Raw genomic sequence first — 57671 nt, forward strand, 5'->3', positions numbered from 1 at the left:
CGAGAATCTTGCGGTCGTAGGCGTCCAGTTTCATTTTTGGCAGATCCTGATGGCTTAGTGATCATTCAATGGCAGGTTATGCCAACCCAAGACGATTGAGAAGCAAACTACGCAACCACCTGCCCTGACTTTCCGCCCTAGACTGACCTACCGAATCAACAACGAATGGGGTGCATCGTGGCAGGACTCTGGCTGTTTTTCATGGCGCTGGCGGTGGTTTACCTGTTGCCGGGCCCGGACATGATTCTGCTGCTGCAGACAGGCGCACGCCAAGGCAGAGGGGCGGCGCTGGCGACAGCAGTGGGCTTGGGCATCGCACGGGGTTGCCACGTGTTACTGGCGGCATTGGGGCTGGCGGCACTGTTCAAGGCTGCGCCCTGGACCTTCGACGTCGTGCGCCTGGCGGGGGCCGCGTACCTGTTATGGATCGGCATTCAGTGCTTGCGAACCACGATGCTGCCCAACCTGGACGACGCGGGTGCAGCCTGTGGAAAACCACGTTGGCGCGAAGCGATCCAGCGCGGTCTACTGACTAACCTGCTTAACCCCAAGGCGCTGTTGTTCTGCTCGGTGCTGTTGCCGCAGTTCATCAATCCGCACGCAGGGTCGGTGCTCGCGCAATTCGCGACCCTGGGTGTTGTGCTGGTCGGCGTCGGTTTGTTGTTCGACAGCGCCTACGCCTTGGCTGGCGCCGCGCTTGGCCGCTGGCTGCAACGCAGTCCTTCGGCCCAGCGCTTCCAGCAATGGCTGTTTGGCAGCCTGTTGATCGGTTTTGCGGTGCGACTGACTTTTGTTCAACAGGCCTGATTACTGGCGCGCCTTACGCTTGTGACGATTGACCAGCAACAGCGCGAGCGCGGTAAACACCAATACACCGCCCACTTCCAGCCACTTTTTGTACGGCCGTAGCGTCGCCCGGATCGGACTCAACGCCTGGGTGACGTAACGTTTGTCTGCGTTCTGGAAGTCCGGATAAGGGCATCGCTCGCCGAAGAATAGTGCCCAATCCACGTAGGGGCCTTCTTTGACGTAGCGTTGATAGAAGGCACTTTTCTGCTCCTGATCAGTGTTCCACCCTGTCGCCGCACACAACACCGCCGCAAAGGCCTGACTGGTATGAGGCAGGTGATCGGCAGCGCGGCTGGCCAAGGCATTGGCGACATAACGGTAGTGGAAACGCTGATCGGGTTGAGCAGCGCTGGCGTGCTGACGCTTGACCTCCTCTTCAGCCACCAGGGGACCGACCTTGAGTTCGGTGCTTTCAAGGCTGTAGTTACCACCGAACGTGGCATAGTCCGGCGCCATTTCGTATCCCAGGATATCCATCCCCCACTCGCGAGCGATCTTCGCAGCGTTGAACAAAGCCTCGGCACGACGGGTTGGCCACCAAGCGGACTCGGCTTCCTGGCGCAACTGACCATAAGCCTTTGCCTTGTTTTGCAGTTCAGCATCGCCGAAGTACGCCGGCGCTTCATCGTAACGCTCTTCACGCAGCAATCGCCGCCCCAGCAAGTTGCGCAACTTCGCCGCCACCGGCAACGGCACATAGTTGTCGCGATCCTGCTGAGTCAGCGCCGGCGGTGCGGGCACCTGAGTGTCGACGTAATGCTTGAGCTCATCGACAGTCAACACACGCTCGGCGACGGTCGCGGCGTCGAACCAGTAAATGTCGTTGCTGCGATAAAGCTGATCGAACGCTTGCAGATAATCCCCGCGTTGCAACGCCAGGATTGCGCTTTCGCCTTCGACCCGGCACTTGGGCTGAAGCGTTTCAAAGTCCCAGTCAGGCGTTCGCCGCTCACCCCAGGATTCATTCTGCGCAAAGGCCTGGGCCGCTTTGGCGTATGCCGCGGCGGCGGCGGTTTTATCGCCCTCGCGCATCGCCAGTTTCGCCCGCAGCCACCACGCCAGGCCACCGTCGCCGGCGTGTTCCAGAAAAGCTTTGGCGCTGGCGTAGTCGCCCTGTTGATAATTCACCGCCGCCAGTCGATCGGCGTTATCCAGGCTGCCGCGGGTGCTGGCTTGCAGCAGCTTGATCAGTTTTTGTTCGTTCGGCGGTTGATCACCAAATGACCAACCCAACCGGCTGATCAGAGACGCCGTGATCAGTTGCTGTACCGGTTTGCCTTCAAGCAATGCGGCCAGTTGCTCGTCAGGCATCGCCGCCAGATCCGCCACCAACAGTTTCAGCGAGGTGTAACCCACCGCCGAACCGTGGAGGTTTTGCGTGGCATAGAGCTCAATGGCTCGGTTCCAGTCACCCGCCGTGCGCGCCACGCGTGCTTCTTCGCCGAGGCTGGCAACGCCCAGTTCCAACGGGTCGCTGAAACCGTCAATGCTCAGTTGCCGAGCCTGCTCGAACGCTTTGCGCGATGGCGTCAGCAGGTCGGGCTTCGCGTCCGCTTCGGCGCTCATGACAAACAGCGCGCGGCCCAGCGAATACGCGGCCCAGGTGCTGCGTAACGCGCGCTGATCCGCAGGTAGCGCCAGCACTTTCTGGAAGTACTCGGCGGCCAATCCAGGGTCACCCGCGTTGAACGCCACGGCGCCCGCGAGATAGAGCACGAGTTCAGTCGGCAGACTCGCGCCCTGTGCTTCTACCTGATGAGCATCGGTCAAACTGCGCAACTGTTTGACCTGCGCTTGCTGTTCCACGGTCAAACCAGCCTGCTCGGCCTTGTCCCGCTGCTCGGCATAGTCGGTCGCGTCCAAGCTGTTGTAGACGACTTCGGTGACGTTCTTCAGACCCGCAATCGCATGCCCGAGACGATTGATCTCGAACCGGAAGTTGCCTTCCGGCAACTCCGCCAGCGACTGGCCCCGGTTGTCGAGCAGACGCATGGGGAAATCCGGCCCGCAGGCCAATGCCGAACCCAGCGGCAAGCTGAGGCTCAGGCAGAGCAAATGGCGGGGCCAGTTACGGGTGAACATTTGAACCTCCTTGATCAATGTGGGTGCAACGCGCCCAACCGATGGCGCGCTCCCCGCCGGCAGGTATTCGCCCGTCGCGCAGGCGGGTGAAGGTAAGCAGATCCGGGCTCTGTTGCAACGCATAACCGGCCAGGGCGTCGGCGCCCTCACAACCTCGCACCGCGAGCGTCAGACGCTCGGGCCAGACACCGTCGAGGTTGCCTTGATTGCTGATGCTGACGTCATAGAGGCCATCCTGCGCCGAGAGTTTCAGCATCAGGCGACTGTCGAGGATGTCGCCGCGGGCCACGGCGCCCAAGGTGGTCAGGCTCCAGGCCCGACGATCCTGGGCCAGGGGCAAGCGAAACCAGATCAGGCCGGCCAGATGCACCGGCGGATCGTTGCGTAATTCAGTGGCCAGTGTGCGCAGTTGCTGTGGATCGGCCAGCAATTCCCGACGCTCGCCGCCACGTTCCACCGGCACTTCGCTCTCCACCAGCGGTGCGCCGTCGGTCTGCGGTAACAGCGCCACACCATAAGCCGGCAGCGCCAGGTAAAAAGGTTTCGACGTGATGTGGCCCCACGCCTTCGCCCATGTTTGCGCCTGTTCCGGGTCAAACAAGCCCCTGCGCGGATCGCTCACCGCATGCACCTGCAACACGCTGCTATCGACTGTGGATAACAATGCCGGCAGTTCGCGGCTGCCGAGCCAGGCGGGTAATGCCGTAATACTAAGCGGCATGGAGGCCGGAAGACTTCCGCGCAACGCTGTGAGAAATTCCCGATACGCCGGTAGCCGGGCGTTGCCAGCATCGTGGTCGATTTCCACACCGGTGACGATCAGCCCTTGCGCTTGCCAATCATCAAGCACCTGGCCGATCTGTGCGGTCACTTCGTCCTGGTCCAGCGACTTGAGCTGGCCATCGAGGCGAATCACCGCAATCAGCGGCCGGCCATCCTGTTTGAGCAGCGCCGCATCGATTCGCGCCCGACTCCAACCCGCCCGGGGGAAGGCCTGCAACGCCAACACTCGCAGCGTGGAAAAGTCCGCACGACTGTCTTTGAGTGCGGCTTCGTGGCCGGGCGTCCATTGCCGTTGCCAAACGTAGAGTTGTTGATCAAGCGGCGGCGCGTCCTGTCGTTCGCAACCGGCAAGCAACGCCACCATCACCAGCAAGCCCGACAGGCGAGCGAGAAAAACCATAAAGCATCCTTTGTATCTGCTGAAGGCAGCGTCCGTGAGATGCTACAGGTCGAGCACCAAAGGCTGCGAGCCCTGCGCCGGAATCGCACAACAAATCAGGACGCTTCCTTCATCCGGCACTTCCGCTGGCGGCTGTGGATAATTCACCTGGCCGCTGATCAGGCGGGTCTTGCAGGTCCCACAGGAGCCGCCGCGGCAACTGAATTCCGGACGCAAGCCACGGCTTTCCGCCAACTCCAGCAAACTGCCGCCATCGGGTTGCCAGCGGGCTTCTTTGGCCGAGCGCTGGAACACCACCGGCACCGAGGTGGTTGCGCCGGGCGGTTGCTCGATGACCACCGCGTCGGGGTCCGGCTGGCGACGCAAGGTCGACGGGCCGAAGGTTTCGGCGTGAATCCTGCTGTCACGGATGTCCAGTCCCCGAAGGCTGTCGTACAGCCCTTGGGTAAAACTGCCCGGGCCGCAGAGGACAAAGTCCAGCTGATCGTAGTCCTCCTCTTCAAGGATGGACTGGAGCAAAGCCGTGTCGATCCGTCCGGTCAAATCAAAGTCTTCGCCCTCGTGAGCATCGGCCTCCGGCTGACTGAGCAGACGCAGCACCCGCACCGCGCCACCCGCACTCTCGAGCAGGCGATCGAGCTCGGGTCGAAACGGTTGATCGGCCAACGTGCGCGAACTCTGGAAAAACCATGTCGGACGAATGTGCCGGGTGCGCAGGCCTTGATACACCACCTCCCGCACCATCGACAGCAGCGGCGTAATACCTACCCCGGCAGCCAACAACACCAGCGGCCGACGTTCATGGGCTGCCACGGTGAAATGCCCCTGCGGTGCACGGGCTTCCAGCAGATCACCGACTCGAACCTGCTCATGCAGGTACGACGACACCAGCCCTTCACGTTTTACGCTGATGCGGAAAAAGTCATCGGACGGCGCGCTCGACAAGCTGTAAGTGCGAATATGCACCTCATCGCCAATGTTGAACCGCAGTGGCAAATGCTGCCCCGCCTGAAATACCGGCAACCCTGCGTCATCGGCGGGCTCCAGATAGATTGAGCGGATGTTGTGGCTTTCCGCTTCGATCCGCGCCACTCGCAGCGGCCGCCAACGATCACCCAGGGCCTGGGCTTGCAGACGGGCGCTGGCCTGTTCCCAGGTGCCGGTCAGCAGACTGGTGGGTGAAACGCCATCGAAGCGCCAACGCAAAGCCAACGCGGCCGGCCGGCGCACCACCTGCTCCACCTCGAATGTCCACAGGCGCTCGGCGCCTTGAAAGGCTTCGACCTGCGGGCCTTCAAGGATGACTTCGGTACGACCACTGAGGTGCAGCAAGTCGCCCGAGTTGAAATCGATAAACAGCAAACCTGCCCGGGGATTGATCAGCAGATTGCCCAAGGTATTGAAGAACAGGTTGCCGGCGAAGTCCGGGATGGTGAGGCGATTACCTTCCACCCGTACGAAACCGGATTGGCCGCCGCGGTGGGAAACGTCCACTGAGCGCTGGCCATCAATATCCACATAACTCGCGACGAACAACGTGTCGGCGTCGGCGATCATGGCTTTGGCCGCGTCATCCAGGCCATTCAGGTGTTGCGCAATGCGCGTCGCCGGATCCGCCAGCGGCACCGAGCGAAACTGGCGCAATTGAATGTATTGCGGACAGTTGCCGAAGGACTGTTCGACCGTGACAGCAAAACCCTCCGCCGTTACGGCGCCGACGCGACCATTGAGGCGGTTGCGCCGCCGTGTATGCAATTCGATTCCCAGCAATCCGATCGCCGCGCCATCGCGCAATTGCGCAGGGTCATCCGCCCCCGGCAGGCTGTTGAACTGCAACGCATCCGGCTCGGGCGAGTGGGCGAAACCCGGTGGCCCTTCGAGAATGCTGGCCCAAGGATTACCGTCGGCGTCCACCGCGCCGTACAGCATGAACGGCAGTTGCTCATAGAATGTACGGTGCTGGTCCGGCATCTCGGTGCGAACCACCCGACGCCCCAACGTCTCCATTCGCTCGGCAACACCGACGTGTGCCTGCATCTGTTTCTCGCCAGCGTGCCAAGGTGAACGGTCCATAACGGCTTCTCCCCGCGCCATGAGCGCAGTGTGGACGGCCCGACAAGGTCGGGCCGCAGCATCAGGCAGTTTTTTGCAGGCCGACGACGGTGCGCGGCATACCAACAAAACCAGGCAAGGCTTCGATACGCGCGAGCCAGGCTCGTACATTGGCGTAGTTTTCGAGCGACACATTGCCTTCGGGCGCATGGGCGATGTAGCTGTAGGCCGCGACGTCGGCAATGGTCGGTTCGGTGCCAACCAGATAAGGCGAAGCCGCCAGTTCCTGATCGATCTGTTTGAGCCAGATGTGAGAGTAGGCAATCACCTCTTCAGCGTTATATGCCGCACCAAACACAGTGATCAGCCTTGCCCTGGCCGGACCAAAGGCAATCGGGCCGGCCGCCACAGACAACCAGCGTTGCACCTTCGCCGCGCCAACCGGGTCGGCCGGCAACCAGCGACCGTTGCCATATTTTTGCGCCAGATAAACCAGGATTGCGTTGGAGTCGGCCAGCACCACGCCTTGATCATCAATGGCCGGAACCTGCCCGAAAGGATTAATCGCCAGGTAATCCGGCTGTTTGTGCGCACCTTTGGCCAGATCAACCAGGATAAGCTCGGTCGGCAGTTGCAGCAGGGACAGCATCAGTTCCACACGGTGAGCATGGCCGGAGCGCGGGAAGTTATAGAGTTTGATCGCTTGCATGGTCGACTCCACTGGGGTGATGGTGCCGTCCAGGACATATCAGCACCGATGGCCGCTATCTTCCACCCGCAACCAAAACAACAGAATAGCCAGCAAGTGCAATCCATTATTTCACCCAGTGAAATAAACCATCAGCCCTGCAAGTCCGGGTGTTCCCGCAAGGCCTTCACGGTGAAGTCCACAAAACTGCGAATCCGCGCGGGGGCGTTACGCCCGCCCTGGTAAACGACATGGATGGGCAGCGGCGGCAGTTCGAAGTCAGCCAAAACGATTTCCAGTTCTGCGGACGCGACTTTGCTGGCGACCTGATAAGACAGGACGCGGGTGAATCCCAACCCCAGGCACGCCGCCGTAATGGCGGCCTGATTCGCCGTCACCACCAGGCGTGGTTCCGGTCGAACATTCAGTGGCGCTCCGGCTTCAAGAAAGGGCCAGCTTTTCATTTGACCGATAGCGGACGTCGCAATAACCGCTGCGCGGGTCAGATCCTGAGGATGGGTCGGCCTGCCATGCGCCTCAAGAAATTGCGGAGAAGCACAAATCACCCGGCGCACTTCACCGACGCGAATCGCATGCTGATTACTATCGGGCAGCTCACCGATACGCACCGCCACATCGATCCCCTCTTCGACCATGCTCACCACTCGATCGACCAGCAACCCATTGATGCAGACCTCAGGAAACTGTGTCAGATAACTCACCATCACCGGCGTGACAAACAAATCGCCAAACAATACTGGCGCCGTAATCGTCAGTTGCCCGCGAGGCTCTGCGTGACTGCCCGCCGCCGAGTCCTCCGCTTCCTGCACCTCAGCGAGAATTCTCCGACAGTCCTCCAGATACCGCTGACCTGCCTCGCTCAAATGCACACTGCGGGTGGTGCGCGTCAGCAGCAACGTGCCAATGCGTTTTTCCAGCGCGGCCACTGCACGGGTGACACTGGCCGCCGACATACCCAAACGCCGCGCCGCCGCCGAGAAACCTTGGTCTTGGGCTACAGCGGCGAAAACCTGCATTTCCTGGAATCGGTCCACTGGGCATGTCCTCCATTCAGATAAAAATCGCAACCATCAGGCTGCGATTTTGAGCGCGACGTCGAAAACGACCTAGTCTGACATCACCGGGAAAAGAGTGAGGGCTTGGTCATGGCGAAGAACAAGAAGCGGGCACAAAAGCAGCCAATGGCTGACAGCTCGAAAATGAACAACAAAGACTACCTGAAAGCACTGCGCGAACTGCACGTCGAAACCGTCAAGCTGCAGGAGTGGGTGCGACACAAAGGCATCAAGGTGTGCATCGTTTTTGAGGGTCGCGACGGGGCTGGCAAGGGCGGCACCATCAAGGCGTTGACCGAGCGGGTGAGCCCGCGTGTCTTCCGGGTGATAGCGCTAACCGCACCTACCGAACGCGAGAAAAGTCAGATGTATGTGCAGCGCTACCTGCCGCATCTGCCGGCGGCTGGCGAAGTGGTGATCTTTGATCGCAGTTGGTACAACCGCGCCGGCGTGGAGCGGGTGATGGGGTTCTGCACCCAGGAACAAGTGGATAGCTTCCTGAAGGCCATCCCTCTAGTCGAGCGCGCGATCGTCGATTCAGGTGTCATTCTGATCAAGTACTGGCTGGAAGTGAGTCCGGAGGAGCAGACACGACGGCTTCAGGCTCGCATCAAGGACGGACGCAAAATCTGGAAGCTCACCGGCATGGACCTCAAGTCCTACAGCCGCTGGTATGACTATTCACGCGCACGTGACGACATGTTCAAGATGACCGACACCGACCATGCACCGTGGTTGGTGGCCAACTCGAACGACAAGCGACGGGCGCGCCTGAACATCATCACCGACCTGCTCAGTCGCATTCCCTATGAGGATGTTCCGAGGGAAACCGTGAAGTTGCCCAAACGGCAGAAGCCGGGCGGCTATCGAGAACCGGATTACCCACTGCGGTTGATTGCGGAAAAATTCTGAGCTGAATGTAAAAGGGGCAAGATCCTGTCAATGACAGCGACCTCGCCCCTGGTTACCAACAACATAGTTTGACACAGCCCCTCTCGTAAATCGGGGCCTGTAGGATGATCCGGGATCCACACGACAGCAACATAGACTGACACAGACGGGTCGCACTTCAAATACGGGGCTCGATTGGTAACAACATAGATTGACACAACAGCGAGAGCGTTCATTCAGGCCGAAATATTATGTGAGCGCGACCGGTCACTCACCTGTGCGGAAATAGTCTTTTTTCAGCACAGGCTCAGTGCGATGTCTAAATCCGTGTGCAACCTTCGACCAGTCCCCATCAGCACATAAACTGTGTTTTTTGTTCGAAATAAGCAGTCATGGGTGAAGGAAACACCCAGCGTTGTTCGGACCCAATCACCAGGCGGGAAGCGGCCTTTACTGTCTTGGATAACGGTCAAAGCGTAAACGAGAGCAGGAATTAGCTGTCTATCCGTAATGGCTTTTCGCTGACGTGTTGGAATGTCGAGATCCAATATTGCCCAATCAGCAACAAGACAATAGGCATGGGAAGGAAAATGCAGACTGGCGAGGGCCACAGCATCTGAGGTGGTGAGTTGGCACCCATCTATTTTCTCACCCGCAGAAAGCACTGAGACAAAATCTGCCAGATTCATCTGTACCTCCGGCCGATCAAAAAAACGATTCGAACGAGAAGCATCAATCAGCTTAGCTCCCATCGACACACGAGGTTCCGATGCCGAAGACTGGGCCATTTCACAGCTGGTCCGTCTTCTCCCCTCATCCCACTGAACGGGATGATTTCTATCTAGCTGTCACCGGATAAAGTGGGTTTTCGCCAGTACCCAGCTATGCCATTGCCGTGCGTGAACCCTACCTAGCGGTAGGTGCCGATGTGGGTGAAACCTAGTGCTTCATGGATGCCCGTGCATGTCGTATTCGGCAAGGCGACGCCGGTATAGGCGCATGAAATCCATGTTACTCAAGGAGCGGTAGAAGCCGTTTGGCTGCGGCTGAATCAAAATGACATGCCCTCAGACACTTGAATCAGCATTTCTTCGACTAGATGTGTGCCAAAGGTTGTAGTGACCATCGCCGATGGGCTTTCTCCCAAAAAACGGGCTTTGGGTTTGGAAAGCCATTGTTTGGCCTTCCCTTTGTCACCGAAGATCACCTCGGCCATGGCGGTAATATGTGCAAACCGGAACAGGCGATCGCTCTCATGCAACGTTAAAAGCTGATTGGCTGACAGTTTTGTTTTGAGCGTTTTGGGTTGAATGATTCTGTCGCGTTCTTCGTCGCTGAGGGTTCCATCATCACAAAGCATTTTGATCAGGCTGACCGAGAAGCCAGCTACTATCATGTCGTGAATGTCCAGATCCGAAGCATTGACAGAGATATGAAGAAGCGTCTCCAGACGCATGCGGTAAGCATGATAGACATCCTGACGCAGGACGCCAGCAAACATGGGCCGCACTGATGTTGCGTTGCACACGGGCGTCAGGACTAATGTGCCATTCACTACCGTTAGCTCCAGGTCGTCCCCAACACCTAACCTCATTTGGTCAAGCAACTCTTGAGGCAGATCAATGATGATGTCGCCAGTACCGTCCTCAGTTTTCTGGCATTTTACTATCCAGCGCTCAGTTTCACTCATGATCGTCCGGCCCTCATCCGCCATCAGAGAATGACACACATCATTATGCTTGGGCCCAGAGCTGACCAAAGGAACGCGCAATCCGCTGGTAGACAGGCACTGCCGCTGCTCGAACGCCGGATAGCGAGTGAAACAGCAAAAAATGGGGCAATGGCTATACCTGCCTTTCCACCTTCACATGGCTAAGAGCCTGAGCGTGATCAGGTAACTACACGAAAGGATATGACATGCACCCTGATGAGCTTTATGTTTCCGTCGACGTCGAGACTTCTGGGCCTATACCAGGCGAATACAGTCTGCTTTCCATTGGAGCTTGTCTTGTAGCCCAACCTGTAACGTCCATCTATCTTGAACTACGACCTGACAGTCCAAAACACGACCCGGAAGCACTGGCAGTATCGGGGCTGAGTCTGGAGAAGCTGGAGCGCGAGGGCCTCGCTCCGCAACAGGCGATGCTGACATTTGATCAATGGCTGAAATCGTCCTGCCAACCGGGGCAAAAGGTCATTTTCGTAGGACTCAATGCACCGTTTGACTGGTCATTCGTCAATTACTACTTCCACAAATACCTGGAAACCAACCCCTTTGGTTTTACCGCTATCGACATGAAGGCCTACTTTATGGGCGCTGTAGGTTGCAGCTGGCAGGAAACAAAATCATCCAAAATGACCGCTGCGCTGAAGCCACTCAGCGAACCGAACCATAACGCATTGGATGATGCCCGCTTTCAGGCAGAGCTCTTCGCACTAATGCTAGCGGGTAAAGGTAAACGCTGACCTACCTTCCACCGCACTGACTCGAAGCTCATCTGATACAGGTTGCCTCAACATATCTGCCGTCCCTGAACGACCACGCCTTGATACCTTCTGGTTTTTCGGACTTGCCGACAATAACGGCTATTGGGTGCGGCAGATCCTGCGTGTAACGTGCAGCAAATTTGGAGAAACTTCCGATGTCTGCCGGAGAGATCACCGGAACGGATTGGGGATGCGTATGCCAATAGCCCACCAGACGTAACCCTTGTTCGTTGGCAGCCTGGATTTCCTGACGGCACCGCTCCGCATCCAACTCTAGCCAAGACCAGCCTGACCGATCGGCGCGATGAGGCAACGTGGCCAAGGCCAGCAGCAACCCTTTCGGATCAACCGGGTTGACAAATAACTGTCCCCCTCGCTCCACGCCAAAAAGGCCCTGCCGATGACTATCCAAGATGTCCGCGACAGCTTGGGACACCAATAGCTCGGAATTCACCTCCGGCCATCGCCAGCGCCATGCGATATCCGTCATACCGTTTCGTCCTTATCTTCCGGCCATCCGCGCTCGAGTAAGATTTGCTGCGCTCCCTCTGGCAGTTTGGGACCATGGTATTGGCCTCCTAGGCTCAGAACATCTTCAGGCCTGTAGATACTGCTGACCCAAGATGCAGTGGCGATGTTGCCGGTCAATGCGCGTAAGGCCGTGTGCGACACCATAGAGGCGATATTGGTCATTCCCAGCGAGCCGCCTGGGATAAAGCTCTCGCCACACGCGGGCAGTGGAACAACACCGCCTCCCGGCCACTCTGTAAATCTATGCAGAAAATCGCCGACGTCCGTGAACAACTGACGGCCATCAAAGGTGCCGGCTGGTGCGAATAGCGCATGGCCTACCTGGGTATACGGTTCGCTCCAGGCTTGTAAAAGCCCCCAAGGAGCGCCGCTTGATTTGGCTCGCCATACAGTGACCTCCGACTGCCAGTCTGCTGTCGTGATCACCACCAGATCTGCGTTATCAAACACTTCTGGTTTGCTGCTCATCACCACTTCGGCAAAAGTCGCATAAGCGGTGCATTCTGTCGTCGGAAGATCTAACAGAATCTTGTCCCTCAACGCGGAGGCTTTCAGTCTACCTAGGCTATCCGCTCCCAGAACGTGCCTCCCCAGATTGGCTGACACCAAAGTGTCAGGATCGATGAGGGTAAGGTGGCCGACACCGGATCGTGCCAATTGTATTGCCACCGCACTGCCTAACGAGCCAACGCCAACACAAACGACTCGAGCATTTTCAAGGTGCTGTGCAGTACCGCTTATATCGCGGGACAGAATGGACGCTCGATCAAGCACGTCCAGGGCAGTTGCTCGGACGAGCGCCGGAGGATGTGCATTTGCGATAGCTGGCCGACGGCGCGCTGTACGCAAGCCAAACTTTGCCCCCCGCTCCTGCTGTACGCCGAGCGAGCGCACATTGAGGCAATATGTTGGAGCATCTGCCCCTCCTGGAAGCTCCAGAACAATCCATCGACTCGCCAACGTTCCATGCAGCTCAAACCATGCCAGCAATTGCTCGGCATCGTCTGGTTGAAGGTGTGGCGTGAGCCACAGCAATAAATCTTCCGGATCCGGGGTGCGGATATCCGGATAAGTCTGAAGCTTGACGTAAAAACCGGGAGTTTCGGCCGCGCGAATGACAGCGGAGCGCCCGACAACCCGTCGGTAATGCCCTTTGAGTGCAGCTACGTTCGATGCTAACCAAACCGTTTCCTGACCGGATGGCATAACCCGGCGCGGATCGCTGAGAGCAAACAACTGCGAGGCGGCCTGAGGGCGATCCAACAGTAAGAGGTTCTGGAATGACTGACCGTGCTGAAAAGACCAGTAGGTAGTGATCTCATTCTGAAATTCGATATCGCGCGTTGCCTGGTTTGATCCCATCTTGGACAACGAAACGATCTGGGCCAAGCGAGCAAGGCTGTCCTCTACCACGACCTCCGGGGAGCCCATAATGGGGCGCTCCTGAAAGCCATGAAGGCAAAGCCCCGACTTGGTGGCATGCGGCCAAACCAGCCATGGAGAGGGTTCGACGTTCAGCCGCAAGAGTCCACGGGGAAAGTTGGAGGGGAAACCTATACGCAGTCGGCGCTCCTGCCCCGTGTAATCGGTGGGCAAGGGGAAGTGAAAGCACGCCGCTTCGTCAGCCCGCGTGGGTGCGGGCTGGAGCAATGCATCGGCAGCATCCTGACCTAGGGTGTTTCGCAGTGCGGCGATTCCGCGCTGCAATGGCGTCTTAATAGGATCAGCCAAGGCGTCCAACTGGCTTTACGCTCGACTGAGAGGTTCCGCCACCGCTGGCCCCTCCGAAGAGCGAACCCATCGAAGCAGAGTTTCGAGTAGTGCCATCCGGTCGGCCGGGCATCGTCCAGTTCGCAGGGATCTCATTGTTCACTGCCGTAATGAATGCCGGTGCAATACCGAAATTCTTTTTCACTGCCTCGGCAAAGGAATCGTTGGATTCAAAACTTTCCAAACCCAATGAAACAGATGCACTGGCGTCCGCATGCCATTTGGCAAATGCTTGGCGATAGCCTTGCCCCTCGCCCGGTCGATTCCACTTCTCTGCAAAGTTTTCGCCGTTATCGGCAGGGTTGCAGACAAAGCAATCGTTACCTCTATGCGCGATGTGCTGCGGCATTCTGCGGACGATTTCCAAAATTGCATCGAGCGGAGCCAAAGGCTTGGACTGCGATTCCCTCACGACATCCAGGTATGCGTGAGTGGCCAGGGTGGTGATGACCGCAGATATGGGGCGAGTATCAGAGCTCCTTGTGTTGATGGCCCATTCATCGCGATGCCGCTTGAGCAGCTTTATGGTCGCACGCAGGGGATCTTGATCGATGTAATCCTGATAATGCGGCAATGGATCTTGTGTCGCGGCATCGAGCATCCGCTGGCTTTTGGCAACTACCAAGCTTTCCAGAGAGATTTCCTGGGCAGAAGCAACCTGTAACCAATTCGAGTAAGGGATAGGGCTGCTTGCTTTCCACCCTGTGACCCGATCCGGAACCTCCAGCTTACCTTCGCCGTTTGCTTCGCCATTTCCGTTGATCGCGCGGGCAGGCGTGACATCGATGTGGAAACCTGGATTTTCGTCGGCATAAACGATCCGGATGCCACGACGTAATTGCTTAACTTCTTCTTGAACGCGGGAGCCTTCCCTAAAACGCTGCTCAATCGCTTCTAGAACTTCCTTTGCACCAGCGCCCTGAGCGTGAGGAAGCCAAATAATTGCGTCCGCATCAATGGTGTCAAGATCCGCAGGCGCGCCGGGGATTGGCTTGATGGTCGTTTTCAGCCGCATCGAGCCTTGAACGAAAATATGGGCTTCAGCGAGCAGCGGGTTGTCGGAAGCCGAGAGGATTTTTTCCAGTTGGGAGTAGCGGTCATTGATTTTTTCGTACTGCGCTTCCGACAGCGAGATTTCCCGCGCGGCGCGAAGCAGAAAATATTCCCAACTGCTGCGCTTGGTCTGTTCGTTGCTCAAAAGCATTACATAGCCTCCTGGGCCACGGGACCCAATTGCAGTGTTTGCGTAAACCGATCTTGGTTTTCTTTGTCCCGATCGAAGATCAGGTATGTATGTTGATGCTGTGTTGTGAGCAACGCGCCAAACTCGATGGCCAATGCCGCAGGAATGGCGGCGAAGACGTGGATAGGGTCAGGAGTCAGAGCCTCAAGCTGGCTCAGTCGTATTTGAAGTGCGTCGCGAAAGGCATGAATCACCCGACGGTTCTGTACCATCGCGTAGCTTGGTTCTGGGATCGACAGCTCTGCAATACGTGCACCGGGTAGAGCGTCGGTCACGTCGCGAACTGGAACTTGCGCAGAAATGGAGAGCACCAACGCCAGTGGGCCATCGCCGTTGGGTGGAGGCGTAAACAGAAAACTAGGCGGCTCAGCAGACTGATCGGGCCAGCGCAAAAGATGCTCGCGGTGAAAAGAGAAGATCAGGCGTTTGGAACGGTCGCCGATACTCTGGCCCAACATCATCAAGGCCGGAATGTCGGCCAAGCCGACTACTGCTAGCGCGGGCGAATCGCCATAAGTGCCGCCGCGACGCTTGAGTTGCTGCTCCAGCTCATACTGGACGCTGTCTTTGACGTTCTGCCAATAGGTAGTGTCCCTGCCACGTGGTCCGGGTGCAGCGAAGGCGATTTTGATGCCTTGATCGAAGGCGGTTAATCCCTCGGCGGACATCGCAGTCAACAGATCGCGAAAGGGGATATCGTTGATCGTCTGAAAATGCTGACTCTGGACGATGAGAGGAATGGCTCTGCCACCATCGGGGGTCGTTGCGGCGAGTCGGATGCGTTCCAAGTACGCTTGGTGTAAACCACTCAAATCATTTTCAGGATACCCATCTGCGTCACGATCAATTTTGTCATGACAACCTGGGCACAGGAGCATCAGATTAGCGGTATTGTTTGTGTGCGCCTCAGCATCATGATCCGCGCGTCCCCGAGGGCCTTTGGGACTGGCGGGCAGGATATGCGCCACTTCTCCCCATTTCATTGGCTTGCCGGCACGATAATCGAACGTCAGATCCGTGCCGCACAGTTCACAATGACCAGCGGTCTGGGTCCATACGATCCGCTTCGTCTCATCATTTGTGTTGAAGCGCCCGCTTGCGGGCTTAGCGTCTTCTTGTTCTGCCATTTCGACCGACCCCCGAAAAACATCCATGATTGAAAACGATGATGGCAAGATAAGATCATATTAGGGTCATTCGTCCCGATTTCAAGAGAGATCTGAGGGTGACGAATGCTGAGTCGCCTTTGAGCAGGATGCTTTTTTGGCTCATCGAAAGGCAGTAGTGGCGGCGTTCGTTTTCTGGCAAGTGCTGGTGGGTAATGGCACTGACAACAGCGTATGTAGGACTGATGAAAACGAGCTGTGCAGCTCAAACGAGGCTGCAAGCGCAGCCCCTTTCGTATGCGTTTTTACGCGTCAGTGCTTGCCAGGCTCAGCGGACAAGTGTCGACGACGCAAGAGGTGATAGGTCGCCGGGATCACAAACAGTGATAGCAAGGGTGCCGTAACCATACCGCCAATCATCGGGGCGGCAATGCGGCTCATAACCTCGCTACCGGTACCGCCTCCCAAAAGTATAGGTAACAAACCAGCGATAACCACTGCCACGGTCATAGCCTTAGGTCGAACGCGCTGGACAGCGCCTTCACAAATCGCGGCCATCAACCCGCGTTCTGTGTTGTCACCGAGGTCTTGACGCTCGGTCCATGCATTTTTCAGGTAGAGCAGCATGATCACGCCAAATTCGGCAGAAACACCGGCCAAGGCGATAAAGCCGACCCCGGTGGCAACCGACAGGTTGAATCCCAACAGATAGAGAAACCATGCCCCGCCCGTGAGAGCGAATGGCAGCGTGGCCATAATCAGCAAAGCCTCATCAAGTCGTGCAAATGTCAGGTAGAGCAACACGAAGATGATCAACAGCGTGGCAGGCACCACCAGTTTGAGTCGTGCGTTGGCCCTTTCGAGAAACTCGAACTGACCTGAGTAGCTCAGGCTCATGCCGGGCTGCAACTTGACCTGCTCACTGACGACCCGGCGTAGATCGGCGACTACGGAGGCAATGTCCCGGCCACGCACATCGATGTACACCCAGCCTGAAGGCCGTGCGTTCTCACTCTTGAGCATTGGCGGCCCGTCGTTGACCTTGATCTTCGCCACGGTGCCAAGGGTGATCTGGCTGCCTAGCGGGGTGTAGATCGGCAACTGCTCCAAAGCGCCGAGCGAATCCCGCCACTCACGAGGGTAACGTACGTTAATTGGGAAACGAGCCAACCCTTCAATCGTCTCCCCGACGTTTTCACCGCCGATTGCGCCGGCCACGATCGATTGCACATCGGCAATATTTAACCCATAGCGTGCCGCAGCTTTGCGATCGATATCCACATCAATATAGCGGCCACCGGTCAGTCGTTCGGCTAACGCTGAACTGACACCTGAGACGTCCTTGGCAACACGCTCGATGGCTTGGGTGACGGCATCGATCTCCGTCAGGTTGGTACCGGCAACCTTCACGCCAATCGGGCTTTTTATGCCGGTGGCCAGCATGTCGATACGGTTACGAATAGGCGGTATCCAGATGTTGGTTAATCCTGGGACACGCACCACTTGTTCTAGCTCCTCAACGAGCTTTTCCTGGGTCATGCCTGGGCGCCACTGTTCGCGTGGTTTGAATTGAATGGTGGTCTCGAACATTTCCAACGGTGCCGGGTCAGTCGCGGTTTCAGCGCGGCCGGCTTTTCCGAAAACGTGTTCGACCTCTGGAACTGTCTTTATCAGACGGTCAGTCTGCTGAAGCAGTTGCGCGGCCTTCTGCGCCGATAATCCAGGCAGAGCTGATGGCATATAGAGCAGGTCCCCTTCGTCCAGCGGGGGAAGAAACTCACCACCCAGACGAGAGATCGGCCACAACGCGCTGACAAAGACTAGCAACGCAACCAGCAGCGTTACTTTAGGTCGACGTAATACGGCGTCCAGAGCGGGCTCGTAGATCCGGATCAACCAGCGATTTAGCGGATTCTGTTGCTCATTAGGAATTCGTCCGCGAATCCAATACCCCATCAACACCGGAACTAGAGTTACCGACAGTCCAGCCGCTGCGGCCATAGCATAGGTTTTGGTGAACGCCAAGGGACCGAATAGACGTCCTTCCTGAGCCTCCAGCGTGAACACCGGAATAAACGACAGGGTGATGATCAGCAGACAGAAGAACAATGCAGGTCCTACCTCGGCAGCCGCTTCAGTCATCACGTGCCAATGACGTTCACCTTTCAGTTCCTCCCCAGGATTGGCCACGTGCCAAGCCTCGACCTTCTTGTGGGCGTTTTCAATCATCACCACGGCAGCGTCGACCATGGCGCCGATGGCGATGGCAATCCCGCCAAGGGACATGATGTTGGCGTTGATACCCTGATAGCGCATCACGATGAAGGCGATCAGCACCCCAACCGGCAGGGAGATGATTGCCACCAGAGATGAACGCAGGTGCCAGAGAAAGATTCCGCAGACCAACGCGACGACGATGAACTCTTCGATCAGCTTGTGGCTGAGGTTTTCCACGGCACGATCAATCAACTTGCTGCGGTCGTAGGTAGTGACGATTTCTACCCCCGCTGGCAGACTGCTTTTCAGCTCGTCGAGTTTGGTCTTGACCGCCGCAATGGTTTCTCGAGCATTCTTACCGCTGCGCAGAATTACCACGCCGCCGACGGTCTCACCTTCGCCATCGAGTTCGGTGATGCCTCGACGCATCTCAGGCCCCATCTGAATCGTGGCAACATCGCCCAGAGTGACCGGCACACCACCCGTGCCCAGTTTGAGTGGGATAGCACGAAAATCATTGAGGGTCTTCAAGTAGCCGGAAGCCCGCACAATAAACTCGGTCTCCGCCATCTCCAGCACCGCCCCACCAGTTTCCTGATTGGCCTTGCCGATCGCCTCGGTCACTTCAGACTGCGTGATACCCAAGCTGGCCAACTTCACCGGATCAAGCTGCACCTGGTACTGCTTTACCATGCCACCCACCGTGGCCACTTCCGCAACGTTCGGTAGGGTCTTAAGCTCGAATTTGAGGAACCAGTCCTGCAAGGCACGTAACTGCGCCAAATCATGCCCGCCGCTTCGGTCTACCAGGGCGTACTGGAAAATCCAGCCAACCCCAGTGGCATCAGGTCCTAATGCGGGCTTGGCACTGGCCGGAAGCCGGCTTTGTATCTGGCTCAGATATTCCAATACGCGCGAGCGGGCCCAGTACAAGTCAGTTCCGTCTTCGAATAGTACGTAAACGAAACTGTCGCCAAAGAAGGAATAACCGCGCACAGTCTTGGCACCAGGCACAGAGAGCATAGTGGTTGCCAATGGATAGGTGACCTGGTTCTCTACGATCTGTGGGGCTTGGCCTGGATAAGGTGTACGGATAATTACCTGAACATCCGACAGGTCTGGCAATGCGTCAATGGGCGTACTTTGAACCGCCCAGATCCCCCATGCCGTGACAAACAGCGTCGCTAGCAACACAAGAAAGCGGTTAGCCACCGACCAGCGAATAAGGGCCGCGATCATGGCTGGCTCCCAGAGCGTTCCAGACGCTCAACGCGCAGACCATCTTCCGTCTGGCTGACAGCGATCCGAACCTTGTCGCCCGTTTTAAGATCCTTCATCAGAGCTGGAGCGGCGAGAGGGAAAGTCATCGTCATGCCTGACATACCCAATGTTCTGAAGGGACCGTGGGCGAGCGTGACTTCTTTGTCGTTGATCTCAACGATCTGACCATCGGCCTCATGCAAAGCGCCTGCGGTTACAGTAGATGGCGAAACGTCCAGTGAGCTTGCGACAACGCCCTTGAGACTGGCCTCCGAGTCGAGAAGGAACTGGCCAGAAGTCACCACTTTTTGCCCCTCTTCCAAGCCGTTCAATATCAGCGTTTTGCCATCGTTATCTTGGCCTAACTGCACCTCCACCGGGCGATATCGACCAGCGTCTTCAGAGAGCATGACCAACGTACGTCGACCTGTACGAATGACGGCCTCGCTCGGCACCCACAAAACACTTTGCTCCGTCGAACGATTGAGACTTACCTGCGCGGTCAAACCTGGCCTGAGTCGGCCATCCGGATTGGGTAACTCAACTCGAACGCGAAGTGTGCGACTGTCCGAACTGGTTTCCGGAAGAATCGCACTGACGACGCCCTTGAGCACAACTCCAGGGAGCGCGGACAAACGCGCTTCGGCTGCTTGCCCTACGACGATTGACCCAGCCTCCGACTCTGGTACTGCCACGGCCAGCCAGACACTGCTCAAACCATTAACACGCGCCAGCGTCTCGCCTGCGGCCACCGTCATACCTTCACGCACACTCAGCTCTTGAAGCACACCACCAATAGGGCTGGTCAGAGTCAGGTTCGGTTGAACTTTGCCACTGCGCTCAACTTGAGCAATTAACTTAGTTGGCATTCCGGTGAGCCTCAATCGCTGGCGGGCCGCTGTCAGCAAGTCAGCATCGCCACTACGCTTGAGGGCGAGAAATTCCTCTTGAGCAGCTGCCCAATCCGGCACCAAGATATCTGCCAAGGCGGCATTCACTTTCAGCACATCACCAGATGCATGGCCGTACACGCGCTCGACAAAGCCCGCCGTACGGGCCTGAATGACTGCAACGTCCCGTTCGTTGAAGGCCAGAACACCTACCACGTTCAGTGTCGAGGCAAATACCCCTCGACTGACACGAGCCAGTCGCACACCAAGGTTCTGAGTCAGGCTTGGATCAATTCGAATGCCGCCGCTGTCCCCCTTGGTATCTGCGTATTGGGGGATCATCTGCATGTCCATGAAGGGTGACTTACCCGGTTTATCGAATTTCTGTTGTGGGTACATGGGGTCATACCAATACAGAACCTTTCGATCGGCAGAGGCTTTGGCTTCCTGATCCGGCTCGACACTAGCTACTTCGCTCATTCGCGGTTGGGCTAACCAGTAACCTCCGGCAACACCCAAGGCGATCGAGATGCCGACAACTAAAGTCCCTTTCCATACTTTGAAATTCATTGAGCGGGCTCCCCGTAAGAGAAATACAGGCGAGCGCTGGTGAGAGCACGTTGCTCTTCAACGTCAATCTGCTTGAGACGGGCTTCGATGAGTTCGCGTCGGGCGGCCACAACCGAGTTCAAATCACCTTTGCCGGAACGGTAGCTAGCCATGGTGAGTTCAACCTTTTCTTTAGCCAGCGGCAACAAGCTTTCCTGATTACGGTTGACTGCACGATTGAGTCGCTCGTAGTCGGCCAACTCATCCTCCAGTTGCTGGGTATGCTCGCGCGACAGAGCTTCCCGCTCAGCCTCAAGCTGGTTGAGTTCGGCGTGCTTTGCCGCAATTTTGGGGTTTTGCCGAGAGTCAGGAAACAGCGGGAGATCCCATGAAAACTGGACGCTAACCATGTCACCGAATTGTTTGCCTCGATGCTGATAGTCGAATTCCCAGCTCCAGTCAGATTGCTTTTCCGCCTCAGCTTCACGGATCTTGGCTTGTGCTTCACGGGTCATCGGCACATACGCCGCCAATTCAGGGTGATGTTGCAGCTTATGGGAGTATCCAGAGGTTTCAATGGGCCAATCAGGCAAGCTGCCCGCCGGTTTGTCATTGGCAGCAGGGCCAATCCAGCGCTTGAGGGCCGCCCGGGCCTGTGCACGTTGGCGAACTAAATCATCCTGCTGCTCCGCCAGTTGGGCAGCTTCCTGTTTAGGTGTCACCGCATCGGCGGGTTGGGCGCGGCCACCCGCAATCTGAGATCTGACGGTATCGGTCAGAAGACGGTTTTCTTTGTAGAAGTCCTGGAACATCGCATCTTTACGCTCAACCGAGTAGCTACTGATCCAGGCCAATGCCGTGGACTGTCGGACGTTCAGACGCGCCACTCGACGCTCAGCGGACGCTCGATCAACAGCCGCATCCGCGACCTCGATACGTGCTTTGCGCTTATCGCTGTTGGGCATCTCCTGTCTGATCCCGACCACTTGCATGGTCATGAAGTCCTGGTCGATGCTCCATCTGTCGGCACCACCAATGGGGTAGTTCTGCACGCCCAGCAGTAGCTTGGGATCGGGTAGTTCGCCGGCGGGAATGGCCGCACTGGTGGCTGCTTGAATTTTGGCGTCTTGTGCGGTCAACGACGGTGCATTGTTTTCGGCCAGCCGCAGCGCTTCATCGAGTGTCAATGCACCAGCAAGGCTCGGCAATGCCAGTACGCTTGCCGCCAGGCCGGCCACGAGGGACCAACCTGTGCAAAAGCAGTTGGAGTTCATGTTCACGATTCCTGTGATGATCCACCGCGCGCTTCATAAGACATGCGCGCAGATATGCCATCCCGCTAACGCGGAATGAGGCTCAGTGTGGTACAGGAATCAAGTACGGGGAGGTCGCCATAACCCAGAAGGGGTTTGTACGAGTGGGAAATGGCTGGAGAAGGGCAGAACGATTGGACTGGACAAGGTAATAGGAGGCTTGATGATCGAGACTTGCAGCATGCCGCCCGTTTTGCATTCCTGGCCCGACTTACAAGGTTTGCCATGCTCAGCGGTACTTTTCATGTCGTGGCAGCAGTCTTGACCCATACCATCCATCATCGCTATACCCATGGTTTTCATCGGGCATGGTTCAGTCGATGCCTGAACACCCGCCATCCCGCTAAGGGGAAGCGCCAAGCTAATTAGGAAAATCAGGCAAAACCGCACATAGCGTTTCATGGGCTAAAGTGTAGACGGTGCAAATGGCTCTTACAATTCACCCTTAAGACTCCTGTATTGGCTGTTACCAACGTCTATGCTGCGCTCATTTCCATGACAGGGCTTAAAGTACCTAACCATGCGACAAGACAGATAATGATGACCGCCATTGAAAACTCAAGTTTCATGCTACGGCGCAAGGCATTCACCGCGACAGTGTATTCGCCATTGCGAACTGATCGCTCCAATAAGGGGCTTAGATGAAAACGGTTAAGCGTGGCTAATACGATCATCCCTGCAAATAGCAGGACTTTCAAAAATAGCAACTGGCCATAAGTGCTGAGCATCACCTCATCGAGGCTCGGTCCTACGATAAATAGATAATTCACCACGCCCGTTATACTGATGATCACTACAATCACCGCGCCGGCCGATTCAAACCCTGTCAGTACCCGAGCAAGAACTCGTACTTCCTGATCACCTTTCAGCGATTTTAAACGCAGCAGCAGTGCAAATGCTGCCAACGCACCCAACCAACCGCCTGCGGCCAAGAGATGGAAGATGTCGCTAGTAAAATGCCAGTAACGACGGCTCCCTTCGTCCATCGCACCATGCCCTGTCCATGCCAGCGTCGCTAGCGCAATGGCGCCACATACAGTGACAATCCAAAGACTGAGTGTCGGAAAGCGCTTACTCAGAGCAACGCCGACAACAGCCGTCAGCAACGCCACTATCCGGACCATCCAGGTCAAACCGACGTCCGTCCCCATGAGAACCATTTGAAAAATATGGTGATGTAGCTCCATGAAGCCCGACACACCACTCATAGCTTTCGCAAGCAACAACATGGCTGCTAGAGACAGAGCCACACCTAAAACAGATGTACTGTAAAGAAGCGACTCAAAATTTAAAACCGCTCCCGATACTCTCTCTTTTCCCCTCAGGCTATAAAGACCAAATATTGCCAGTCCAAATAACAGCATCAGATCAAAATATAGAGCAAAGCGAACAGCTATATTTATTGAGTCGCTCATGAATCATTTCACTTTGAAAGAAAAATTGCCGGTGATGGGATGAGTGTCAGACGAGACGGCACGCCACTCAACTTTATAAGTACCTGTGGTCAATGGCGATGCAGGCGTAATTACCATCGTCTTAGGATCTCCCCCGCCTGCAACAGCTGCTTTAACGCCCATTGGGGAGTTAGGCATGCCGGGCATATCGGTCATGATCAGCTTAGCACCGGAAAACTGAGTCGTTAGATTCTCAGAAAATTGCAGTTCAATTTTCGCAGGAGCAGCAACATCCGACCCTTCTGCTGGAGTAGAAGAAAGCAGCTTTGGATGTGCCTGAGCAACTGCACTCAAAAGCAAACCCGCTGTCAGTGCTACAGCTACGGTGGTGGTTTTAAGGAATGACATGCAAGACTCCTCACAGCAAAAGCTGTTGGTTCTAGGTTTTTGATGAGTATCTAGTTATTACTTTTACGCTTATTAAAAACACTGGCGAGCTACCTAGCAGATTCCGTGTTCTAGGGCGACCTGGACAGGAATAATCACAAGAATTCCAACGTCACAGCGCAAGTACACGATGCCACACGAACGCAAACTATTCGATTACATTTCAGTCAGCTTGGACCTGCTTTGGGACGCTGAATTTCTTGAAAAGATGGTTAAAATGGGCTTCCGTTTTGCGACGTTCACACCGTGAAAACCGTTCGCAAGACCACATAGCTGCTCGGGTGTATATGGGGTTGTTGATTAGGCATTTTCTGCACTCGCACAAGGGAGTTGTATATGAAAAGCTGTTTTTCCAGCTGACGACGTGCACCATATCTTGCCGTCGTGTGACTCTATGATTGATCGAGTGATTGATAAGCCTAGCCCCGCATTACTTGGGTTTCCTTCTCTACGAGCGGGGTCCACTCGATAAAATCGATCAAACAGTTTTTCAAGGTGCTCAGGAGCGATAGGTTCTCCAGGGTTTTCCACGGAGATAGAGATTGACGTCCCTTCCTGTCTTATATCGACACTGATACATTTCCCTGCGGGGGTGTACCGGAGGGCATTCGAGAGCAGATTAGAGATAGCCCTGTCGAGCATAAGAACGTCACCTCGGACGCTGCCTCTCCCTGTCACCTTAAGGTCGATGCCTTGCTCATCAGCCAACAAGCGGTAGTACTCGAGTAATTTCTCTACTAGCGCTACCAAGTCTATCGGTTTGTTTTCATGAGTAATCAGACCATTATCTGATTTCGCTAGAAAAAGCATGTCATCGATCATCCGCCCCATACGCTTCAGGTCATCAAGATTCGAATACAAGTTGTCTTCGTAATCCTCAATATTCCTTTTTCGAGAAAGCACCACTTCGGTGTGTGTCATCAAATTGCTGACTGGTGTTCGTAGTTCGTGAGCAATGTCCGCAGAGAAGTTTGATAAGCGAACAAATGCATCGTCAAGTCTAGATAACATTGCATTAAAAGAAAGCACCATCTGCTGAAGCTCTTTAGGAACGGCCGCTAAAGGAATCCGTTCTTTGAGCGATTTAGCAGACATTGACGCAGCGACTTGAGTAACCTGGCGAATAGGTCTTAGTCCACTGCTCGCGACCATCCAGCCCAGCGCCGCACTGACCAGCGCGCTTATAAACAACCCTATCAAAAACCAGCGTTCAAGCGTCTCAAAGAACGCCATATGTTGCGTAACGTCAAAGATCAACATAACGGTCAGCGGTTTTTCTTGTCCCGTCACAATCGCCTGCGCCGTTATTCCCCGGAACGTTTGCTCATCATCACGCCACTCCCAAACGTTGTTGTTTGAGGTCGTGCGAAAGTCTTCAGGAATATCGATTGGACCTGGATCAGCAAAAAGGGTCTTGCCGTGACCATCGAAGATCAGGGCTGTCAAATCTCGGTGAGCACCCAGCAGCGCCTCCAACTCAGGCTTAACATCACTGAACTGGTCAATGCTACTCAATCCCGTCAAAATTCTTTGGGTCGAGTGTAGCTTCTCGTTTAGCGCCTGCTGATCTAGCATTTTGAAATGATGCCGGCTAAGGCTGTTAAAACTGAGTCCAGCGACGGTGAGCACCGCCGTTACAGCTAGCATGAACATCAGGCTCATGCGGGTAGTCAGAGACATTCGCTTCATTCCAGCCCCGTCCCAGAATCCGGCGCATCTAGCATGTAGCCCATGCCTCGGGAGGTGTGGATAAGCTTGACCTCAAAATCATCATCAATCTTTGCTCTGAGCCGCCTTACGGCGACCTCGATGACGTTCGTATCGCTGTCGAAGTTCATGTCCCACACCTGGGAAGCGATAAGCGACTTAGGCAGCACCTCACCTCGACGACGGAGCAGCAATTCGAGTAACGCAAACTCTTTGGCCGTGAGATCTATACGTTTGCCTCCACGGACAACCCTGCGCTTGAGCAGGTCAACCTCAAGATCAGCCAATTTCATATGAGTTTGGGAGGGGGCTGTACTCCCTCTTCGCAGCAGCGTTCTGACGCGGGCAAGCAATTCAGAAAAAGCGAAGGGTTTTATGAGGTAATCGTCTGCCCCCAGCTCAAGTCCTTTGACGCGATCCTCGACGCGGTCTCGCGCCGTGAGAAAAAGCACGGGGACATTTTTTCCGGATGCCCGCACCTTCTGAAGTACTTCCCATCCGTCCAGCCCAGGCATCATCACATCGAGAATCAGCAGGTCATAAGCCTCGCTCAACGCGTGTTGAAGCGCCTCCTTACCATTGGTAAAGCGATCAACATTGAACCCTGCCTCAGCAAGACCTTGCTGCAAATAAATGCCTATTTTGGGTTCGTCTTCCGCAACCAGAAGTCTCATGGGGGTGGCTCTCGAATGATTGTGATGATGAGTCTGCAAGGAAATGCTTCTGCCAACCAGCAACTGACAGAAAAGTAATATTGGCTTCAGGTAGATGTCAGCGAGTGCTGTCTAGGGTTCGAGCATGAGTACTCCCTAGTACTCGACCGACGCCTCCGCATGAAACCTTGGGGGAGCCGGAAAACAGATCAAAAAGGAGCTTCCTCATGAATCATCTAAAAATCCTTATCTTTGTGGGTTCGATACTCATCTCAGCGTCTGCTTTGGCTGAAGGTGGCGCAGATCGGATTGCGGAGCGTATGGAAAGCCTACGCGACAAAGCAGAAGCGACCTTGGTGCAAGCTGAAAAAGCCCCAGAGGGAGAGCGCCATGTACACATGGCCGAGCATATGAAACTGCTGGGCGAGATCATGAACCAACTCCATCAGGATCACCCAAAAGCATCAATGTCGCCTCAGGAACATCTTTCCTGGATGGAAAAGCACGACGCTATGGTTGATGACGTTTTGAACCAAATGCAGCGCGAACACAAACTGATGCTTTCTGAGAACCATCAGTAACCGGGTACCTCCGATGGGCTGTTTGATCCGCTCGGTTGGTACGGCGTCATATGCGCGCCGCACTACTCTTGGAAACTGACAGAAATGTAGTGTTCACGTCAGTTAGCTGGCAGCTCTATCCTTTTAGCATAGCTAGTGTTTTCCATTTGCTCTTGAGGTCATCATGAAAGCTAAGCTCGTTACCCCAGTTATTGCGGCGATCACCTTATTCTTCGGTGCGACGGCCATGGCAGACGTAGGTCATGGCAAAGAGGACATCGGCCAGCCTGGCGTCGCCTCTGCGGTGACCCGTACGGTAGATGTGGAGATGGGTGATATTTTCTTCATGCCTAAAAACATCGATGTGAAGCCTGGTGAGACTATTCGTTTTGTCCTTCGTAATAAGGGCGCACTGCTGCACGAATTCAATATCGGCCAAGCCGCCGCTCATGCCGCGCACCAAAAAGAAATGGCGAGCATGTTCCAGAATGGAACGCTTACACCCACCGGGTCAGGGAAAATGACGGGCAGCATGGGTCACAGCATGGGAGGGATGAAGATGGTTGGAATGGAACACAACGACCCGAACAGCATGCTGATCGAGCCAGGAGCAACAAAGGAATTGATCTGGACCTTCAACAATACAACTGGACTTCAATTTGCCTGTAACGTGCCAGGTCATTACCAGTCTGGGATGGTCGGTCAATTTGACCTGAACTGAGCCTGAACTGACCGCTAAACCCGCGTCTCCTCAAGAGTTGGCTACGCTCTGAGGCAGACATCAGAGCAACTCGCTCACACACTGGGGTCTAGATCATGAATAACCATCAGCATCCGGCTGGAAGCATCACCACCCCATTTTGGACGCGCAAAACAGGCGTTGTACTGATTATGTTCATTGTGATCGGCGCCTTCTACGTGGTGCGGGAGCATTTCAGCCACGTTTATCCATATTTGCCCTATCTCATTCTGTTGATCTGTCCATTGATGCATTTTTTTGGGCATGGACATGGCGTACATGACCATGGCAATCAGGCGCAAGCCAACAAGGAAGAGAAATAGCTATGCCCAATAAACCGAGCCACCACGATCACGGTCCTACCCACGCTGCCTCGCCCCCTGACGCTGATCTACGTGACCCGGTGTGCGGCATGACGATTACGCCTCCAAGTAAATTTGGCGAGTCTTATCAGGGACAGATTTATCAGTTTTGCAGCCAAAAATGCCAAGAGAAATTTCGGGCAGCTCCAGAGCACTACAGTGGTATTCATCCCAGCACTGAACCCAGCATCGCGGCTACAGAGCCCGCGGTCCAAGTAGCCACTGAATTTACCTGCCCGATGCACCCGGAAATAAAACAGCCAGGGCCCGGCAATTGCCCAAAATGTGGCATGACATTAGAACCTGTCATTCCGGCGCTAGATGACGATGACAAAACCGAGCTCCGTGATTTCGCGCGCCGCTTTTGGTGGTCTCTGCCTTTAACCGTGATAGTGACCGTTCTAGCCATGGCGGGCCATTCATTACAACTCTTCCATGGCTCGGTTCAAAACTGGATCGAGTTTGCTCTTGCGACACCGGTCACCTTATGGGCAGGGTGGCCCTTTTTTGTAAGGGGCATAGCATCTGTTAGAAATCGCAGTCCAAATATGTGGACTCTGATAGGTTTGGGTACTTCCGCAGCTTATCTTTACAGCGTCGCAGCAACCCTCTTTCCCCAAAGTTTTCCCACCACCTTCATGCAAGATGGACGCATCGGCGTTTACTTCGAAGCCGCTGCAGTCATCATCTCGCTCACCTTGCTTGGGCAGATTCTTGAGCTAAAAGCACGGTCACAAACCTCCGCCGCCATTAAGTCCCTTCTAGGCCTATCTCCCAAAACTGCACGCAAGATCAACGCCGATGGTCAGGAGGAAGACATTCCTCTTACCCATGTTCACTTGGGCGACCATTTGCGGGTCAGACCTGGTGAAAAGGTGCCAGTTGATGGCTCTGTGCTCGAGGGAGAAAGTGCGGTGGATGAGTCCATGCTCACTGGTGAACCTGTGCCGGTAATGAAAAGGCCAGGGGATAGTTTGATCGGCGCCACGCTTAATACTCACGGGAGCTTGGTGATGGAGGCGCAAAAGGTCGGCGCCGACACCATGCTGTCTCAGATAGTGCAAATGGTCGCTCTAGCCCAACGCTCCAAAGCGCCAATGCAAAGAATGGCCGACTCGATCGCCGGCTACTTTGTGATGGGGGTTATCGCGATTGCGTTGCTGACATTCTTAGGTTGGGGACTATTCGGCCCGGAACCCAGCTGGGTCTTCGGCCTGATCAATGCTGTCGCCGTACTTATCATCGCTTGCCCCTGTGCACTTGGTCTTGCAACGCCCATGTCGATCATGGTTTCGACCGGTAAAGCGGCCAGTATGGGAGTGCTGTTCAGGGACGCCAGTGCTATTGAAAACCTTTGCAAGATCGACACGCTGATTGTCGATAAAACGGGGACCCTGACAGAGGGACGGCCGGAATTTCACAGTGTGGAGGCCACACCAGATTTTAACCCACACGATGTTCTTCAACTGGCCGCTAGCCTTGATCAAGGCAGCGAACATCCTTTGGCGCACGCCATCGTCGATCACGCCCGAACTGAAAATATCGCGCTCACCAAGCCTGAATCGTTTGAGTCCGGGTCTGGGATTGGAGTCAGTGGCCTTGTTGATGGCAAGAAAGTACAGCTGGGCAACACAGCGCTGATGGACGCTGCCGGTGTAAGCACCAAGGTCTTACAGTACCGTGCAGAGTTGTTGCGCCTTGAAGGCATCAGCATAATCTATCTAGCAGTTGACGGGGTTCTGGCAGGATTACTGGCGGTCTCAGATCCGATAAAACCGACCTCCAAAGAAGCAGTCACCAAGCTTAAAGCTGATAACGTAAAAATCATCATGGCCACCGGAGACGGGCTCACCACCGCACGTGCTGTCGCCAAGGAGATGGGTATTGAAGAGGTTCATGGAGAAGTCAAACCTCAGGACAAAGAGCGCCTGGTGGCGGACCTCCAGCGATACGGTCGAAAGGTTGCCATGGCCGGCGACGGTATCAACGACGCACCGGCCTTGGCGCGTGCAGATGTGGGCATTGCCATGGGTACAGGGACTGATGTCGCGATGAATAGCGCTCAGCTCACGCTGGTAAAAGGCGACCTGATGGGGATTTTACGGGCACGGGCACTTTCGGTTGCGACAGTAAAAAACATGCGGCAAAACTTGGGTTTCGCCTTCCTTTACAACTCAATGGGTATTCCCTTGGCCGCAGGCCTACTCTATCCGCTGACGGGGCACCTTCTGTCGCCAATGATCGCTGCGTTAGCCATGAGCGTCAGTTCTGCGTCAGTAGTTTTCAATGCTTTGAGACTGAGGAATACCCATATAGCTTGAGCGCAACCGTTGCTCGCACCCCACAAAACATAACTCTTGACCTTACCGCGGTGTCAACGTTGATGCTGTAATCGCGGTGAAAAGAGACCGCTCAGCACAAGAGGAATAACCATGTTCGTCTTAAACGTATCAGGCATTGGTTGCGGTAGCTGCGTCAGCAAAATCACTAAAGCGATTCAGTCGTTGGACAGCGAGGCTAAAGTTTCCGTGGATCGCGCGGCAGGTAAGGTAAAAGTTGAAAGTAGCGAAAACCCAGAGCAAGTTCGTAAAGCTGTCGAATCACTCGGTTTCCCATCGCAAATCAGCGCTTAAGGCGCTGATTTCATTGTTGGGTAAATTTTACTAATCACCTCGCAGAGCTTTAAGCAGCCCCTTAAATGCTCCGTTTAATCTATTAAAAGCGCTTTCAAAATGAATTTCGTTATCAGTAAACTTTGCCACTTCAAGCTGTGCATCCACAGTATTTTGATCAAGTGACGGTTGGTAAGGCGTGCTGTAAAGCAAACCATCACCTTGACCATCACTTGCTAATTCGTTTGCGGCAATATGTTTTAGGTTTGTTGTTTTCAAAGAGAACGGAGAATCCAAGCCTCGTTTTGTCTGGCTGGCGAGCACAGCAGAAAACTCCAAATCTCTAGCCTTAAAGTTAGGAGTATCAGCGTTAGCGATATTATTGCTAAGTACCTCAGCTCTTTGGCTGCGATAAACTAACGCTCTTTCTGCGGAGCCAAGCGCTTTTTCAAAATTAATGCTCACAAGCGGCCACCTTCCGTCACGCTACTATTTCCCATTTTCACCTATATCAAACACTTATGTGTTGAATGTGGCGCGTCTGAGTCGGCTTATAACTCCGGTGCAAATTCAAAAAACGTCAAGCCCTGTGAAAGTGACCGAAAGCACAGAACACCGAACGGCTAAATTTTAGGAGCTTGATTTCAGCGAATTCCGACAATGGATAGACCATACGGATTAAGTACATCGCAGCTCAAGAGAAATATCGGAACCTGACACAACTGTAATATTGGCCTAAGCTGCCTGACAGGGAATCAGTCTTATAGTCCTATTGAGCCTTAAGCTCTTCCCTGAGCATCAACAACTTTGTTGTGGATTCAGGGGCTACCATCTATCAGAGGAAACCCAAATGAACCCTATCAAAACCTTGTTCGTCATCGCTGCTCTGACCGTATCTTCTTTTGCTATGGCTGAAGGCGGAGGTGACCGCACTTTCGAACGTATGGAAGCGGCCAGGAGTAACTCGATGGAATCGTACCAAGTAGCCCAAACGAAAAATTCCCAGCCTCCTGTCGCGGAAAGCAAAGCCAGGGCGATGGACCACAAAAATTGCTAAATATTTGAGCTACGCTCACAAGCTGACAGAAATGTAATCACTGTGGTGGTTTAAATGTGGCAATTTCTGAGCTCGCTTACCGTTTGAGTTCGTCTTTTGTAACGGTGAGTGAGTCTCATCCAGACAATTCATTTGTTGTTTCGCGCGGCTTCCCTTTTGACTGATTGGACATAACGGCATGCACTCCAAAACCTCTAGGCGGACATTCGTGAAAGGCTTGGCCGCTGGTGGCATTCTCGGCGGCCTTGGCCTTTGGCGCACTCCTGTATGGGCGGTGACAAGTCCTGGTATGCCGAGCGTACTCTCCGGTAACGAATTTGATCTGTTTATTGGTGAAAGCCCTGTAAACATCACAGGCTCGCCTCGCACAGCTATGACCATCAACGGATCATTGCCCGGACCGTTGCTGCGTTGGCGTGAGGGTGAGACCGTCACTCTGCGTGTAAAAAACCGTCTAGACCAAGACACATCAATCCATTGGCACGGGATCATCTTACCCGCCAACATGGACGGTGTGCCTGGCTTGAGCTTCCATGGCATCGCACCCGATGGCATGTACGAATACAAATTCAAGCTTCATCAGAACGGAACCTACTGGTATCACAGCCACTCGGGTTTGCAGGAGCAGGCAGGCGTTTACGGTCCAATCGTCATCGATTCGAAAGAACCTGAACCGTTTCAATACGATCGCGACTACGTGGTGATGTTGACTGACTGGACCGACGAAGATCCCAGCCACGTTATGGCGAAACTCAAGAAACAATCGGGCTATTACAACCATCACAAGCGCACCGTCGGAGACTTCATAGACGATGTCAGCAGCAAAGGTTGGTCTTCGACGGTAGCAGATCGAAAGATGTGGGCTGAGATGAACATGAGTCCTACTGACCTCGGCGATGTCAGCGCGGATACCTATACCTATCTCATGAATGGCCAGGCACCCAACGGTAACTGGACTGGTATTTTCAAACCGGGCGAGAAACTCCGTCTGCGCTTTATCAACGGCTCGGCCATGAGCTATTTCGACGTCCGCATTCCTGGGTTGAAGATGACCGTGGTTGCCGCAGACGGTCAACATGTCAAGCCGGTGAGCGTCGACGAGTTTCGTATTGCGGTAGCTGAAACATATGACGTTATTGTGGAGACTGCTACTGATGAGGCGTACACCATCTTCGCTCAGTCTATGGATCGCACAGGTTACGCTAGCGGAACACTTGCAGTGCGTGACGGCCTAAAGGCACCGATACCTGCAATTGACCCACGTCCTATAGTAACTATGGATGACATGGGGATGGGCGGTATGGCTGGTATGGACCATGGCAGCTCGGGTGGAATGGGCGGCGGCGACATGGCCGGCATGGACCACAGCAAGATGGCAGGGATGAACCAAGGTGACATGACCGGGATGACCGGCATGGACAGCGGTGACATGACTAACATGGCTGGTATGGATCACAGCAAGATGGCTGGCATGGACAAAGGCGACATGTCCAACATGGCTGGCATGGACCACAGCAAGATGGCAGGAATGGGCAGTGGTGATATGTCAGGGATGGCTGGCATGGGAGGTATGGGTGGAGGAATGCAGACTCACCCAGCCTCTGAAACCAACAATCCCTTGGTTGACATGCAAGCCATGAGTCCAACGCCAAAGCTGAACGATCCTGGCATAGGCTTGCGGAACAATGGTCGTCGAGTGCTCACTTACTCCGACTTGAAAAGCACTTTCCAAGATCCTGACGGCCGCGAGCCAAATCGCACCATCGAGCTTCACCTGACCGGTCACATGGAGAAGTTTTCGTGGTCGTTCAACGGCATCAAATTCTCTGACGCCGAACCACTGCGCCTGAAGTATGGCGAGCGTCTGCGCATCACCTTGGTGAACGACACCATGATGACCCACCCCATCCACCTTCACGGCATGTGGAGTGACCTCGAGGATGAGAACGGCAAGTTCATGGTGCGCAAGCACACGATTGATATGCCACCAGGTACCAAACGCAGCTATCGAGTCACCGCTGATGCCTTAGGCCGCTGGGCATATCACTGCCACCTGCTTTTCCATATGGAAATGGGCATGTTCCGTGAAGTACGGGTTGATGAGTAAAGGAGACGATCTGTGAGCACATACCTAAATCGTAATTCCCTCGTGGATTGCCTCTTTGCCGCTGTCCTGCTGAGTGGACTCTCGTCCACGGTGCTGGCAGAGGAAAATGGCAGCGATCATTCAACCACTGTTCCTGCTACAGCAACGGACAAGCCAGCAGCGGCAAACGATTCGAAGCTAGATCACGGGTCAATGGACCATAGCAAGATGAGCCATGAGTCGATGGATCATGACCAAAAAACCAAAAAGGCAGATTGAGATCATGACCAGTAAGTTTTTACGCCCAACGCTGATGGCACTTGCAGTCTCCACCGGTCCAGCATTCTTTTTTATGGCTCAAGCCGCTGAAGAGATGGATCCGTCGATGGCGATGCCATCAAGTGCGGACGCAAAGCCATCAATTGCACAAAAATCCAAACCAGCCAAAGCGAAAGATGCCGCGATGGATCACTCCAAGATGGACCACGGCTCAATGGGAGCCATGGACCATAGCAAGATGGGGGCGATGGATCACAGCAAGATGAGCATGGATAACGGGCAAATGGACGGTATGGAAAGCATGGATGGAGGGGCGACTACCACAAGCCGAACCCCGATCCCCGTACTTACCGACGCTGACCGGGCCGCCGCTTTTCCAGACGTACCAGGCCATGGTGTGCACGATAAAAAAATTAACTCGTTCATCCTCCTGGATAAATTTGAGTACCAAGACGCTGACAACGGCAGTGCGCTGGCTTGGGATGCAAAAGGGTGGATCGGCGGTGACGTCGACCGCCTCTGGTTGCGTTCGGAAGGCGAACGTACAAATGGCGTAACCGAAAACGCTGAACTTCAGGCTCTGTGGGGACACGCCATCGGTCCATGGTGGGATGTCGTCACCGGTATTCGACAAGATTTCAAACCCGGGTCACCTCAAACCTGGGGAGCGCTCGGTATTCAGGGCATGGCCCTCTATAACTTTGAAGCTGAAGCGACTGCTTATATTGGTGAGAACGGTCAAACCGCTGCTCGATTTGAAGGCGATTACGACATCCTGTTGACCAATCGCCTGATCTTGCAGCCGACCGCCGAAGTAAACTTGTACGGAAAAAATGATCCTCAGCGCGGCATAGGATCTGGATTGGCCAACACCGAACTAGGCCTGCGGTTGCGCTACGAAATTACTCGTCAATTCGCCCCCTACATTGGTGTTAGCTGGAATCGCTCATACGGTAAGACGGCTGACCTGGCCAGCGATGATGGGGAAAAAACAAACGAGGCCCGATTTGTAGCTGGTATTCGGATGTGGTTCTAAGCGATTTGATCACTAGCCCTACGAATTCTAATGATCGGGGAGTTAGCTCCCCGACTCTAGAGTAGATCCTTCAATGTAACCTTTGCAGCGGCATGAACGCTTGAGTGGGGTTCTATTGCTTCGTAGAACATCTCGCCGTCTCCAAGGGAAAAGGAAATATTCATGACAGGTAGCTTCCGACTTTCAAGTCGATCTCTGCGTATCGCAACATTCGCCGCGCTGTTCATTGGCTCAACGGCTCAAGCGGCGCAGGCCCTCACCATCGATGTGCATCGTGATGCAAACTGCGGATGTTGCAAAAAATGGATTCAGCATCTTGAGGCCAATGGCTTCACCGTCATCGATCATGAAGAAACCAACATGAGTGCTCTCAAACAAGATCTGGGTGTCGCTCCACGACTCTCGTCTTGTCACACCGCGATGATCAACGGGAAGTTTGTTGAAGGCCACGTGCCAGCTGAGCAAATAATTGCGATGAGTAAACGCGACGACCTTCTCGGGATCGCTGCTCCCGGCATGCCACCTGGTTCTCCAGGAATGGAAGTCGACGGAGTGCATGAGGCCTACCAGATAATCGGCCTGACCAAAGCTGGCACAGATCAGGTCATTGCTGAGTACCCTCAAAACTAATCCCACCCCATCCCTCCCGTCACAGCATGGTCAGCGTTCATGACCATGCAGCGGGACATGCTCCTTCGATTTCATTCTCAAGCCATGGCTAAAGACGATCAACAGCCGTCGTAAAGGCATGCTTGTGCCTAATCAGACAACCCCGAACCGCAGTCCTCAATAACAATTTGAGATGACCCTATCCTCAGCATGCTGACAAGCACTGCGCAGCTGATCGCGATAGTGTTAAGTTCGGAGATGGCGTTGCCCCCCTCAGCTTGCCTTCCTGAATCAGGACATCTGTCTCGGCTGAAACAGTAGAAAACGTAAATGACGGTGGCTTAAGAGTTCTTTTTTTGAAGGCTCTTCAGACGCAGGGTCGCGCGTTGTACAGCGGCCATTTTTTCTGGACGCTTCATTCGTTTCCATTTTCTGATGTCTTCCTTGGTGCGACCGCAGCTAACGCACAGTTCGCTGTTCAGCTGGCAAACAGAAATACAGGGATTTTCGATGTCCTTGGCCATTGTTCAATTCCTCGTCGAACTTATGCGTGCTGCGGGTTCATTGCTAAGCCAGAACAGCGATCTGATCAGGTGAGTCAGCACCCAACTTCGTGCGGAACTCAACTGTCAGATGAGTGATCTCATGAACCGTCGCAAGCCGCTCTCGTATGTTTTCTGCATTGACTGCTGGGCTGCCCAGAACACTCACAATCGCGGCGCGGGCTTGCGGCCCCACCTGCCAGACATGAAGATCAATGATCGAAGCATCTCCCGGTCGCTCAACCAGTTCACGAATCTCTTCAGCGACATGATCATCTGTCTGGTCGAGCAATACACCCGAAGTCACCCTCATCAACGACCAAGCCCAGCGTGCAATCACAACGGCACCCACAATCCCCATTGCAGGGTCGAGCCATACCCAACCAAGGTATCGACCAGCAAGAAGGGCTGCGATGGCCAGAACCGAAGTCAGTGCATCTGCAATGACGTGAACGTATGCAGAGCGCAAATTATTGTCGTGACCATGCGCATGGTGAGACTCATCGTGGCCGTGGTCATGCCCATGGTGATGATCATGACCGCCAGACAGCAAAAGCGCGCTCACCACATTCACTGCTAGTCCGACAATTGCGATTAGAGTCGCTGTCCCGAATTGCACTTGAGTCGGTTGAAAGAGACGAAACAGCGACTCTCCAGCAATTCCCAAGGAAACCAGTCCCAAAATCAGAGCAGAAGCGAAGCCACCCAAGTCTCCCACCTTGCCAGTTCCAAAACTGTAGCGAGCACTTGAGGCATGTCTTTTCGCGTAAGCGTAAGCAGCTGCGGCTATGCCCAGTGCTCCTGCATGCGTTGCCATGTGAAAACCATCAGCAAGCAACGCCATTGAGCCAGTGAGATAACCTGCGGTGATTTCAGCAACCATCATTACGACGGTCAGGGCCACCACCCACAAGGTTCGCTTGGCGTTTTCTTCATGTGATTTCCCAAGGAACATATGGTCGTGGGAATACTCGGCGTACGAATTACTCATCTGGGCAAATCCTATTTGGAATAGCGGCGAATGGCTTCGAGCAGCTCGTCGACACCTTTCGCTCTTTCGTCGTTGCTGAGTGTCGGATTCGCGACGTGTTCACGAGCGTGGTCTTCGATAATTTCATCCATCAGCCCATTGATAGCGCCACGGGTAGAAGCGACCAAAAGCAGAGTTTTCGAGCAGTCATCATCAGAGTCGAGTGCTCGCTCAATCGCCTGGACTTGCCCAGCGATTCGCTTTACGCGCTTAAGAAGATTGTCTTTGCTTGATCTCATGTGACTCATACCATACCCCCCCTACCTATTAGAACAATATAATCACACGTTCCAATTGGCCATACAACCCAGGGAGGGAATCCATCCGACCAGCAGCGTTGCAGCATTTGAATGCTGCATTCGAAACATTCAGCACGTCGCCTCGCCGCGCAGTACCAATACAAGCCGTATGGGCGGCCCGGCACTTCAATAATTCGATAGATGGCGTAGCGCCTATCTCTTGAGCTGCCTAGGTCAATGGTTTAGGATCGAACCACATCCCCCCTGGGAGGATGCAGCAATCAACAGAGACGAAACCAGCTGATTGCGTCTCTTCGTGGAAAGTTCGGTAACCACATGGTTACGCACTTCGCTATTTGAGATATTTCATGCTGAAAATCCTAGCCAACCGTACCTACCGTCACCTCTTCTTGGCTCAAGTGATTGCGCTCATTGGGACGGGTCTTGCCACTGTTGCATTAGGCCTATTAGCGTTCGACCTTGCAGGTGCCAATGCGGGCGCTGTGCTCGGTACGGCGTTGGCGATCAAAATGACGGCCTACATTGGCGTTGCGCCAATCGCAGCCGCTTTTGCAGAGCGTTTACCCCGTCGGGCAATGCTGGTCTCTCTGGATCTGGTGCGAGCACTGGTCGCACTGGCTCTTCCGTTTGTGACGGAAGTCTGGCAAATCTACGTGCTGATTTTCGTCCTTCAGTCCGCTTCGGCAGCGTTCACTCCGACGTTCCAGGCGACCATTCCAGACATACTGGTGGATGAAGACGACTACACCCGTGCCTTGTCGCTATCACGTCTGGCCTATGATCTTGAAAGTGTCGCGAGCCCGATGCTTGCCGCTGCACTGTTGACGGTGATCAGCTTCCATAGCCTGTTCGCCGGCACGGTCATTGGGTTCCTTGCCTCAGCGGCCCTAGTCGCCACAGTGCTGCTGCCTAAGGCGAAGCAGATACCACGACGCAGCATCTACGAACGAACCACCCGTGGCATGCGCATATTTCTGGCCACACCTCGCTTGCGAGGGCTGTTGGCTCTCAATCTTACGGTTGCGGCCGCCAGTGCTATGGTCATCGTCAATACGGTGGTGCTGGTGCAGTCGCGCTTCGCTCTGCCGCAGAGTTCTACGGCATTGGCGCTGGCCGCGTTTGGTGGCGGTTCCATGGTGGCGGCCCTGGTCTTGCCTCGACTGTTGAAAAATATCAAAGACCGAACGGCCATGTTGTTTGGTGGAGGAGTATTGCTCGCAGGCTTAGCAGTTGGCATCAACCTAACCACCTATAACTTCCTGCTACCGCTGTGGGTGGTGCTTGGGGTGGGCTACTCCTTGGCTCAAACCCCGAGCGGTCGACTGTTGCGTCGCTCGGCACATGCCGAAGATCGCCCAGCGTTGTTTGCCGCCCAATTTGCGCTATCCCATGCTTGCTGGTTGATTACCTACCCATTGGCGGGATGGTTGGGTGCGAACATCAGCCTCACTGCGTCGTTTGTTGGGCTCGCTGTCGTGGCAGGTAGTGCGCTGGTGGTCAGCATCGTGATCTGGCGTCCAGCTCATGACCAAGACTCTATCAAGCACACCCATGAGAATCTGCCGGGCGATCACACGCACGTCGACGGCCAGGAAGGTGCGGATCACGAACATCCATACGTGATCGATGATCAACATCGCCGATGGCCCAACAAATGATTGTAAGTTCCTAAGATTTGCTAAGGCTAGTTGTCGGACATTCAGACTAGGAGCCGTAGGGCTTGCAGAGCGGCAAGGTGCCCCGGATAGAACCAGTAGCCCCATTGCCCAACCGGCCAGATCTTGAAGGAGAAGGTCTGACGCAGAAGCCAAAGTCCGATCAACGGGGCCGCGAATGCGGTGCTCAAAGCCAGCATTGAATAGATTTCCAAGTCCAACGCCCTGGTTACGATGCTACTGCGGGTATTGCTCAACAGGCATAGAGCCGCTGGCAGCAACCAAAGAACGCCGGGGTTCTTTATTGCTACTAAGCCAGCCGCTGGAACAAGTGCACCGTAGAAGCCGTACATCAGAGGATCATCCAGCCCGTAGGCAACTGCGGCGGCCATCAACGCCATAGCGCTGCTTAACAGAGTGCGATGTTGCCACCCCCAGGCAATCACCAGCCCCAATGCCAGGGTAACCAACACATTGAATGATCCCGAGGTGCTGATGTAGCGATAAGGCACTTCTGAAATGGCGGCAAACAACAGCATCAGCGCAAGGTATCGACCATTCGCCACCGTCAGCAATTCGCCCGGTTTGGAGCGCGCTACGTTGGCCGCAATGGCGACACAGAACAGCGGAAAGGAAAGTCTCCCCGGAATGAACAGGTTGCTCATTTCCGGCCACACCAATCGTAAGTGGTCGATGACCATTGTGAGCATCGCCAGCCACTTGATCAGATCCAGGCTACTGCTTCGGCTCTTGAGTGGGGGGAGCGGGGTAGTATGAGCCGTCGTCATGCCCACCCCAGTGTGACGGCGGTCAGCACGAGATAACGCACGCCCTTGGCCAGGGTGACGATCAGAAGGAAACTCCAGAGTGGTTCGCGCAGGACTCCGGCGACTACCGTCAGCGGATCGCCAATGATGGGCACCCAGCTCAGCAACAGTGAACAGCGCCCGTAGCGCAGATAGGACTGCTGGGCTTTTTCTAACTTGCTCTCGCTCACTGGGAACCAGCCCTTATGACGGAATCGTTCAACAGAACGGCCCAGTACCCAGTTAAGTACAGAGCCAAGAACGTTGCCGAAAGTTGCGACCGCCAAAAGCGTTGAAGCAACGTATTGGTCGGAAAGCAACATCCCGACCAACACGGCTTCAGACTGCATGGGCAGTAACGTTGCGGCACCGAATGCCGCCAGGAACAGACCAACGTAGCTGGTGAGTTCAAACACTCGGACATCGCCTCATGCGTTCAGGCCGATCCAGCCATGAAAGCCGACGTACAGACCAACACCGATGATCAACACGCTGGACAGGTACGGTGCACGACGCGCAACGGTGCCCATCCAAGGCCAGCGATTGGAGGCCTGCTTGGCGCCAATAGCGGCGGCTGCACCGACGGTTACCAATGTGAGCGCCAGACCAATGCTGAAGCACAGGACGAGCACGCCACCCAAGGCGACTTCTTTGACCTGAAGGCAGAGCAGCAAAACGGTGATGGCCGCAGGGCAAGGAATGAGCCCCCCCGTCAACCCGAACATGATGATCTGTCCCGTGGTGACCTCACGGTTGGTAAAGCGCTTGCGGATATCGTTGGCATGGGCGCGCTCATGCGCATCCTGATAGCCATCAATCGACAACTCCAGGCCTTCCAGTTCGGAATGCGCGTGCCCGTGATCATGCTCTAGGTATTCCAGGTCATAATCATGGGAATGACCGGCATGGCCCAAGCTCAAGCGGGCACTGAATTCATGCGGTTCAGGGATATCGAGTGCCGACTCCAGGAAGTCTTCGCGCTCGACGAAAGAGAACGATTGAGTGCTGCCGTCCAGACGAGTAGTCATCAGGCGAACATCTGAGGCTGCCCAGGCGTGTCCGGTCAATGTCTTCAGGCGCCAGTGCGGTGGCACGCCTTCTTCGAAGATCGACAGCTCAACACGGCCATGGCCAGTATCAATTCGGTGGGTCTCATCATGATGACCATGGTCATGCTCGTCGTGGTGGTGATCATCACCTTGCTCGAACTTGAACATCTGCTCGCCACGCCAGGTACGCCACAGCATCCACAGCGCAATCACAATGATCAGGGCAGCAGACGCGAGTTGGAAATACGGCTCCGTGGTTTGAGCGTCCAAGCCTTTGCCCAGATACATGCCGCCAATGGCGACCAACCACACTACAGCGGTATGCGACAGCGTCGCGGCCAGGCCCAACAATACAGCCTGTTTTACCGAGCCACGAATGGCCACGATAAAGGCCGCCATCATGGTTTTTGAGTGGCCAGGTTCCAGGCCGTGCAAGGCTCCGAGCAGAATGGCACTCGGAAAGTATAGCCAGGCGTGAGAGCCACCCTGTTGCAAGAGTTCAGCGAAGTTGGGCATGTCAGACCTAGAGGTACTTGGTGATTTGTTTGAAAGCTTCTAGCGGTGCACGCTCGCCATTGCCCAACGCCGAAACAGTGTCTTCCAGGCAGTGATCGATGTGATCCTGAATGAGCGTGCGCTTGGCTTGGCACACCGCTTTTTCAACAGCATGTAACTGCTGAGCAATGTCCACGCACTCACGACCCTCTTCGATCATCGTGATGATGCCGCGTAAATGGCCGTCCGCCCGCTTGAGCCGCTTGATGATTGCTTCATGACTTTGGTGGGTATGCGCATGGCTGTGTTCGTGTTCTTGCTCACTCATGACTTGAGCCTCAGGCCTCAATGAATTACGCTGGCATCCTATCCCCCCTAGGGGGATGCGGTCAAACGCATCAAAGCCCCACAAAACGAGTTGAAACCCGAACACTATGTTCAGCAGAACACTGACAATGACGGTGGTAATCGCACTTGCTCTCGCCATGTTTGTGGCTTGGGCAGGGCATACCTATACGTTGTCGGTGACATCGAAACAGCCAGCCTGGGAGATTGCACAAGACGCCCATCACTCCCATGAGCAGCAGGCAGAGATGTCGCGTGCGAGCTACTCGGATCACTACCACTCACCGTTGACCCCTGACCATCAGCACGAAACACCTCAGCTCACGTCCGCGTTAAGTTTGGCTGCACAGCCGAAGCTGTCTATACGAGTTGATGCGCGCCGATATTCCGTTCCTCGTCCGCCGATTTTCTTGATCGAGCGTCCACCCCGTCCCCCGTTCGCATCCTGACCATGGCCGCTCTGCGGCCTTTGATCCCTGCAACGTAGGATTGATCTATGCATTCGCACTCGATGAGCGGCGTTGTCGCATTCACTGCGCCATCGCACCGCCCGCTACTGCTGTTGTTTTTACTTGTCGCTACACTTTTCGTCGGGATGCCCGAGGCGATGGCTCACGCCGTCGCGGAAGGTGACAAGGGCTTCATCCAAGAAAGTTCCGGCGTCATGTTGCTGCCCTTCATCTACATGGGCGCCAAGCACATGATGACGGGCTACGACCACCTGCTGTTTCTGTTCGGGGTGATCTTCTTCCTCTATCGCCTGAAAGACGTGGGGCTCTACGTCACGCTGTTCGCTGTAGGGCACTCGGTCACGCTGCTGCTTGGCGTACTTACAGAGGTCAGCATCAGCTCGTACATCATCGACGCCATCATCGGCTTCTCGGTGGTGTACAAGGCGCTTGATAACCTGGATGCATTCCAGCGCTGGTTCGGTTTCCAACCCAACACCAAGGTGGCCACGCTGATCTTCGGCCTGCTCCATGGATTCGGGCTGGCCACTAAGATCCAGGAGTACGAAATCTCGCCTGATGGCCTGATTCCGAACTTGATCGCCTTCAACGTCGGCGTCGAGATCGGCCAATTGCTGGCCCTTAGCGCGATTCTCATTTTGATGGGGTATTGGCGGCGCACCGGCAGTTTCTGGCGTCACGCCTATACCGCCAACGTTGCCATGATGAGTGCCGGTTTCCTGCTGATGGGTTACCAGATCACCGGCCTGTTTGTCTCCGCGTAAGGAATTCTGACCATGTTCAATACTCCGCTTCCCACTGTTAATGAATTGCCCAGCACTCGCAAACTGCTACGTTCGACTGTTCTTGCAATATTGGTTGCTGCGGGACTTCTGGTAACAGTCGTAATGCCCTCGGAATACGCCATTGATCCGACAGGTGTAGGCCGAACACTGGGCCTTACCCAGATGGGCGAATTGAAGATCATCCTTGCCCAAGAGGCTTTAGCGGACGCAGATCCGCCGCAAGCATCGGCTCCGGAGCCGGCTCCGCAAATTGCAGCAGTTAAACCCGAAGTGCAATCTGCGGTTCAACCTGTGGCGAAGTCCAATCTAGCCCTGAAAAAAGATCAACTAACCATCACGCTGAAGCCTGGTGAAGGGAAAGAAATCAAGCTGGAAGTGCTGAAAAACAGAACCGTCAACTATGAATGGACAACGGTTGGTGGGCCTGTGAACTACGACACCCATGGCGAGCCCTACAACGGTGAAAAGGGTTACTTCCACAGCTACAACAAGGGCAAGCAGGTCAAAAGTGATAAAGGTGAATTCATCGCTATTTTTGACGGCACCCATGGTTGGTTTTGGCGTAATCGCAGCAACAGCGACGTGACCATCTCACTGAGAACGGCCGGCGATTACTTGAGCATCAAACAGTAATCCGAAGCCGCGATGGCTGTTCTATTGCCGAAAATGCAGCGCTCAGCCTAGATAAAGACCATTTATCTCATCCATTTTTTGAAAAGTCATTCCATGAAAACCCCAGCAACGCTGATTCGTTCGATGCTCCTGATCTGCTTTCTTGGCCTGATGACCGCATGCGGTGGCGGTGAGAAAGGAACAACATCCGAGAGCGCTGAGCACGGACACTCACACGAGTAACACCCTGAATAAAACAAGGCCGCATTTGCGGCCTTGTTTGTTTCTATATCGCAACCTGCGTACCCAGTTCGATCAGTCGGTTCAGCGGCAAATTAAAGTATTTGAGGTTGCTGTTGACGTTCTTCAGTAAAAAAGTGAACAAGCTTTCTCGCCAACGAGCCATCCCCATACGCTTGATCGGGATAACCGTCACGCGGCTAAAGAAGTAGGTGGAATGCATCGTGCAGAAATCCAGCTCTTTCATGTGTCAGAGACTCAAGGCTGCGGCTACGTCACGCTCCTCGATAAAGCCAAAGTGCAGGCTAACCCGGCAAATCCTTTACCTTAAGCCTAGACCTCAAACCGCCGATCATCTGGCACGCGCGGCCGTCCTCAGACGCCACAGTTAGCAACACCACCTGCTCGTGCAGAACCTGTTTCTGCAATTGATTGTGCGAGAGCCCATGAGGGGCAGCATCAGATCTGGAATAATGGCCGGAACATACCAACAGTTATATCAATACACAAAAAAAGGCGCCACTCGGGCGCCTAAGCCGTCTCCAAAACCAAAGGAGAAACAAAGAGACGGGGGTGTATCTGGTAATGGGGCCTAATGCCGATGGCTAGCGCCCGTTAAAGGAGTTGCAGCGGGTATTCGACAATCAGTCGGACCTCGTCCAAATCAGATTCGAAATCCGTGGCTCGTGTCGTTGCCTGGCGAACACGTAGAGACATGTCCTTCAGAGAACCTGACTGGATGACGTACTTAGCCTCGATGTCTCGTTCCCAACGCTTTTGATCCTGCAGTGGGGCGCCATCCGCTCCACGACGCATGTACACGCTGTTCGCGTTGGAATAGTCCGCATCCCAACCCTTAGCGTAGCGGGTCATGAAGCTGAGACCGGGGATGCCGAAAGCCTGCATATCTAGATCGTAGCGCAGCTGCAAGGATTCCTCTTTCGGTGAGTTGAAATCGCTGTACTGAATAGAGTTATCCAAGAAAATTGAGTCGGATTGGCGAAGGTAGTCAAAGTCGTCGTTACCATTATTGCGCTGGTACCCAACGGTCACGGTGTGCGCTCCGAATTTGACCCCGGTCTTGCCGCTCCAGATGTTGTTATCGAAGCTTCCCAGAAGTTTTTTACCCTCATCAACCGCTCGGTAGTAATTAAAGCCACCGATTAGCGATACGCTGTCTGAGAGCGGATAGCTCAATGTGGTGCCTGCGTAATACTGGTTCCACACATCCTTGAATTGGCTGGTGTAAAGACTCACACCTACGTGCTCATTGACTGTGTAATCGCCCCCTAGATAAGCGATCCACGGAGCATCTACCGCACCAGCGTAGAAAGTCGAAAAGCCGTCACGCATGCCACTGGAATTGGGTTGGCTCATCGCATGCAGTCGACCACCCTGAAGGGTCAGGTCTTTGATGCTGGTATTGGTAAACGTTGCACCACGAAAACTCTCAGGGAGGAGTCGAGAATCGCCATAGGCCACGACAGGCGTCGATGGAAATACGTCCCCTACCTTGACGACTGTATCCAGGAAACGCACTTTTGCGGCCCCGCCTACTTTTGAGTAGGAGTCTTCAGGTTGGCCTTTGCTATTGTGCGGCAAGACATCGACTGAGCTACGAGCTCCCGAGCGACCATCACCTGAATCGAGCTTGAGGCCTTCCATTGCAAACGCGTCAATGCCGAAGCCTACGGTACCTTGAGTAAAGCCTGATTCGAACCGGCCAATGATGCCATGAGCCCATTCGGCTGAGTACCCATTTCCCGTGGGGCTTGACTGGCCCTTTCGATAATCACGATTGAGATAGAGATTCCGATTGAGAATACTAAAGGTGCTCCCCTCAATGAATCCTTCAGGTCTTTGCTCAACAGCCACTGCAACTTGCGCCATGCTCATGCTAAGGGCAATGAGAGAAAGACCATAAATGCTTTTATTGTTCATTTAACACTCCAGGCTTTAGCTTGGCAGAGTTTCTTTATGAAATTTTTTATAGTTATAAAAAGCCACCAGCACGTGAGGATTTCTCCTACGTGCCGGCAGACATAATTTCATACAATAGATAACTCCAGCGTGACCTGAAAATTACTTCTATGTCAGCGAACAGTAAGCAGGCTCAAAACATACCGAACAACTTGGCGCAGTTATGGCCAACGCTAACTAGCTTCCGTGAGGGCAGTTAGTACCCATAACCTTGTATTCCAGGGTGTTAAGCTTGCCCGCCGAATCTTCATAGGTCATGCGCGAAGGGGCTACGCCACAGCTTTTATTGGCTTGAGTGGTACTGATTACCTTCTGGACATCGAGGTTCATTCCATATTCATAATGGACGACTTCAGGTGTCGTCTTTCCGTTTTCTAAGGCGTACTGCTCCATCGCCTTCTGGTTCTCTTGCATCATTCGACCATAAACACGGTCACCACCTCCTTCAGCCATGGCCAAAGAAGACATCGTCAAGATGGAAACGGCAAAAAAAACTTTTAGTGATTTCATGATTTTCTCCTAGTGTTCACTTACTTCTGACTAGAGGATAACCAGTGATGCCTTTCAGAAAGCTGCCGCGAATATTACATATGCGTAAGGTGTTCCACAGTACACGTGAGCTCGACTATTAGAAATTTAACTTATTGGCGGAGTAGGCTGAATACGTCAGATAAGGCATTAGGGACCAACTCGAGCTCCTCATGAAGCACCCAAGATTTTTATTAAAGATACATCTCCTCTATATCATTGACAGCTGCTTGGACTGCTCCAGATGGATGAGTCGTTTGAGCGCAGTAAGATGAGACGAAGAACGTGTTAAAAAAGCCTCATGGGCTGAGAATATTAGGGGCTACGTTGAGTACCGAAAACACCATCGCTAGGATAGCCTTTAACAGCCATAAGAAATCGTCCCAGTATTTTATCGCGGCTAGCAGCAAAGCACCGACGATTGGAAGCAGGGACAACCCCTTCAGCAACCGAAAGGTCCTGGTGAGGGTTCGGCCTTGCTTGTCGACTTGATCGATGGTGATCCTGAGCAGCCCCTGAAGTTTAGGGGGATATGTTTTTATCTTGTCCTTGAAATCATCGAAAATGACATTGAAGCTGTGTAGGAGGCGCTCCGTTTGCAGCATTTGGTTGTGAAGGATTGCAAGCAGAACCACAGAAACCACTGCCAACCCAAGGACAAGGATAAAACCTTCGAATCTTGAGGTTGTTTTCTCCAGCACGACCAAACCCGCTAGCGATATCGGCAGGGCGAGCATCTTGCCGGCGATGTCGCCCAGCACCCCGCTAAGCTTGGTGCCATAGTCGATTTCAGCTTGGGCCACCTCGCGCCGGGCCCGCTCAAACGAGAAGCTATAGACGTAGGTTTGCAGATTCGCGCGGTATGTGGCGAGGACCTCCCGCCACTCCCGCACGATCACCAAGAACAGATTGGGCTCGCTCTCAAACTTCTCTATGACGCTAGCCACCGCCATCCGAATCATTAATTTTCGTTCGGAGAGGTGTGCCTTATTTTCGTTTTTTCGATTGAGTATTTCTTCCAACAAGCTCAGGTGATTGAGCTCATAGTCAAGTACCTTGGCGTCAACCTGAGTAGGCAACAGAAATGTTCTCGGCGGCTTAGCCCCATCAGGAGGCAAGGCAAAGAAAAGATTAAAACCATCTTGGCTGCTGTCTTTGTCGACACCGATCGCTAGCAGTGCAAGCAGCTCGATCAACCGACATACGCGCCTGAGCGCCTTAATCGTCGGAGGTTCGGTGTCATCACTATCTGCCCAACAGAGCTCAACAATGTACACGTTGCTCGGAAATTGGCCCTTGCCCAATGAGCCATTGCGAGCGACAAACTCGCCTAGGTTCGCGTAGAAACGGCCAGACTCGTTCGATGGCAAGCGAAACTCAATATCGAGAGAGTCTGCTTCTTCAGAGCAATGCTCGAACTTGCCATAGGCTGCGGGCAGGCCATCGCACATTCGCAACGTACCGATAATGTCGGGCGTTGGCATCCCCTCATAGCGGATGACTCCGTCCTCAATGGGGGGCGCTCCAATGGCGCGGTAGAGAGCTACCACATTAGAAAACATTCTTAGCCGACCCTGGCCAGCAGTTCTTTCTCGATCACACCAACCAGTTCGGCAGTCAGATTGGACAGTGTCAAATTTTTCCGTCCCTCATCATAATAAACGTCTGCGGCCGGATCCTTACCTAACGCTCCACGCTCGAATTGCAACGACCAGTTAGCCGCGTCCCCCTTGATACGGGTCTTTGTTGCCGCTCTTTCCATTCTTAGCGCTGGCTTGCCTACCCTAAAAAAGGGTTGGATTGCGATTAAGAACTTTACTCTGAACATTTATTTTCTGATGTCGCTGGCTGTCGTTGGTGCTCTCGTCATTGGTAAGTGGCCTGAAGCTGCGATGGTGGTTTTCCTCTTCGCTATTGCTGAAGCTATCGAAGCACTTTCTTTGGAGCGAGCGCGTAACGCGATCAAGTCGCTAACTGCGTTGGCGCCGGAAACCGCCGAAGTAATGATTGACGGTGCCTGGAAAGATCAGCCCGTGGCGAGTGTGTTACTCGGTAGTCGTATTCGGGTTCGTACAGGTTCGCGAGTACCGTTGGATGCCAGCGTCGAGTCTGGTCGCGCTGCGCTTGATCAGGCCCCAATTACTGGCGAAAGCCTTCCAGTTGATAAGCAGGTCGGTGACCCGCTTTACGCAGGCAGTATCGTTACCGACGGAGTGGTTGAAGCGACTGTGACGGCCGTAGCAGGAGAAAGCACTCTTGCTCGTATCGCTGCGGCCATACAAGACGCGCAAGCTCAACGAGCCCCTACTCAACGGTTTGTAGATCAGTTTGCACGTTATTACACCCCGGCTGTAGTGGTTCTTGCCCTGTTGGTTGCTGCGTTAGGCCCCGTTCTGTTCGCTGGTACCTGGGGCGATTGGCTCTATCAGGCGCTGGTCCTCCTAGTCATCGCCTGCCCGTGTGCTTTGGTAGTTTCAACGCCAATTACCGTTGTCAGTGGACTTGCCGCGGCTGCCAAACATGGCATTTTGATTAAGGGCGGTGCATACCTCGAAAGCGGGCGACTTCTTAAAGTTGTGGCACTCGACAAAACCGGAACTTTGACCCAAGGCAAGCCGGTACTGACTGATACCGAGCCGTTTGGTGATCTACCCATCGAAATGGCTTTGAAGATCGCTGCGAGTCTCGACGACCACAGCACGCACCCAGTGGCAAAGGCGTTGGTCAACGGCTGGAAATTACAGCAACCAGACGTCGCTCCCTTTTCGGTTGAGGACTTCGGTGTACTCAACGGTCGTGGTGTCAAAGGCGTTATTGATGGTCAATTATGGCACTTGGGCAACCACCGCTTGGTTGAGGAGTTAGGTCTGTGTTCGCCTGCGCTTGAAGCCCGATTGTCGTTGCTCGAAAACGCAGGAAAAACAGTAATCGTGCTTTGCGCCGCCAGAGGTCCGGTGGCGATTTTTGCTGTGGCGGACACAGTAAGACCTGAAAGCATTGCAGCCGTAACTGCTCTGAAAGCATTGAATGTCGTACCGGTGATGCTCACGGGCGACAATCCTGCAACGGCCAAGTCCATCGCCGCGCAGCTCGGTATACAGGATGCACGCGGAAACTTGATGCCGGAGGATAAACAAGTCGCCGTCGCGGAACTCAAACGCCGCTTTGGTACTGTTGGCATGGTGGGCGATGGTGTGAACGATGCTCCAGCATTGGCGCAAGCCGACATTGGTTTTGCGATGGGGGCCGCAGGGACTGCCACAGCCCTTGAAACGGCTGATGTCGCCATCATGGATGACGACCCACGCAAGATTGCTGATTTTATTAGCCTGAGTCGTCGATGTGCCTCTGTTTTGAAGCAAAACATCGGACTGGCCTTGGGTATCAAAGTTGTATTTTTGGCGCTTGCATTGTCCGGCCACGCTACGTTGTGGATGGCTGTTTTCGCCGATATGGGAGCGAGCCTGCTGGTCGTATTCAACGGACTGCGGCTACTGCGTCGGTGATACGAAAGCTGCGACTTCGTCTTCAATTACATGCCCACACAAGGAAATCAAATCATGCAATGTCCGATCTGCAAAGATACTGCCCTCGTAATGACTGAGCGCCAAAGCATCGAAATTGATTATTGCCCTCAATGCCGTGGCGTTTGGCTCGACCGAGGTGAACTCGACAAGATCATCGAGCGCAGCCAACAACAGGAGGCCGTTAGGTTTCTTCCACAGAACCCAATTCCACCCGTACAGAATGCTCCTCCAGCAGTACAACCCGGTTACAGCCAGCATGGAGATAGCCAAGCTCATGGAGATCAGCGAGGAAGTCACGGTGGCGGTTGGAGAGAAGGTGGCCATCAGAGCAGTCATCAGAGCGGCCATCAAAGTCATGGTGGACATCAAAACCAGAGTGGGCATCAAAACCAGAGTGGGCATCAGGGGCAACAGTCGTACCGCAAAAAATCATTTTTGCAGGAGATGTTCGATTAAGGCTGCGATTTCGCGCTTTGATCGGGATATACCTCGAACCAGCACCAATTCTGAAATAGGGTGTTTCATGAGATGGAACCGTTTTGGGTATTAGCTGGTCTTTATATCCTGCAATCGACTCGTAGCAAGGGTGCTACCTGGGTGGTTGGAGTTTCAGCAAGCGGCGTTTGAGGAAAAGGTTATGAGTTCAGGACACAGTCACGGCCAAGTACGCGCCGGTCACGAAAAGTTGCTGTGGATCGCACTCACCCTGACGACAAGCTTTATGGTCGCGGAGGTCATTGGAGCTTTTGTCACCGGCAGCCTGGCCTTATTATCCGACGCGGCCCACATGCTGACGGACGTTGCGGCTTTGGCGATATCCTTGGTCGCTATTCATATAGCCAAGCGCTCTGCGGATAGGAAGCGGACCTTCGGGTACGCACGATTTGAAATACTTGCAGCCACCTTCAATGCGGTCTTGCTGTTTTTAGTCGCTATATACATCGTTTATGAAGCGTATCTGCGACTTAAAGTCCCGGCGGAAATCCAGTCGACTGGCATGTTGGTCATTGCGGTGTTCGGGCTCATCGTCAACCTTGTTTCAATGCGCCTACTGAGTGCTGCCAGTGGGGAAAGCCTCAATGTGAAGGGCGCTTATTTAGAGGTCTGGAGCGATATGGTGGGGTCTATTGGCGTCATCATCGCAGCTCTTTTGATCCGTTTCACCGGCTGGACTTGGGTTGATTCACTTGTCGCGGCTGGCATCGGGTTCTGGGTGCTGCCCAGGACTTGGTCATTGCTCAAGGAAAGCATGAACATATTGCTGCAAGGGGTTCCAGAGGGCATCGATATTGAAAAGGTAGAGGCAACGCTTTATGGCATTGAGGGGGTCAAGAATATCCACGATTTGCATATCTGGGCTTTGACCAGTGGTAAAAGTGTTATGAGCGTCCATCTTGTCGCTGACTCGGCTTCCCGCAGCGAGCAAGCTATCTTGGCTGAAGTAACCAGCCTTATGAGTGATAAGTTCCACATCAGCCATACTACCGTCCAAATGGAAGGATCTGATTTTCACGATCAACTGGCTGACGATCATGAGGGTATGGTCCACTAACTGAGTCGTGGTATTTATTTAAGCTGGATGAACGTTTATACGTCGCGATACAGATCAAAAGGGTCGATTAAAATGGTCAGAAATATTTTAAGTTATTCTGGGCTGGCTTTGTTTTTGGCTTTTGTTGCGCAGCCAGCTTTTTCAACACCTGCTAATCCAGAAAGGGTATACGGGTGGATTGAGGAAGGAATACTTTTGCCAGAAAATATTGCTGTGAAAGTAAAGTTAGATACAGGTGCTCTTACATCCTCGATGGATGCGAAAGACTTAGAACGATTCCGTAAAAATGGAGAGGAATGGGTTCGTTTCAACGTTAAAGTAAAAGACACAAAAACTAAGAAGGTGAGTAACGCACTCTTCGAGCGACGCGTCGAAAGAAATGTAAAGGTTCGAGGCGCCGGTGGCGCTGAACATCGTCCAGTAGTCATGATGACGATGTGCATAGGTGATAAAATTTATAAGGAAGAGTTTTCACTGAGGGATCGAGGCGACATGAACTACCCCGTATTGATTGGTCGCAAAACTTTGGGGGTCTTGGGGGCGGTCGATGTTTCACGCACATTCACTAACGAACCAAACTGTAATTAAACACCTGAGTTATACATTTTATCTATACGTGCAAGGTGAATGTATTGAGAAAATAGCTCGGCAGAATTTTGCAGCTTTTTTGATGCTTGATGTGGCCGACTAAATAGTCTTAAAAAAAGCTCACCCGGATGCTGATTTTTAGGAAGAGTTAGAAGTGGCGCCATGCAACGATTAGTAGTTGCATGGCTTCTAATCAAAGTATGCTCATACTATAGGGTCATTTTAGATCTTTCTCGCGCAGCTCCACTTATTTCGGTGTTTTCATTGATTGACGCTCAAATGTCTGCGCGAGCTTTAACGGTGTTGACGCTTTGGACTGACAGGTACTGAACAGATCAAGCTCGGGGCGATATGATGTAGTTTGAATACCCATCAACCCCAATATAGAATGGAATAAGTTATCATGGGACAGTGATACTCCGCGTTGTTCCTTCAGGCATTGAGGATCTAGGTTTTGACGCGACTGCATATCTTTGGAGATCCAGAGTACCATGGGGATACTAGTCTGCTCGCTGGGAGCCATGGCATAAGGAAGTCCATGCAAGTAAAGCCCATTCTCGCCGAGGGACTCACCGTGATCAGAGACATAAAGCATCGCCGTATCAAAACGTTCAGCGTTACGCTTTAGCAGGTCGATCGTTTGCCCAAGTACGTAGTCCGTATAACTGAGACTGTTATCATAGGCACTGACAATGCTTTCGCGCGTACAACGTTCGAGTTGGTTATTATTGCAAACGGGCCCGAATCGTTCGAACGCTGGTGGATAGCGTTTCGAGTAGGATGGGCCGTGACTGCCTTTCATGTGTAGCACCACGATTGAGTCCCGCTGCTGTTTATCCAAGTAGGCTTGTAAATCTTGCAATAAGACTTCGTCGTAACACTCGTCGGCTCTACATAATCCCAGCGTTTTTTGATTGTTCAATTTTTCATTTGGTACTCGGTCGCAAATGCCTTTGCAACCCGAGTTATTGTCTCTCCAAAGGACCGATACTCCGGCCCGCTGCAAAACGTCTAATAGTCCTTCTCTACGCAGCGCCATACCGTCTTTGTAGCCTTCTTTACCCACATCCAGGAACATGCAGGGTAAGGAAACGGCCGTAGCTGTTCCACATGAGCTGACATTGGTAAAACTTAAGACGCCACGCCTGGCCAATTCCGGATTGGTATCCCGGGTATAGCCATTGAGGGAGAAGTTAGCGGACCTAGCGGTTTCACCCACCATAAGTACCGTTAGCCGTGGTTTGCGTACACCAGCAGTAGCTTCTTCACGGCGGGCATCAGCACCAATGGTTTTTAATTCGGTGGGAACTGCTAGCTGGCGACGCGTATACCCATGGATTGCCGAAACCACATTCGACGGAACCAACATCAATCGGAGTTCGCGATGGTTACGCATCAGCGATGCATAGGATTGATAAAGCGTAAATACGATGACCGCCAAGCAGGTGAGCGCTACCGCCACACCCATCAATCGATGAGCAAGTGCGCGGGACCACGATCGTTGGATCAAACGGACTCGGGTAATAATCAACCCCGGTATAACACCAAAGCCCAGCATCCACAGCAGTAGTTCCCAGTTCAGCAGGTCCGTGGCCTCGGACCTGTCCGTCTGCATCACATTCGTTAGCATGCTGTAATCAATTACTATGCCATAGCTATTCATAAAGTAACTCGTTGCTGCCGCAACCAGCAGCACGATAGCTAACACAGGTTTTATCAAGCGTCCCCAGGCCATCACGCTGAGCAATACGTATAGCCAAATCAACACGAACCAAGGCAGGCTAAGCACGAATATGGTGTTTCCGTCCTGTAGGCCTCCCACGCCTTGCCAGACAGCTCGCCAAAATGGCCAGTTACTAAACAATAGAAGCCAGGTTGAAACTGCAAGAATTAACTGATTACTACCGAGGGTGATTTCCCAACTGCGAATTGGTACTTTGTTATTCATGGGTACTCCGGAATATCTCGACGTATCCAGGCGCGAACTGCCACCGGAGTGTCACTACGTTTTAGGTAAGAAAAAATCGCCAATGGCGCGGTGCAACTCGTGGATGCACCAGTGACCCTGAACGTTCTCGTCAGCTAGTTGGCGATCTGCGACTAGCCAAACCGCCAGACACCCCAAACTGATGAAAATCTTTTTCATGAGGTGCCCCCCCAAGTAAGCGACGTGGCTGTAGATCTGCTCGATTCGTCCTTGAACACCAGTAGTTGTGCTGAAGCGAAATACTGGGTGCGGGGCCGCGTAGACTTTGTTGCTCTGTTGGCCGTCGAGCGCTTGTCTACAGCGAGGCGGATTTCGTACCGCAGGCGTAGCTTGGTGACGTTGTGCAGATCACGAGACTGATAGGTGCGGCTGGCCGCCGACGAAATACTTTTTAGTTTGCGGCCGAAGGACAAAATCGGTGTTGAAGCGTCCACCAGGGTCAACCGCTTCCGGATGCTGGTCATCCTCGTTCCGCCAGACATTGCGAACTCTGAACTGAAATCAGACCTTGCTGTGCACGCATGACGCACACTTTCGGCGTCCGACGGAGCTTTACGTTGGTGGTGTTCGAATTTTCGCGGAAGGCTTTGGCATCCATTAGTACTGGATTAGGGATCAAATCAGTCTGTTGGTGCCCCGTTTGGACAGTTTGGATATCCCACTGGACATCTACGGGGCTTGGGTTATTGAGTAATGCGGTTTGGGGTTTTGTCCTAGCCTCGACGTGGGCTTCCTGTCGCGACGCCGTCATCAACGACGAAACACGAGACAGTGGACCTGCCGCCCACAACATTTTTCTAATGCGAGATCGCATAACGAGATTTACGCCCCCAAAGCGCATTGTTTCTTTGTTCACTAATAAATATTTGATGGTCTAAAAAAACTGCGGGCATCGATTTCAGGTGTCTGGATTCGATCAGAAGTCGCCCCGTCCGCAGGATCCTATGACGCGTAGATTTTTTGCACACTCAATGTACTGTTGAGCAGTTATCAGAAGGATGACTGAAGAATTACAAATTTGTTATAAGCCCATCTGCTGCGGACAATTAGTCTAAGATCTATTTAGTGTGGAGGTTTGTATGTTTTACGTCGATTGCGTAGCGGAGCCTCGATAATGCGTGATAAATTCTTACTGACTAAAATCGATCAATGCAAATATGTTGGAATGGGTTGGTGAGTGAAGTTATCTGTGCGCGTATAAGGAAGTTTTATTATTTAGTATCGAGATTTTATGAAAAATGCGTATTTTGATAATAGAAGACGAGCTGAAAACCGCCCATTATTTACATCAGGGGCTGACTGAAAGCGGATTCGTCGTTGATTGCGTCGCCAGCGGAATCGATGGCTTACGCTTAGTATCCCAACAGGCTTATGATCTTGTAGTGCTCGACGCGAACCTACCGCAACGTGACGATTGGGGTCTACTTGTAAGCATTCGCAAGGTCATTATTGCGCCTATCATGATACTTACCGTTAAAGGTAGTCTGGAGGACAAAATCAAAGGGTTCGACCTAGGCGCCGACGATTACATGGTCAAACCAATTGAGTTTCCAGAACTGTTGGCCCGAGTACGTACTCTGATGCGTCGCACTGAATTGTCGGCATTGCCCGATGTGCTGTGTGTCGGCGACCTGGAACTCGATCTGGGCAGACACCGTACCTGTCGCGCCAAGCAGCGGATTGAACTGACCAACAAGGAGTTCGCCTTGCTACACCTCTTGATGCGCCAGACTGGTACGACGCTGTCACGCAAGCAAATCATGTCCTCTGTCTGGGGGCTGAATGCTGATTGCGACACCAATGTTGTTGAAGTAGCAATGAGAAGGCTTCGGGCTAAGATTGATGACCCTTTTGACAAGAAGCTAATCCATACCTTGCGTGGTGCTGGATATGTTCTCGAAACGCGTGATCAATGAGCCCTCTTAATCCTTCGAATTTTGAAATTGTGTGAAATAATCGACATTCAATTTAAATTCAGAATGCACAAATATTTGCTCTAATAGTCAGTTTTATAGGATTCCCCAATGGCTCCTGGGTGGGACGGTACTGCGCCTGGCTGATTTTGATACCTCACTAAGCTTTTGAGGCTAACGGGTGGAAATTACAAATAAGTAATTTTTCTAAAATGAGTCAGAAAGGTTTATCTCGTTAAACTTACGTAAGTTTAACAGCTTTGTAACCACTTCAAAGAGACTCTGCGATGAGCGCTTAAAATTAAGTGCTGTTGCGCTGACGCTATCATTGTCTTCGATAACATTCGCTGAAAGCCGTGGTGATCGCAACGACAACGCCATGGAAGCAAATCAGAAAAAAAAGGCAGCCTACGCAGCCCAAAAAGGCAAGACAGCTCCGGAAGTTCAGAAATATCGTGATGGAATGAAGCTTGATATCGCAAAAGTGGTGAGTACGACCCCACCAATTCGCTCTTGCAACATTGTACCTTTTCGAATGACCTATGAGGACTCAGCTGGAAAGCTTCACACTATTGAATACCAAATTATGGGTGTGTGTCGTAACACGCACGAATGAACGGATGACGTGAATAAGGGCTGTTTTTTCAATGGTTGGTGTCACCAGCTGGCTTGTCCATGGATGTTTGGAAAACCGAGCTTGAAGATCGTGATATTACCGGGGGAGCTTTTAGCCTCTGCCACTCCCTGATGCAGACTCATGATCGATTTCACAATGGCCAAACCAAGCCCGGTACTGCCTTCAGTGCGAGAATGATGGGTGTCGACTCGATAAAAGCGATCGAATAAGTGCGGCAGATGTTGAGGTTCAATACCTGCGCCTGGGTTGGCTACAAGTAGCGAGACTTCTGTGGCATGGACTTCGATGGTGATTGAGATGGCTTGGCCTGCTGGACAATGGCGTATTGCGTTGGACATCAGGTTGGAAATTGCCCGCTGAATCATCAGCCGATCACCAATGGTCGACCCACTGCCCGTAACGCTCAAGCTGACATGTTTCTCTTCCGCCGACAGGGAAAACAGATCGATGACCTTCGAGGCTTCATCCTCCAGCGCAATGGTCTCAAACGGGACCAGCGCAGCGGGATTACTGACCTGCGCTAGGAAAAGCATGTCCGAGACAATCCGGGTTACGCGCCCAAGCTCTTCGGTGGAGGACTCCAAGACTGCTTTGTACTCCTCAATAGGCCGCTCCCGGGACAGCGTCACCTGGGCCTTGCCCATCAGGTTGGCAATGGGCGATCGCAGTTCGTGGGCCAGGTCATCGGAGAACTGCGACAACTGCTGAACATCGCTGTCGAGTCGGTGCAGCATAAAGTTGATGCCACGGGCCAGTTCACTGAGCTCCTGTGGCATCTTGACCACCGAGAGTCGGTGACTGAGGTCCTGAGCAGAGATCATGGCGGCCACCTTGCGAAACTCCTGCAGCGGCGCGAGCTCCCGTTTTACCACTGCCCAGGCACTGATGCCGATAAGAAGCAGCAGCAGTGGCAACGCTATGATCGTCGAGCTTAGATATGTG

The 57671-nt window shown here is 53.7% G+C and carries 57 protein-coding genes and 1 pseudogene (2 of these 58 running past the window's edge); 22 read left to right on the forward strand and 36 right to left on the reverse strand.

All coding sequences use genetic code 11. The features are described 5' to 3' along the window. Positions 1 to 34: the beginning of an Lrp/AsnC family transcriptional regulator gene (locus tag B723_RS04790; RefSeq protein ID WP_017341617.1), read on the reverse strand. Its footprint begins 440 nt before the window's first position; the window shows 34 of its 474 coding nt (coding positions 1-34); its start codon is at positions 32 to 34; its stop codon lies beyond the left edge, outside the window. 143 nt (positions 35 to 177) lie between these two features. On the opposite strand from B723_RS04790, the gene B723_RS04795 reads away from it, so the two are divergent. Further along, on the forward strand, positions 178 to 807 hold the full coding sequence (locus B723_RS04795; protein ID WP_031319186.1) for a LysE family translocator: 630 nt from the start codon (positions 178 to 180) through the stop codon (positions 805 to 807). On the opposite strand, the gene B723_RS04800 is transcribed toward B723_RS04795, so the two are convergent. The 5 genes from B723_RS04800 to B723_RS04820 form a co-directional block, all read right to left on the reverse strand. Next, on the reverse strand, positions 808 to 2931 hold the full coding sequence (locus B723_RS04800; protein ID WP_017341619.1) for a hypothetical protein: 2124 nt from the start codon (positions 2929 to 2931) through the stop codon (positions 808 to 810). Beyond that, the gene (locus B723_RS04805) at positions 2918 to 4114 is read right to left on the reverse strand and encodes a DUF3142 domain-containing protein (RefSeq protein ID WP_017341620.1); all 1197 of its coding nucleotides are present in this window, start codon (positions 4112 to 4114) and stop codon (positions 2918 to 2920) included. Before B723_RS04805 ends, B723_RS04800 begins: the two co-directional genes overlap by 14 nt. Positions 4115 to 4156: 42 nt before the next feature. Continuing rightward, positions 4157 to 6187, reverse strand: coding sequence for a pyridoxamine 5'-phosphate oxidase family protein (locus tag B723_RS04810; RefSeq protein ID WP_017341621.1), 2031 nt, complete (start codon positions 6185 to 6187; stop codon positions 4157 to 4159). A gap of 61 nt (positions 6188 to 6248) precedes the next feature. Next, positions 6249 to 6875 (reverse strand): glutathione S-transferase family protein, encoded by a 627-nt coding sequence (locus B723_RS04815; protein ID WP_017341622.1) that lies wholly within the window; start codon positions 6873 to 6875, stop codon positions 6249 to 6251. Between the two features lie 131 nt (positions 6876 to 7006). Beyond that, on the reverse strand, positions 7007 to 7909 hold the full coding sequence (locus tag B723_RS04820; protein WP_017341623.1) for a LysR family transcriptional regulator: 903 nt from the start codon (positions 7907 to 7909) through the stop codon (positions 7007 to 7009). 111 nt (positions 7910 to 8020) lie between these two features. Between B723_RS04820 and ppk2 the strand changes: the two genes are divergently transcribed. Further along, on the forward strand, positions 8021 to 8842 hold the full coding sequence (ppk2, locus tag B723_RS04825; RefSeq protein WP_017341624.1) for a polyphosphate kinase 2: 822 nt from the start codon (positions 8021 to 8023) through the stop codon (positions 8840 to 8842). Between the two features lie 275 nt (positions 8843 to 9117). Here the strand turns inward: ppk2 and B723_RS32825 are convergent, their stop codons facing one another. Together B723_RS32825 and B723_RS04830 are read right to left on the reverse strand one after the other, a co-directional pair. Beyond that, positions 9118 to 9510: a DUF6957 family protein gene (locus tag B723_RS32825; protein WP_074059250.1), complete on the reverse strand. Its 393-nt coding sequence runs from the start codon at positions 9508 to 9510 to the stop codon at positions 9118 to 9120. Positions 9511 to 9872: 362 nt separating this feature from the next. Further along, positions 9873 to 10511, reverse strand: coding sequence for an antitoxin Xre/MbcA/ParS toxin-binding domain-containing protein (locus tag B723_RS04830; RefSeq protein ID WP_228758830.1), 639 nt, complete (start codon positions 10509 to 10511; stop codon positions 9873 to 9875). A gap of 227 nt (positions 10512 to 10738) precedes the next feature. Between B723_RS04830 and B723_RS04835 the strand changes: the two genes are divergently transcribed. After that, entirely contained in the window at positions 10739 to 11287 is a 549-nt protein-coding gene (locus tag B723_RS04835) for a 3'-5' exonuclease (RefSeq protein WP_017341626.1), read from the forward strand. Between the two features lie 28 nt (positions 11288 to 11315). Here B723_RS04835 and B723_RS04840 read toward each other — a convergent pair whose 3' ends face one another. From B723_RS04840 to B723_RS04890, 12 genes are all read right to left on the reverse strand, one after another. Beyond that, positions 11316 to 11798 carry a Mov34/MPN/PAD-1 family protein gene (locus tag B723_RS04840; protein ID WP_017341627.1) on the reverse strand — a complete coding sequence of 161 codons (483 nt, stop codon included), beginning with the start codon at positions 11796 to 11798 and terminating at the stop codon, positions 11316 to 11318. Next, positions 11795 to 13579: a HesA/MoeB/ThiF family protein gene (locus B723_RS04845; RefSeq protein ID WP_031319187.1), complete on the reverse strand. Its 1785-nt coding sequence runs from the start codon at positions 13577 to 13579 to the stop codon at positions 11795 to 11797. The genes B723_RS04840 and B723_RS04845 overlap by 4 nt, the downstream gene beginning before the upstream one ends. Further along, positions 13563 to 14813 (reverse strand): nucleotidyltransferase domain-containing protein, encoded by a 1251-nt coding sequence (locus B723_RS04850; RefSeq protein ID WP_017341629.1) that lies wholly within the window; start codon positions 14811 to 14813, stop codon positions 13563 to 13565. The genes B723_RS04845 and B723_RS04850 overlap by 17 nt, the downstream gene beginning before the upstream one ends. After that, the gene (locus B723_RS04855) at positions 14813 to 15979 is read right to left on the reverse strand and encodes an SAVED domain-containing protein (protein ID WP_017341630.1); all 1167 of its coding nucleotides are present in this window, start codon (positions 15977 to 15979) and stop codon (positions 14813 to 14815) included. The genes B723_RS04850 and B723_RS04855 overlap by 1 nt, the downstream gene beginning before the upstream one ends. 291 nt (positions 15980 to 16270) lie before the next feature. Beyond that, positions 16271 to 19414, reverse strand: a complete 3144-nt coding sequence (locus B723_RS04860) for an efflux RND transporter permease subunit (protein ID WP_031319188.1) — start codon at positions 19412 to 19414, stop codon at positions 16271 to 16273. After that, positions 19411 to 20895: an efflux RND transporter periplasmic adaptor subunit gene (locus B723_RS04865; RefSeq protein ID WP_017341632.1), complete on the reverse strand. Its 1485-nt coding sequence runs from the start codon at positions 20893 to 20895 to the stop codon at positions 19411 to 19413. The genes B723_RS04860 and B723_RS04865 overlap by 4 nt, the downstream gene beginning before the upstream one ends. Beyond that, a complete protein-coding gene (locus B723_RS04870) occupies positions 20892 to 22148 on the reverse strand; it encodes a TolC family protein (protein WP_017341633.1) in 1257 nt (418 codons plus the stop codon). The genes B723_RS04865 and B723_RS04870 overlap by 4 nt, the downstream gene beginning before the upstream one ends. A 99-nt stretch (positions 22149 to 22247) precedes the next feature. Beyond that, positions 22248 to 22589: a hypothetical protein gene (locus B723_RS33590; RefSeq protein ID WP_080995097.1), complete on the reverse strand. Its 342-nt coding sequence runs from the start codon at positions 22587 to 22589 to the stop codon at positions 22248 to 22250. A gap of 74 nt (positions 22590 to 22663) precedes the next feature. After that, complete coding sequence (gene copD, locus B723_RS04875; protein WP_017341634.1) at positions 22664 to 23602, reverse strand: copper homeostasis membrane protein CopD; 939 nt, start codon at positions 23600 to 23602, stop codon at positions 22664 to 22666. Positions 23603 to 23605: 3 nt separating this feature from the next. Further along, positions 23606 to 23989, reverse strand: coding sequence for a copper homeostasis periplasmic binding protein CopC (gene copC, locus B723_RS04880; RefSeq protein ID WP_017341635.1), 384 nt, complete (start codon positions 23987 to 23989; stop codon positions 23606 to 23608). 339 nt (positions 23990 to 24328) lie between these two features. Then, a complete protein-coding gene (gene copS, locus B723_RS04885) occupies positions 24329 to 25717 on the reverse strand; it encodes a copper resistance membrane spanning protein CopS (protein WP_031319189.1) in 1389 nt (462 codons plus the stop codon). Then, complete coding sequence (locus tag B723_RS04890; RefSeq protein ID WP_017341638.1) at positions 25714 to 26409, reverse strand: heavy metal response regulator transcription factor; 696 nt, start codon at positions 26407 to 26409, stop codon at positions 25714 to 25716. Before B723_RS04890 ends, copS begins: the two co-directional genes overlap by 4 nt. A 206-nt stretch (positions 26410 to 26615) precedes the next feature. On the opposite strand from B723_RS04890, the gene B723_RS04895 reads away from it, so the two are divergent. The 5 genes from B723_RS04895 to B723_RS31910 all read left to right on the forward strand — a co-directional run bounded on the left by B723_RS04895 (position 26616) and on the right by B723_RS31910 (position 30682). Next, positions 26616 to 26969 carry a co-regulatory protein PtrA N-terminal domain-containing protein gene (locus B723_RS04895; RefSeq protein ID WP_017341639.1) on the forward strand — a complete coding sequence of 118 codons (354 nt, stop codon included), beginning with the start codon at positions 26616 to 26618 and terminating at the stop codon, positions 26967 to 26969. Between the two features lie 163 nt (positions 26970 to 27132). After that, a complete protein-coding gene (locus B723_RS04900; protein WP_017341640.1) occupies positions 27133 to 27669 on the forward strand; it encodes a cupredoxin domain-containing protein in 537 nt (178 codons plus the stop codon). Between the two features lie 95 nt (positions 27670 to 27764). Further along, positions 27765 to 28010, forward strand: a complete 246-nt coding sequence (locus B723_RS04905) for a DUF2933 domain-containing protein (protein ID WP_017341641.1) — start codon at positions 27765 to 27767, stop codon at positions 28008 to 28010. A 2-nt stretch (positions 28011 to 28012) separates the two neighbouring features. Further along, positions 28013 to 30370: a heavy metal translocating P-type ATPase gene (locus B723_RS04910; RefSeq protein ID WP_080995098.1), complete on the forward strand. Its 2358-nt coding sequence runs from the start codon at positions 28013 to 28015 to the stop codon at positions 30368 to 30370. Between the two features lie 111 nt (positions 30371 to 30481). Then, a complete protein-coding gene (locus B723_RS31910; protein WP_017341643.1) occupies positions 30482 to 30682 on the forward strand; it encodes a heavy-metal-associated domain-containing protein in 201 nt (66 codons plus the stop codon). Between the two features lie 30 nt (positions 30683 to 30712). Here the strand turns inward: B723_RS31910 and flgB are convergent, their stop codons facing one another. Beyond that, positions 30713 to 31126 carry a flagellar basal body rod protein FlgB gene (gene flgB, locus B723_RS31915; protein ID WP_017341644.1) on the reverse strand — a complete coding sequence of 138 codons (414 nt, stop codon included), beginning with the start codon at positions 31124 to 31126 and terminating at the stop codon, positions 30713 to 30715. Positions 31127 to 31511: 385 nt separating this feature from the next. Here flgB and B723_RS04915 point away from each other — a divergent pair, with 385 nt between their 5' ends. From B723_RS04915 to B723_RS04930, 5 genes are all read left to right on the forward strand, one after another. Then, positions 31512 to 31718: a co-regulatory protein PtrA N-terminal domain-containing protein gene (locus B723_RS04915; protein ID WP_017341645.1), complete on the forward strand. Its 207-nt coding sequence runs from the start codon at positions 31512 to 31514 to the stop codon at positions 31716 to 31718. 178 nt (positions 31719 to 31896) lie between these two features. Further along, positions 31897 to 33825 (forward strand): copper resistance system multicopper oxidase, encoded by a 1929-nt coding sequence (locus B723_RS04920; RefSeq protein ID WP_017341646.1) that lies wholly within the window; start codon positions 31897 to 31899, stop codon positions 33823 to 33825. Positions 33826 to 33837: 12 nt separating this feature from the next. Beyond that, complete coding sequence (locus tag B723_RS32830) at positions 33838 to 34083, forward strand: hypothetical protein (protein ID WP_130205476.1); 246 nt, start codon at positions 33838 to 33840, stop codon at positions 34081 to 34083. Continuing rightward, positions 34055 to 35119 (forward strand): copper resistance protein B, encoded by a 1065-nt coding sequence (locus tag B723_RS04925; protein WP_017341648.1) that lies wholly within the window; start codon positions 34055 to 34057, stop codon positions 35117 to 35119. Before B723_RS32830 ends, B723_RS04925 begins: the two co-directional genes overlap by 29 nt. Before the next feature lie 162 nt (positions 35120 to 35281). Continuing rightward, positions 35282 to 35749: a DUF411 domain-containing protein gene (locus B723_RS04930; protein WP_017341649.1), complete on the forward strand. Its 468-nt coding sequence runs from the start codon at positions 35282 to 35284 to the stop codon at positions 35747 to 35749. 320 nt (positions 35750 to 36069) lie between these two features. On the opposite strand, the gene B723_RS04935 is transcribed toward B723_RS04930, so the two are convergent. From B723_RS04935 to B723_RS04945, 3 genes are read right to left on the reverse strand one after another with little or no spacing between them, the layout of a single operon-like run. Continuing rightward, complete coding sequence (locus B723_RS04935; RefSeq protein ID WP_017341650.1) at positions 36070 to 36252, reverse strand: DUF1289 domain-containing protein; 183 nt, start codon at positions 36250 to 36252, stop codon at positions 36070 to 36072. Between the two features lie 43 nt (positions 36253 to 36295). Further along, complete coding sequence (gene dmeF / locus B723_RS04940) at positions 36296 to 37261, reverse strand: CDF family Co(II)/Ni(II) efflux transporter DmeF (protein ID WP_017341651.1); 966 nt, start codon at positions 37259 to 37261, stop codon at positions 36296 to 36298. A gap of 11 nt (positions 37262 to 37272) precedes the next feature. Further along, positions 37273 to 37548, reverse strand: a complete 276-nt coding sequence (locus tag B723_RS04945; protein ID WP_017341652.1) for a metal/formaldehyde-sensitive transcriptional repressor — start codon at positions 37546 to 37548, stop codon at positions 37273 to 37275. Between the two features lie 359 nt (positions 37549 to 37907). Between B723_RS04945 and B723_RS04950 the strand changes: the two genes are divergently transcribed. Beyond that, entirely contained in the window at positions 37908 to 39218 is a 1311-nt protein-coding gene (locus tag B723_RS04950) for an MFS transporter (RefSeq protein WP_017341653.1), read from the forward strand. Positions 39219 to 39259: 41 nt separating this feature from the next. Here the strand turns inward: B723_RS04950 and B723_RS04955 are convergent, their stop codons facing one another. The 4 genes from B723_RS04955 to B723_RS04970 are packed head-to-tail and all read right to left on the reverse strand — an operon-like array spanning position 39260 to position 41893. Further along, positions 39260 to 40003 carry a TraX family protein gene (locus tag B723_RS04955; RefSeq protein ID WP_017341654.1) on the reverse strand — a complete coding sequence of 248 codons (744 nt, stop codon included), beginning with the start codon at positions 40001 to 40003 and terminating at the stop codon, positions 39260 to 39262. Continuing rightward, positions 40000 to 40437, reverse strand: a complete 438-nt coding sequence (locus B723_RS04960; protein WP_017341655.1) for a YqaA family protein — start codon at positions 40435 to 40437, stop codon at positions 40000 to 40002. The genes B723_RS04955 and B723_RS04960 overlap by 4 nt, the downstream gene beginning before the upstream one ends. A gap of 12 nt (positions 40438 to 40449) precedes the next feature. Next, positions 40450 to 41586, reverse strand: a complete 1137-nt coding sequence (locus B723_RS04965; protein ID WP_052909678.1) for a nickel/cobalt efflux protein RcnA — start codon at positions 41584 to 41586, stop codon at positions 40450 to 40452. Between the two features lie 7 nt (positions 41587 to 41593). After that, positions 41594 to 41893, reverse strand: a complete 300-nt coding sequence (locus B723_RS04970) for a metal-sensing transcriptional repressor (RefSeq protein ID WP_017341657.1) — start codon at positions 41891 to 41893, stop codon at positions 41594 to 41596. Between the two features lie 513 nt (positions 41894 to 42406). On the opposite strand from B723_RS04970, the gene B723_RS04975 reads away from it, so the two are divergent. After that, complete coding sequence (locus B723_RS04975; RefSeq protein ID WP_052909679.1) at positions 42407 to 43144, forward strand: HupE/UreJ family protein; 738 nt, start codon at positions 42407 to 42409, stop codon at positions 43142 to 43144. A 12-nt stretch (positions 43145 to 43156) separates the two neighbouring features. Continuing rightward, positions 43157 to 43798 carry a hypothetical protein gene (locus B723_RS04980; RefSeq protein WP_031319193.1) on the forward strand — a complete coding sequence of 214 codons (642 nt, stop codon included), beginning with the start codon at positions 43157 to 43159 and terminating at the stop codon, positions 43796 to 43798. 265 nt (positions 43799 to 44063) lie between these two features. Here B723_RS04980 and B723_RS31925 read toward each other — a convergent pair. From B723_RS31925 to B723_RS32835, 5 genes and pseudogenes are all read right to left on the reverse strand, one after another. Then, a pseudogene (locus tag B723_RS31925) lies at positions 44064 to 44487 on the reverse strand (KUP/HAK/KT family potassium transporter); the annotation flags it as partial. A 145-nt stretch (positions 44488 to 44632) separates the two neighbouring features. Then, positions 44633 to 45958, reverse strand: a complete 1326-nt coding sequence (locus B723_RS04990; protein WP_017341661.1) for an OprD family porin — start codon at positions 45956 to 45958, stop codon at positions 44633 to 44635. Positions 45959 to 46174: 216 nt separating this feature from the next. Continuing rightward, positions 46175 to 46507: a DUF2790 domain-containing protein gene (locus B723_RS04995; RefSeq protein ID WP_017341662.1), complete on the reverse strand. Its 333-nt coding sequence runs from the start codon at positions 46505 to 46507 to the stop codon at positions 46175 to 46177. A 317-nt stretch (positions 46508 to 46824) separates the two neighbouring features. Further along, positions 46825 to 48087 (reverse strand): hypothetical protein, encoded by a 1263-nt coding sequence (locus B723_RS05000; protein ID WP_017341663.1) that lies wholly within the window; start codon positions 48085 to 48087, stop codon positions 46825 to 46827. Positions 48088 to 48089: 2 nt separating this feature from the next. Then, positions 48090 to 48287 (reverse strand): hypothetical protein, encoded by a 198-nt coding sequence (locus B723_RS32835; protein ID WP_223272654.1) that lies wholly within the window; start codon positions 48285 to 48287, stop codon positions 48090 to 48092. Between B723_RS32835 and B723_RS05005 the strand changes: the two genes are divergently transcribed. The 4 genes from B723_RS05005 (at position 48256) to B723_RS05020 (ending at position 52192) form a co-directional block, all read left to right on the forward strand. Beyond that, positions 48256 to 50031 carry a heavy metal translocating P-type ATPase gene (locus B723_RS05005; RefSeq protein ID WP_017341664.1) on the forward strand — a complete coding sequence of 592 codons (1776 nt, stop codon included), beginning with the start codon at positions 48256 to 48258 and terminating at the stop codon, positions 50029 to 50031. The two genes, B723_RS32835 and B723_RS05005, sit on opposite strands and share 32 nt — an antisense overlap. 90 nt (positions 50032 to 50121) lie before the next feature. Next, positions 50122 to 50508, forward strand: coding sequence for a zf-TFIIB domain-containing protein (locus tag B723_RS33965; RefSeq protein ID WP_235992763.1), 387 nt, complete (start codon positions 50122 to 50124; stop codon positions 50506 to 50508). A 181-nt stretch (positions 50509 to 50689) separates the two neighbouring features. Beyond that, positions 50690 to 51604, forward strand: a complete 915-nt coding sequence (locus tag B723_RS05015) for a cation diffusion facilitator family transporter (RefSeq protein ID WP_017341666.1) — start codon at positions 50690 to 50692, stop codon at positions 51602 to 51604. Between the two features lie 72 nt (positions 51605 to 51676). Continuing rightward, complete coding sequence (locus tag B723_RS05020; RefSeq protein WP_031319194.1) at positions 51677 to 52192, forward strand: ATP-dependent zinc protease family protein; 516 nt, start codon at positions 51677 to 51679, stop codon at positions 52190 to 52192. Positions 52193 to 52439: 247 nt separating this feature from the next. Here the strand turns inward: B723_RS05020 and B723_RS05025 are convergent, their stop codons facing one another. Together B723_RS05025 and B723_RS32840 are read right to left on the reverse strand one after the other, a co-directional pair. Beyond that, positions 52440 to 54140 carry a phosphoethanolamine transferase gene (locus B723_RS05025; RefSeq protein WP_017341668.1) on the reverse strand — a complete coding sequence of 567 codons (1701 nt, stop codon included), beginning with the start codon at positions 54138 to 54140 and terminating at the stop codon, positions 52440 to 52442. Positions 54141 to 54334: 194 nt separating this feature from the next. Beyond that, positions 54335 to 54643 (reverse strand): hypothetical protein, encoded by a 309-nt coding sequence (locus B723_RS32840; RefSeq protein ID WP_130205470.1) that lies wholly within the window; start codon positions 54641 to 54643, stop codon positions 54335 to 54337. A 774-nt stretch (positions 54644 to 55417) separates the two neighbouring features. Between B723_RS32840 and B723_RS05030 the strand changes: the two genes are divergently transcribed. Together B723_RS05030 and B723_RS31935 are read left to right on the forward strand one after the other, a co-directional pair. Beyond that, positions 55418 to 56095 (forward strand): heavy metal response regulator transcription factor, encoded by a 678-nt coding sequence (locus B723_RS05030; protein WP_017341670.1) that lies wholly within the window; start codon positions 55418 to 55420, stop codon positions 56093 to 56095. 313 nt (positions 56096 to 56408) lie between these two features. Beyond that, positions 56409 to 56708, forward strand: coding sequence for a DUF2790 domain-containing protein (locus tag B723_RS31935; RefSeq protein WP_031319196.1), 300 nt, complete (start codon positions 56409 to 56411; stop codon positions 56706 to 56708). A gap of 41 nt (positions 56709 to 56749) precedes the next feature. On the opposite strand, the gene B723_RS05035 is transcribed toward B723_RS31935, so the two are convergent. Then, on the reverse strand, positions 56750 to 57671 hold the 3' portion of the coding sequence (locus B723_RS05035; protein WP_017341672.1) for a heavy metal sensor histidine kinase. It continues 491 nt past the right edge of the window; 922 of the gene's 1413 nt are visible here — the last part of the coding sequence; the start codon falls outside the window, past its right edge; its stop codon occupies positions 56750 to 56752.

Origin of the sequence: Pseudomonas fluorescens NCIMB 11764, assembly GCF_000293885.2 — a bacterium.
Taxonomy (GTDB): Bacteria; Pseudomonadota; Gammaproteobacteria; order Pseudomonadales; family Pseudomonadaceae; genus Aquipseudomonas; species Aquipseudomonas fluorescens_B.

Bases quoted from the DNA above. Each gene is read 5' to 3' on its own strand.
- B723_RS05015 (WP_017341666.1), top strand. From the start codon at position 50,690: ATGAGTTCAGGACACAGTCACGGCCAAGTACGCGCCGGTCACGAAAAG.
- B723_RS04850 (WP_017341629.1), bottom strand. From the start codon at position 14,813: ATGCTTTTGAGCAACGAACAGACCAAGCGCAGCAGTTGGGAATATTTT.
- B723_RS04975 (WP_052909679.1), top strand. From the start codon at position 42,407: ATGCATTCGCACTCGATGAGCGGCGTTGTCGCATTCACTGCGCCATCG.
- B723_RS04980 (WP_031319193.1), top strand. From the start codon at position 43,157: ATGTTCAATACTCCGCTTCCCACTGTTAATGAATTGCCCAGCACTCGC.
- B723_RS04995 (WP_017341662.1), bottom strand. From the start codon at position 46,507: ATGAAATCACTAAAAGTTTTTTTTGCCGTTTCCATCTTGACGATGTCT.
- B723_RS04905 (WP_017341641.1), top strand. From the start codon at position 27,765: ATGAATAACCATCAGCATCCGGCTGGAAGCATCACCACCCCATTTTGG.
- B723_RS04920 (WP_017341646.1), top strand. From the start codon at position 31,897: ATGCACTCCAAAACCTCTAGGCGGACATTCGTGAAAGGCTTGGCCGCT.
- B723_RS04815 (WP_017341622.1), bottom strand. From the start codon at position 6,875: ATGCAAGCGATCAAACTCTATAACTTCCCGCGCTCCGGCCATGCTCAC.
- B723_RS04860 (WP_031319188.1), bottom strand. From the start codon at position 19,414: ATGATCGCGGCCCTTATTCGCTGGTCGGTGGCTAACCGCTTTCTTGTG.
- B723_RS04895 (WP_017341639.1), top strand. From the start codon at position 26,616: ATGAATCATCTAAAAATCCTTATCTTTGTGGGTTCGATACTCATCTCA.
- B723_RS04945 (WP_017341652.1), bottom strand. From the start codon at position 37,548: ATGAGTCACATGAGATCAAGCAAAGACAATCTTCTTAAGCGCGTAAAG.
- B723_RS04900 (WP_017341640.1), top strand. From the start codon at position 27,133: ATGAAAGCTAAGCTCGTTACCCCAGTTATTGCGGCGATCACCTTATTC.
- ppk2 (WP_017341624.1), top strand. From the start codon at position 8,021: ATGGCGAAGAACAAGAAGCGGGCACAAAAGCAGCCAATGGCTGACAGC.
- B723_RS32835 (WP_223272654.1), bottom strand. From the start codon at position 48,287: ATGGAAAGAGCGGCAACAAAGACCCGTATCAAGGGGGACGCGGCTAAC.
- B723_RS04810 (WP_017341621.1), bottom strand. From the start codon at position 6,187: ATGGACCGTTCACCTTGGCACGCTGGCGAGAAACAGATGCAGGCACAC.
- B723_RS31910 (WP_017341643.1), top strand. From the start codon at position 30,482: ATGTTCGTCTTAAACGTATCAGGCATTGGTTGCGGTAGCTGCGTCAGC.
- copS (WP_031319189.1), bottom strand. From the start codon at position 25,717: ATGAAGCGAATGTCTCTGACTACCCGCATGAGCCTGATGTTCATGCTA.
- B723_RS04870 (WP_017341633.1), bottom strand. From the start codon at position 22,148: ATGAACTCCAACTGCTTTTGCACAGGTTGGTCCCTCGTGGCCGGCCTG.
- B723_RS04970 (WP_017341657.1), bottom strand. From the start codon at position 41,893: ATGAGTGAGCAAGAACACGAACACAGCCATGCGCATACCCACCAAAGT.
- B723_RS04935 (WP_017341650.1), bottom strand. From the start codon at position 36,252: ATGGCCAAGGACATCGAAAATCCCTGTATTTCTGTTTGCCAGCTGAAC.
- B723_RS04910 (WP_080995098.1), top strand. From the start codon at position 28,013: ATGCCCAATAAACCGAGCCACCACGATCACGGTCCTACCCACGCTGCC.
- B723_RS04990 (WP_017341661.1), bottom strand. From the start codon at position 45,958: ATGAACAATAAAAGCATTTATGGTCTTTCTCTCATTGCCCTTAGCATG.
- B723_RS04855 (WP_017341630.1), bottom strand. From the start codon at position 15,979: ATGGCAGAACAAGAAGACGCTAAGCCCGCAAGCGGGCGCTTCAACACA.
- B723_RS04840 (WP_017341627.1), bottom strand. From the start codon at position 11,798: ATGACGGATATCGCATGGCGCTGGCGATGGCCGGAGGTGAATTCCGAG.
- B723_RS04830 (WP_228758830.1), bottom strand. From the start codon at position 10,511: ATGAGTGAAACTGAGCGCTGGATAGTAAAATGCCAGAAAACTGAGGAC.
- B723_RS05030 (WP_017341670.1), top strand. From the start codon at position 55,418: ATGCGTATTTTGATAATAGAAGACGAGCTGAAAACCGCCCATTATTTA.
- B723_RS04835 (WP_017341626.1), top strand. From the start codon at position 10,739: ATGCACCCTGATGAGCTTTATGTTTCCGTCGACGTCGAGACTTCTGGG.
- B723_RS32840 (WP_130205470.1), bottom strand. From the start codon at position 54,643: ATGACCAGCATCCGGAAGCGGTTGACCCTGGTGGACGCTTCAACACCG.
- B723_RS05025 (WP_017341668.1), bottom strand. From the start codon at position 54,140: ATGAATAACAAAGTACCAATTCGCAGTTGGGAAATCACCCTCGGTAGT.
- dmeF (WP_017341651.1), bottom strand. From the start codon at position 37,261: ATGAGTAATTCGTACGCCGAGTATTCCCACGACCATATGTTCCTTGGG.
- B723_RS04800 (WP_017341619.1), bottom strand. From the start codon at position 2,931: ATGTTCACCCGTAACTGGCCCCGCCATTTGCTCTGCCTGAGCCTCAGC.
- B723_RS05000 (WP_017341663.1), bottom strand. From the start codon at position 48,087: ATGTTTTCTAATGTGGTAGCTCTCTACCGCGCCATTGGAGCGCCCCCC.
- B723_RS33590 (WP_080995097.1), bottom strand. From the start codon at position 22,589: ATGAAACGCTATGTGCGGTTTTGCCTGATTTTCCTAATTAGCTTGGCG.
- B723_RS32825 (WP_074059250.1), bottom strand. From the start codon at position 9,510: ATGAATCTGGCAGATTTTGTCTCAGTGCTTTCTGCGGGTGAGAAAATA.
- B723_RS04805 (WP_017341620.1), bottom strand. From the start codon at position 4,114: ATGGTTTTTCTCGCTCGCCTGTCGGGCTTGCTGGTGATGGTGGCGTTG.
- copC (WP_017341635.1), bottom strand. From the start codon at position 23,989: ATGTCATTCCTTAAAACCACCACCGTAGCTGTAGCACTGACAGCGGGT.
- B723_RS04965 (WP_052909678.1), bottom strand. From the start codon at position 41,586: ATGCCCAACTTCGCTGAACTCTTGCAACAGGGTGGCTCTCACGCCTGG.
- B723_RS04890 (WP_017341638.1), bottom strand. From the start codon at position 26,409: ATGAGACTTCTGGTTGCGGAAGACGAACCCAAAATAGGCATTTATTTG.
- B723_RS04955 (WP_017341654.1), bottom strand. From the start codon at position 40,003: ATGACGACGGCTCATACTACCCCGCTCCCCCCACTCAAGAGCCGAAGC.
- B723_RS05020 (WP_031319194.1), top strand. From the start codon at position 51,677: ATGGTCAGAAATATTTTAAGTTATTCTGGGCTGGCTTTGTTTTTGGCT.
- copD (WP_017341634.1), bottom strand. From the start codon at position 23,602: ATGAGCGACTCAATAAATATAGCTGTTCGCTTTGCTCTATATTTTGAT.
- B723_RS04915 (WP_017341645.1), top strand. From the start codon at position 31,512: ATGAACCCTATCAAAACCTTGTTCGTCATCGCTGCTCTGACCGTATCT.
- B723_RS04930 (WP_017341649.1), top strand. From the start codon at position 35,282: ATGACAGGTAGCTTCCGACTTTCAAGTCGATCTCTGCGTATCGCAACA.
- B723_RS04865 (WP_017341632.1), bottom strand. From the start codon at position 20,895: ATGAATTTCAAAGTATGGAAAGGGACTTTAGTTGTCGGCATCTCGATC.
- B723_RS04925 (WP_017341648.1), top strand. From the start codon at position 34,055: ATGACCAAAAAACCAAAAAGGCAGATTGAGATCATGACCAGTAAGTTT.
- B723_RS33965 (WP_235992763.1), top strand. From the start codon at position 50,122: ATGACTGAGCGCCAAAGCATCGAAATTGATTATTGCCCTCAATGCCGT.
- B723_RS04950 (WP_017341653.1), top strand. From the start codon at position 37,908: ATGCTGAAAATCCTAGCCAACCGTACCTACCGTCACCTCTTCTTGGCT.